At 70.0% G+C, this 53051-nt stretch carries 67 protein-coding genes and 1 pseudogene (2 of these 68 only partly in view); 13 read left to right on the forward strand and 55 right to left on the reverse strand.

Annotation, left to right across the window (positions count from 1 at the left end):
* Positions 1–230 carry the 5' end (the start) of a LysR family transcriptional regulator gene (locus ACWDZ4_RS06940; protein ID WP_451507398.1) on the reverse strand. 667 nt of this gene lie to the left of the window's left edge, so 230 of the gene's 897 nt are visible here — the first part of the coding sequence; it begins with the start codon at positions 228–230; its stop codon lies off the left edge, out of view.
* A 126-nt stretch (positions 231–356) separates the two neighbouring features.
* Between ACWDZ4_RS06940 and ACWDZ4_RS06945 the strand changes: the two genes are divergently transcribed.
* From ACWDZ4_RS06945 to ACWDZ4_RS06975, 7 genes are all read left to right on the forward strand, one after another.
* The gene (locus ACWDZ4_RS06945; protein WP_451507399.1) at positions 357–1130 is read left to right on the forward strand and encodes an SDR family NAD(P)-dependent oxidoreductase; all 774 of its coding nucleotides are present in this window, start codon (positions 357–359) and stop codon (positions 1128–1130) included.
* Between the two features lie 638 nt (positions 1131–1768).
* Positions 1769–2878 carry a substrate-binding domain-containing protein gene (locus ACWDZ4_RS06950; RefSeq protein ID WP_451507400.1) on the forward strand — a complete coding sequence of 370 codons (1110 nt, stop codon included), beginning with the start codon at positions 1769–1771 and terminating at the stop codon, positions 2876–2878.
* A gap of 100 nt (positions 2879–2978) precedes the next feature.
* Entirely contained in the window at positions 2979–4307 is a 1329-nt protein-coding gene (locus ACWDZ4_RS06955; RefSeq protein WP_451507401.1) for an ABC transporter substrate-binding protein, read from the forward strand.
* 7 nt (positions 4308–4314) lie between these two features.
* Positions 4315–5211, forward strand: a complete 897-nt coding sequence (locus ACWDZ4_RS06960) for a carbohydrate ABC transporter permease (protein WP_451507402.1) — start codon at positions 4315–4317, stop codon at positions 5209–5211.
* A complete protein-coding gene (locus ACWDZ4_RS06965) occupies positions 5208–6077 on the forward strand; it encodes a carbohydrate ABC transporter permease (protein WP_451507403.1) in 870 nt (289 codons plus the stop codon). The genes ACWDZ4_RS06960 and ACWDZ4_RS06965 overlap by 4 nt, the downstream gene beginning before the upstream one ends.
* A gap of 24 nt (positions 6078–6101) precedes the next feature.
* Complete coding sequence (locus tag ACWDZ4_RS06970; protein ID WP_451507404.1) at positions 6102–7130, forward strand: hydroxyacid dehydrogenase; 1029 nt, start codon at positions 6102–6104, stop codon at positions 7128–7130.
* A 67-nt stretch (positions 7131–7197) separates the two neighbouring features.
* Positions 7198–7893 carry an ester cyclase gene (locus ACWDZ4_RS06975; RefSeq protein ID WP_451507405.1) on the forward strand — a complete coding sequence of 232 codons (696 nt, stop codon included), beginning with the start codon at positions 7198–7200 and terminating at the stop codon, positions 7891–7893.
* Positions 7894–7977: 84 nt separating this feature from the next.
* Here the strand turns inward: ACWDZ4_RS06975 and groL are convergent, their stop codons facing one another.
* From groL to ACWDZ4_RS07005, 6 genes are all read right to left on the reverse strand, one after another.
* The gene (gene groL, locus ACWDZ4_RS06980) at positions 7978–9603 is read right to left on the reverse strand and encodes a chaperonin GroEL (protein WP_344494807.1); all 1626 of its coding nucleotides are present in this window, start codon (positions 9601–9603) and stop codon (positions 7978–7980) included.
* Between the two features lie 94 nt (positions 9604–9697).
* A complete protein-coding gene (gene groES / locus ACWDZ4_RS06985; protein WP_028812332.1) occupies positions 9698–10006 on the reverse strand; it encodes a co-chaperone GroES in 309 nt (102 codons plus the stop codon).
* Positions 10007–10253: 247 nt separating this feature from the next.
* Positions 10254–11150, reverse strand: a complete 897-nt coding sequence (locus tag ACWDZ4_RS06990; protein ID WP_451507406.1) for a polysaccharide deacetylase family protein — start codon at positions 11148–11150, stop codon at positions 10254–10256.
* The gene (locus tag ACWDZ4_RS06995; RefSeq protein ID WP_451507407.1) at positions 11147–12070 is read right to left on the reverse strand and encodes a polysaccharide deacetylase family protein; all 924 of its coding nucleotides are present in this window, start codon (positions 12068–12070) and stop codon (positions 11147–11149) included. Before ACWDZ4_RS06995 ends, ACWDZ4_RS06990 begins: the two co-directional genes overlap by 4 nt.
* Before the next feature lie 101 nt (positions 12071–12171).
* Entirely contained in the window at positions 12172–12720 is a 549-nt protein-coding gene (locus tag ACWDZ4_RS07000) for an NUDIX hydrolase (RefSeq protein ID WP_451507408.1), read from the reverse strand.
* Between the two features lie 21 nt (positions 12721–12741).
* Entirely contained in the window at positions 12742–14133 is a 1392-nt protein-coding gene (locus ACWDZ4_RS07005; RefSeq protein WP_451507409.1) for a hypothetical protein, read from the reverse strand.
* Positions 14134–14206: 73 nt separating this feature from the next.
* Here ACWDZ4_RS07005 and ACWDZ4_RS07010 point away from each other — a divergent pair, with 73 nt between their 5' ends.
* Positions 14207–15376, forward strand: coding sequence for a THUMP-like domain-containing protein (locus tag ACWDZ4_RS07010; protein ID WP_451507410.1), 1170 nt, complete (start codon positions 14207–14209; stop codon positions 15374–15376).
* A 322-nt stretch (positions 15377–15698) separates the two neighbouring features.
* Here the strand turns inward: ACWDZ4_RS07010 and ACWDZ4_RS07015 are convergent, their stop codons facing one another.
* From ACWDZ4_RS07015 to tsaB, 4 genes are read right to left on the reverse strand one after another with little or no spacing between them, the layout of a single operon-like run.
* Positions 15699–15962 carry a hypothetical protein gene (locus ACWDZ4_RS07015; RefSeq protein WP_451507411.1) on the reverse strand — a complete coding sequence of 88 codons (264 nt, stop codon included), beginning with the start codon at positions 15960–15962 and terminating at the stop codon, positions 15699–15701.
* A complete protein-coding gene (gene tsaD / locus ACWDZ4_RS07020) occupies positions 15959–17074 on the reverse strand; it encodes a tRNA (adenosine(37)-N6)-threonylcarbamoyltransferase complex transferase subunit TsaD (protein ID WP_451507412.1) in 1116 nt (371 codons plus the stop codon). Before tsaD ends, ACWDZ4_RS07015 begins: the two co-directional genes overlap by 4 nt.
* Positions 17067–17561 (reverse strand): ribosomal protein S18-alanine N-acetyltransferase, encoded by a 495-nt coding sequence (gene rimI / locus ACWDZ4_RS07025; protein ID WP_451507496.1) that lies wholly within the window; start codon positions 17559–17561, stop codon positions 17067–17069. The genes tsaD and rimI overlap by 8 nt, the downstream gene beginning before the upstream one ends.
* Before the next feature lie 17 nt (positions 17562–17578).
* Positions 17579–18238, reverse strand: a complete 660-nt coding sequence (gene tsaB, locus ACWDZ4_RS07030; protein ID WP_451507413.1) for a tRNA (adenosine(37)-N6)-threonylcarbamoyltransferase complex dimerization subunit type 1 TsaB — start codon at positions 18236–18238, stop codon at positions 17579–17581.
* Between the two features lie 136 nt (positions 18239–18374).
* On the opposite strand from tsaB, the gene ACWDZ4_RS07035 reads away from it, so the two are divergent.
* Positions 18375–18923, forward strand: a complete 549-nt coding sequence (locus ACWDZ4_RS07035; RefSeq protein WP_451507497.1) for a hypothetical protein — start codon at positions 18375–18377, stop codon at positions 18921–18923.
* 15 nt (positions 18924–18938) lie between these two features.
* Here ACWDZ4_RS07035 and ACWDZ4_RS07040 read toward each other — a convergent pair whose 3' ends face one another.
* The 7 genes from ACWDZ4_RS07040 to glmS form a co-directional block, all read right to left on the reverse strand.
* Complete coding sequence (locus ACWDZ4_RS07040) at positions 18939–19100, reverse strand: hypothetical protein (protein ID WP_451507414.1); 162 nt, start codon at positions 19098–19100, stop codon at positions 18939–18941.
* A gap of 127 nt (positions 19101–19227) precedes the next feature.
* On the reverse strand, positions 19228–19740 hold the full coding sequence (gene tsaE / locus ACWDZ4_RS07045; protein ID WP_451507415.1) for a tRNA (adenosine(37)-N6)-threonylcarbamoyltransferase complex ATPase subunit type 1 TsaE: 513 nt from the start codon (positions 19738–19740) through the stop codon (positions 19228–19230).
* Positions 19712–20938, reverse strand: a complete 1227-nt coding sequence (locus ACWDZ4_RS07050) for an alpha/beta fold hydrolase (protein WP_451507416.1) — start codon at positions 20936–20938, stop codon at positions 19712–19714. Before ACWDZ4_RS07050 ends, tsaE begins: the two co-directional genes overlap by 29 nt.
* Positions 20939–20950: 12 nt before the next feature.
* Positions 20951–22102, reverse strand: a complete 1152-nt coding sequence (gene alr, locus ACWDZ4_RS07055) for an alanine racemase (protein WP_451507417.1) — start codon at positions 22100–22102, stop codon at positions 20951–20953.
* A 305-nt stretch (positions 22103–22407) separates the two neighbouring features.
* Positions 22408–23946: an NAD(P)H-hydrate dehydratase gene (locus ACWDZ4_RS07060; protein WP_451507418.1), complete on the reverse strand. Its 1539-nt coding sequence runs from the start codon at positions 23944–23946 to the stop codon at positions 22408–22410.
* Positions 23947–23959: 13 nt separating this feature from the next.
* Positions 23960–24328 carry a holo-ACP synthase gene (locus ACWDZ4_RS07065; RefSeq protein ID WP_451507419.1) on the reverse strand — a complete coding sequence of 123 codons (369 nt, stop codon included), beginning with the start codon at positions 24326–24328 and terminating at the stop codon, positions 23960–23962.
* A gap of 4 nt (positions 24329–24332) precedes the next feature.
* The gene (glmS, locus tag ACWDZ4_RS07070; protein WP_451507420.1) at positions 24333–26207 is read right to left on the reverse strand and encodes a glutamine--fructose-6-phosphate transaminase (isomerizing); all 1875 of its coding nucleotides are present in this window, start codon (positions 26205–26207) and stop codon (positions 24333–24335) included.
* 78 nt (positions 26208–26285) lie between these two features.
* Here glmS and coaA point away from each other — a divergent pair, with 78 nt between their 5' ends.
* Positions 26286–27275 (forward strand): type I pantothenate kinase, encoded by a 990-nt coding sequence (coaA, locus tag ACWDZ4_RS07075; RefSeq protein ID WP_451507421.1) that lies wholly within the window; start codon positions 26286–26288, stop codon positions 27273–27275.
* 12 nt (positions 27276–27287) lie between these two features.
* Entirely contained in the window at positions 27288–28232 is a 945-nt protein-coding gene (locus tag ACWDZ4_RS07080; protein ID WP_451507422.1) for a DUF389 domain-containing protein, read from the forward strand.
* On the opposite strand, the gene glmM is transcribed toward ACWDZ4_RS07080, so the two are convergent.
* The 4 genes from glmM to ACWDZ4_RS07100 all read right to left on the reverse strand — a co-directional run bounded on the left by glmM (position 28229) and on the right by ACWDZ4_RS07100 (position 32662).
* The gene (glmM, locus tag ACWDZ4_RS07085) at positions 28229–29587 is read right to left on the reverse strand and encodes a phosphoglucosamine mutase (RefSeq protein WP_451507423.1); all 1359 of its coding nucleotides are present in this window, start codon (positions 29585–29587) and stop codon (positions 28229–28231) included. The genes ACWDZ4_RS07080 and glmM overlap by 4 nt on opposite strands.
* A gap of 141 nt (positions 29588–29728) precedes the next feature.
* Positions 29729–30256: a 30S ribosomal protein S9 gene (rpsI, locus tag ACWDZ4_RS07090; RefSeq protein ID WP_451507424.1), complete on the reverse strand. Its 528-nt coding sequence runs from the start codon at positions 30254–30256 to the stop codon at positions 29729–29731.
* Positions 30257–30301: 45 nt separating this feature from the next.
* Positions 30302–30745, reverse strand: a complete 444-nt coding sequence (gene rplM, locus ACWDZ4_RS07095; RefSeq protein WP_028812351.1) for a 50S ribosomal protein L13 — start codon at positions 30743–30745, stop codon at positions 30302–30304.
* 288 nt (positions 30746–31033) lie between these two features.
* Complete coding sequence (locus ACWDZ4_RS07100) at positions 31034–32662, reverse strand: ABC-F family ATP-binding cassette domain-containing protein (RefSeq protein WP_451507425.1); 1629 nt, start codon at positions 32660–32662, stop codon at positions 31034–31036.
* Between the two features lie 47 nt (positions 32663–32709).
* Here ACWDZ4_RS07100 and ACWDZ4_RS07105 point away from each other — a divergent pair, with 47 nt between their 5' ends.
* The gene (locus ACWDZ4_RS07105; protein WP_451507426.1) at positions 32710–33591 is read left to right on the forward strand and encodes a hypothetical protein; all 882 of its coding nucleotides are present in this window, start codon (positions 32710–32712) and stop codon (positions 33589–33591) included.
* Here the strand turns inward: ACWDZ4_RS07105 and truA are convergent.
* From truA to rpsJ, 31 genes are all read right to left on the reverse strand, one after another.
* Complete coding sequence (gene truA, locus ACWDZ4_RS07110; protein WP_451507427.1) at positions 33565–34425, reverse strand: tRNA pseudouridine(38-40) synthase TruA; 861 nt, start codon at positions 34423–34425, stop codon at positions 33565–33567. The genes ACWDZ4_RS07105 and truA overlap by 27 nt on opposite strands.
* Before the next feature lie 86 nt (positions 34426–34511).
* Positions 34512–35006, reverse strand: a complete 495-nt coding sequence (rplQ, locus tag ACWDZ4_RS07115; protein WP_451507428.1) for a 50S ribosomal protein L17 — start codon at positions 35004–35006, stop codon at positions 34512–34514.
* A gap of 79 nt (positions 35007–35085) precedes the next feature.
* Positions 35086–36108, reverse strand: coding sequence for a DNA-directed RNA polymerase subunit alpha (locus ACWDZ4_RS07120; RefSeq protein ID WP_003956430.1), 1023 nt, complete (start codon positions 36106–36108; stop codon positions 35086–35088).
* A 163-nt stretch (positions 36109–36271) separates the two neighbouring features.
* Entirely contained in the window at positions 36272–36676 is a 405-nt protein-coding gene (rpsK, locus tag ACWDZ4_RS07125) for a 30S ribosomal protein S11 (RefSeq protein ID WP_003956432.1), read from the reverse strand.
* Positions 36677–36741: 65 nt separating this feature from the next.
* Positions 36742–37122: a 30S ribosomal protein S13 gene (gene rpsM, locus ACWDZ4_RS07130; protein WP_451507429.1), complete on the reverse strand. Its 381-nt coding sequence runs from the start codon at positions 37120–37122 to the stop codon at positions 36742–36744.
* Positions 37123–37314: 192 nt separating this feature from the next.
* Positions 37315–37428 carry a 50S ribosomal protein L36 gene (gene rpmJ / locus ACWDZ4_RS07135; RefSeq protein ID WP_003956441.1) on the reverse strand — a complete coding sequence of 38 codons (114 nt, stop codon included), beginning with the start codon at positions 37426–37428 and terminating at the stop codon, positions 37315–37317.
* A 60-nt stretch (positions 37429–37488) separates the two neighbouring features.
* Positions 37489–37710: a translation initiation factor IF-1 gene (gene infA / locus ACWDZ4_RS07140; RefSeq protein ID WP_003956442.1), complete on the reverse strand. Its 222-nt coding sequence runs from the start codon at positions 37708–37710 to the stop codon at positions 37489–37491.
* A 174-nt stretch (positions 37711–37884) separates the two neighbouring features.
* A complete protein-coding gene (gene map / locus ACWDZ4_RS07145) occupies positions 37885–38727 on the reverse strand; it encodes a type I methionyl aminopeptidase (protein ID WP_451507430.1) in 843 nt (280 codons plus the stop codon).
* A gap of 104 nt (positions 38728–38831) precedes the next feature.
* Complete coding sequence (locus ACWDZ4_RS07150; protein WP_451507431.1) at positions 38832–39494, reverse strand: adenylate kinase; 663 nt, start codon at positions 39492–39494, stop codon at positions 38832–38834.
* Positions 39494–40807 (reverse strand): preprotein translocase subunit SecY, encoded by a 1314-nt coding sequence (gene secY / locus ACWDZ4_RS07155; RefSeq protein WP_451507432.1) that lies wholly within the window; start codon positions 40805–40807, stop codon positions 39494–39496. The genes ACWDZ4_RS07150 and secY overlap by 1 nt, the downstream gene beginning before the upstream one ends.
* 239 nt (positions 40808–41046) lie before the next feature.
* Positions 41047–41502 carry a 50S ribosomal protein L15 gene (gene rplO / locus ACWDZ4_RS07160; protein WP_344494750.1) on the reverse strand — a complete coding sequence of 152 codons (456 nt, stop codon included), beginning with the start codon at positions 41500–41502 and terminating at the stop codon, positions 41047–41049.
* Position 41503: 1 nt separating this feature from the next.
* Positions 41504–41686, reverse strand: coding sequence for a 50S ribosomal protein L30 (gene rpmD / locus ACWDZ4_RS07165; RefSeq protein WP_028812361.1), 183 nt, complete (start codon positions 41684–41686; stop codon positions 41504–41506).
* Positions 41686–42288, reverse strand: a complete 603-nt coding sequence (gene rpsE / locus ACWDZ4_RS07170; RefSeq protein ID WP_028812362.1) for a 30S ribosomal protein S5 — start codon at positions 42286–42288, stop codon at positions 41686–41688. The genes rpmD and rpsE overlap by 1 nt, the downstream gene beginning before the upstream one ends.
* A gap of 46 nt (positions 42289–42334) precedes the next feature.
* Positions 42335–42718, reverse strand: coding sequence for a 50S ribosomal protein L18 (gene rplR, locus ACWDZ4_RS07175; RefSeq protein WP_093799540.1), 384 nt, complete (start codon positions 42716–42718; stop codon positions 42335–42337).
* Positions 42719–42721: 3 nt separating this feature from the next.
* On the reverse strand, positions 42722–43261 hold the full coding sequence (rplF, locus tag ACWDZ4_RS07180; protein WP_451507433.1) for a 50S ribosomal protein L6: 540 nt from the start codon (positions 43259–43261) through the stop codon (positions 42722–42724).
* 21 nt (positions 43262–43282) lie between these two features.
* On the reverse strand, positions 43283–43681 hold the full coding sequence (gene rpsH / locus ACWDZ4_RS07185; RefSeq protein ID WP_028812365.1) for a 30S ribosomal protein S8: 399 nt from the start codon (positions 43679–43681) through the stop codon (positions 43283–43285).
* A 222-nt stretch (positions 43682–43903) separates the two neighbouring features.
* The gene (locus ACWDZ4_RS07190; protein ID WP_004571834.1) at positions 43904–44089 is read right to left on the reverse strand and encodes a type Z 30S ribosomal protein S14; all 186 of its coding nucleotides are present in this window, start codon (positions 44087–44089) and stop codon (positions 43904–43906) included.
* A gap of 2 nt (positions 44090–44091) precedes the next feature.
* Entirely contained in the window at positions 44092–44649 is a 558-nt protein-coding gene (gene rplE, locus ACWDZ4_RS07195; protein WP_028812366.1) for a 50S ribosomal protein L5, read from the reverse strand.
* Positions 44649–44972 (reverse strand): 50S ribosomal protein L24, encoded by a 324-nt coding sequence (rplX, locus tag ACWDZ4_RS07200; RefSeq protein WP_028812367.1) that lies wholly within the window; start codon positions 44970–44972, stop codon positions 44649–44651. The genes rplE and rplX overlap by 1 nt, the downstream gene beginning before the upstream one ends.
* Before the next feature lie 2 nt (positions 44973–44974).
* Complete coding sequence (gene rplN, locus ACWDZ4_RS07205) at positions 44975–45343, reverse strand: 50S ribosomal protein L14 (RefSeq protein WP_003966950.1); 369 nt, start codon at positions 45341–45343, stop codon at positions 44975–44977.
* A 126-nt stretch (positions 45344–45469) separates the two neighbouring features.
* Complete coding sequence (gene rpsQ / locus ACWDZ4_RS07210; RefSeq protein WP_028812368.1) at positions 45470–45754, reverse strand: 30S ribosomal protein S17; 285 nt, start codon at positions 45752–45754, stop codon at positions 45470–45472.
* A complete protein-coding gene (gene rpmC, locus ACWDZ4_RS07215; protein ID WP_138894199.1) occupies positions 45754–45978 on the reverse strand; it encodes a 50S ribosomal protein L29 in 225 nt (74 codons plus the stop codon). The genes rpsQ and rpmC overlap by 1 nt, the downstream gene beginning before the upstream one ends.
* Positions 45978–46397 (reverse strand): 50S ribosomal protein L16, encoded by a 420-nt coding sequence (gene rplP / locus ACWDZ4_RS07220; RefSeq protein WP_028812370.1) that lies wholly within the window; start codon positions 46395–46397, stop codon positions 45978–45980. Before rplP ends, rpmC begins: the two co-directional genes overlap by 1 nt.
* 5 nt (positions 46398–46402) lie before the next feature.
* On the reverse strand, positions 46403–47248 hold the full coding sequence (gene rpsC / locus ACWDZ4_RS07225; protein ID WP_028812371.1) for a 30S ribosomal protein S3: 846 nt from the start codon (positions 47246–47248) through the stop codon (positions 46403–46405).
* A complete protein-coding gene (gene rplV, locus ACWDZ4_RS07230; RefSeq protein ID WP_069927445.1) occupies positions 47248–47595 on the reverse strand; it encodes a 50S ribosomal protein L22 in 348 nt (115 codons plus the stop codon). The genes rpsC and rplV overlap by 1 nt, the downstream gene beginning before the upstream one ends.
* A 41-nt stretch (positions 47596–47636) precedes the next feature.
* On the reverse strand, positions 47637–47918 hold the full coding sequence (gene rpsS / locus ACWDZ4_RS07235) for a 30S ribosomal protein S19 (RefSeq protein ID WP_093799542.1): 282 nt from the start codon (positions 47916–47918) through the stop codon (positions 47637–47639).
* 12 nt (positions 47919–47930) lie between these two features.
* Positions 47931–48767: a 50S ribosomal protein L2 gene (gene rplB, locus ACWDZ4_RS07240; protein ID WP_069927446.1), complete on the reverse strand. Its 837-nt coding sequence runs from the start codon at positions 48765–48767 to the stop codon at positions 47931–47933.
* A 39-nt stretch (positions 48768–48806) separates the two neighbouring features.
* A complete protein-coding gene (gene rplW, locus ACWDZ4_RS07245; RefSeq protein ID WP_138894197.1) occupies positions 48807–49130 on the reverse strand; it encodes a 50S ribosomal protein L23 in 324 nt (107 codons plus the stop codon).
* A complete protein-coding gene (rplD, locus tag ACWDZ4_RS07250; protein WP_451507434.1) occupies positions 49130–49783 on the reverse strand; it encodes a 50S ribosomal protein L4 in 654 nt (217 codons plus the stop codon). Before rplD ends, rplW begins: the two co-directional genes overlap by 1 nt.
* 7 nt (positions 49784–49790) lie before the next feature.
* Positions 49791–50435, reverse strand: coding sequence for a 50S ribosomal protein L3 (gene rplC, locus ACWDZ4_RS07255; RefSeq protein WP_028812377.1), 645 nt, complete (start codon positions 50433–50435; stop codon positions 49791–49793).
* Between the two features lie 11 nt (positions 50436–50446).
* On the reverse strand, positions 50447–50755 hold the full coding sequence (gene rpsJ, locus ACWDZ4_RS07260; RefSeq protein ID WP_003948644.1) for a 30S ribosomal protein S10: 309 nt from the start codon (positions 50753–50755) through the stop codon (positions 50447–50449).
* Between the two features lie 546 nt (positions 50756–51301).
* Between rpsJ and ACWDZ4_RS07265 the strand changes: the two are divergent.
* Positions 51302–52165, forward strand: a pseudogene (locus ACWDZ4_RS07265) (hypothetical protein).
* Between the two features lie 67 nt (positions 52166–52232).
* Here ACWDZ4_RS07265 and ACWDZ4_RS07270 read toward each other — a convergent pair.
* Both ACWDZ4_RS07270 and ACWDZ4_RS07275 read right to left on the reverse strand, forming a co-directional pair.
* Entirely contained in the window at positions 52233–52439 is a 207-nt protein-coding gene (locus ACWDZ4_RS07270; protein WP_451507435.1) for a DUF397 domain-containing protein, read from the reverse strand.
* Positions 52436–53051, reverse strand: partial view of a helix-turn-helix domain-containing protein gene (locus ACWDZ4_RS07275; protein WP_451507498.1) — the 3' portion only. Its footprint extends 254 nt past the window's final position; 616 of the gene's 870 nt are visible here — the last part of the coding sequence; its start codon lies beyond the right edge, outside the window; its stop codon occupies positions 52436–52438. Before ACWDZ4_RS07275 ends, ACWDZ4_RS07270 begins: the two co-directional genes overlap by 4 nt.

Raw genomic sequence — 53051 nt, forward strand, 5'->3', positions numbered from 1 at the left:
GTCAGCCCGGCGAGGATGCCGGCGGCGTGCCGGACCAGGGCTTCACCCGCCTGGGTGAGTCGCATCTCGCGGCCGGTACGGATGAGGAGCGGGGTGCTCGCGGACTGTTCGAGGGCCTTCATCTGCTGGCTCACGGCAGGCTGTGTGCAGCCGAGTTCGCGCGCGGCGGCGGAGAACGAGCCGGTGGCGGCGACGGCACGCAGGACACGGAGATGACGGGCTTCGATCACCCTTGAAGCATAAGCGGCTCTTGGAGTGATCGCGGAATAATGGCAAGTGGCTTTGAGCCCTGCCGGGTTTCCGCAGCGGGAAGCCTGCCGGGCGGGCGGTACACGCGGGGCACTAACGTGCCGCGTATGACGACTGCACTGATTACAGGGGCTACAGCAGGCATCGGCGCCGCCTTCGCGCGGCGCCTCGCCACGGACGGGCACAACCTGGTGCTGGTGGCGCGCGACACCGAGCGGCTCCAGGAGCAGGCGACAGAGCTGCACGACCTGCACGGCATCGAGGCGGAGGTGCTGACCGCCGACCTGTCGACGGAGGCCGGGATCGCGGCGGTCGAAGCGCGGCTGGCGGACCGCAGGCAGGCGGTCGACCTGCTGGTCAACAACGCCGGGTTCGGCAACAAGGGGCGCTTCCTCGAAGTGTCCATGGCCGACGAGCTGACCATGCTGAAGGTGCACTGCGAGGCGGTTCTGCGGCTGACGGCGGCGGCCACGGCGGGGATGAGGGAGCGGGGGCGCGGCGGTGTCGTCAACGTCGCGTCGGTCGCGGCCTTCGTGCCGCGCGGGACGTACGGCGCCTCGAAGGCGTGGGTCGTGCAGTTCACGCAGGGCGTGGCGCGGGACCTGGCGGGCAGCGGGGTGCGGCTGATGGCGCTGTGCCCGGGGTTCGTGCGTACGGAGTTCCACGAGCGGGCCGGAATGGGGACGGACAACATCCCGGGCTGGATGTGGCTCGACGCGGACAAGCTGGTGGCGGCAGCGATGGGGGACCTGGCCCGCGGGAAGACGGTGTCGGTGCCGGATCCCCGGTACAAGGCGCTGATGGGTGCGGTGAAGCTGGCGCCGCGCGGGCTGCTCGGTGGGATCTCTTCCAAGACGGGCCGGAAGTACGGGCCTCGGTAGTACGGACCTCGGCTGGTACGGGCCCCGGCTGGTACGGGCCCCGGTGTTGCGGGCCCCGGTATTACGGGTCGCAGTAGTGCAGGGAGAACTGGAGAGGTGATCCGTTCTCCCAGGTCGCCCGGATGGCGCGGCCGGTGATCCGGACGTCGGCGGGGGTGACGACGGGCGCCGGGCCGGGATCGGCGGTGCAGTCGTGGACCGGGCGGAGCCGGGCGCAGACCCGGGCGTCCTGGACGCGGACTCGACGACGGCCTGGCGTACGGCGGTCGGCAGCGGCCGGGGCCCGGAGGCTTCGGCGGTCGGCCCCACTCTCGGCGAGAGGGTGTGCGGTGCCCGCGGTGAGACCTTCGGCGTGGCGGGCGAGGTGTCCGTGCGGGTCGCGGCCGCCCGCGCCCGCGACCCGGAAGGCGGCGAGCAGGAACGTACGGCCGGCAGGAGGCGGACCGCTGTCGCTTCCCGGTCGGCACGGCTCCGGTGGGCGGGCGAGCGGCCGGGTGGACGGGCGGGCGGGCGGGCTGCGGCGTTGCCGGAATTCCGAATCCTGATTGGTCGAACGTCAATGGATTGCGGTGGAATGATCGAAACTCTTATCGTTCGATCATTCTGGCCTGCGCCACAACTGCGAGGGGACTGCCGCCGTGCGCGAGAGTGCTGCTGAACGTCATGACCGACTGCTGGGCCTGGTGCGGGAACGGGGTTCGGCCCGCGTGTCGGATCTCGCGGACCGACTGGGGGTCTCCCCCGTCACCGTGCGCCGGGACGTGGAGGAGCTGGCCGGGCGCGGCCTGCTCGACCGGGCGCACGGGTCGGTTTCGTGGCCGCAGGAGCGGGGCGGCGCCGGCGGCGGGCTGGTGCTCGGCATGCTGGCGCCCTCGGCGACGTACTACTTCGCCGAGGTCATCCGGGGTGCGCACGAGGCCGCGGCGCGGGCCGGCGCCCGGCTGATCCTGCGGATCTCCGACTACCGCCCGGAGGAGGACCACGCGCGCACCGACGGCCTGCTGGCGGCGGGCGCCGAGGGCCTGCTGGTCGCGCCGGGGTGGCGGCGGCCGGGCGACCCGGCGGCGTACGGCGACTGGATCGCCTCGCTGCCCGTGCCCGCCGTGCTGCTGGAGCGGCAGCCGGCGGCGGGGTCGCCGCTGGACGGGACCGACCGGGTCTGCTCGGACCACCGGCACGGGGTGCTGCTGGCGGTGCGCCACCTGCGGGAGCTGGGGCACGGGGCGCCGCTGCTGATGGCCCGCGACGACTCGCCGACGGCTCTCGCGGTGCGTGCGGGGTACGCGGAGGCGCTGGGGGTGCTGGGGCTGCGCCCGCCGCGGGACGTGATCGATTCCGTACCGGCGGAGGTGTATCCGGACCGGTTCGAGGCGGCGGTACGGGCCCTGCGGGAGGCGGTGGCCTCGGGGGCGGCGACGGCCGCGCTGATCCACAACGACGTGGACGCGATCCAGGTGGTGCAGCGGCTGGCCGAGCTGGGCGTGCGGGTGCCGCAGGACCTGGCGCTGATCGCGTACGACGACGAGGTGGCGGCGCTGGCGGACACTCCGCTGACGGCGGTGGCGCCGCCCAAGCGCGAGGTGGGGCGGCAGGCGGCCGGGCTGCTGGTGGAGCGGCTGGGGCAGGGGCGGCCGGGACAGGGGTGGCCGGGGCAGGGGCGGGGCGCGGACGGGGAGGAGCCGCGGCGGCATCTGACGCTGCTTCCGCAGCTGCGCGTACGGGCGTCCTGCGGAGCCTCATCGACCTGATCTTTTTTCGATCAATCAATCTTTCGCTCTTGACTTCGGTCGGCGCTGGTCCAAGGATCACGGCCAACGCCCATCCCGCCGCCTGTTCAGGAGCCCTGCCGTGAGCCGCAGTTGGAACAGAACGTCCCATGCCATAGTCGGCGCCGCCACCGCCCTCGCCGTTCTCACGGCCTGCGGCGGCAGCGGCGAGGACGAGAAGGCCGCCGCTCCCGGCAGTGACGGCAAGCCCGTCTCGATCACCTTCTGGGGCTGGGCCAAGGGCTCGAAGGAGGTGGTCGACGCCTTCAACGCCTCGCACGAGAACATCCGGGTGAAGTACGAGGAGATCCCCTCCGGCAACGCCGGCGGCTACGCCAAGATCTCCAACGCCGTGAAGGCGGGCAACGCCCCCGACCTGGTCTCCGTCGAGTACCCGATGCTCCCGGAGTTCGTCAGCCAGGGCTCGGTCCAGGACATCAGCGGCCACCTCTCCGACGACGTGAAGAAGAAGTTCCTGCCGCAGGCGGTCCAACTGACCACCCTCGGCGGCAAGAACTGGGCCGTTCCCTTCGACGCCTCGCCGCAGGTCTTCTACTACCGCAAGGACCTGTTCGGGAAGTACGGCGTCGAAGTCCCCAAGACCTGGGGCGAGTTCCGCGAGGCCGCCGAGAAGGTCAAGAAGGCCGACCGGAAGGCGCGCATCGGCACCTTCTTCCCCGACGACCCGACCACCTTCCAGGCGATGGCCTGGCAGGCCGGCGCCCAGTGGTTCAAGGCCGAGGGCGACACCTGGAAGGTCGACACGACCGACGCCGCGACCAGGAGGCTCTCGGCGTACTGGCAGGGACTGCTCGACGACGACCTGGTCCGCAACAACGCCTCCTTCAGTCCGGAGTGGACCAACTCCCTCAAGAACGGCTCCACCATCGGCTACCTGGGCGCCTCCTGGGGAGCGGGCGTCCTGGCGGGCACCCTGCCCGAGCAGAGCGGCAAGTGGGCCGTCGCCCCGATGCCGTCCTGGGACGGCAGGCCGGCCAGCGGCATGCTGGGCGGCTCCACCTTCGCGGTGACCAAGGACAGCGAGAAGACAGAGGCCGCCGTCGAGTTCGCGCAGTGGATGACGACCACCGAGGACGGCATCGAGGCCCGGATCGCCTCCGGTACGTCGAGTGCCTTCCCCGCCGCCGTCGGGCTGCGCCCGGCCGCCAAGGCCGCCTTCGACGCGAAGTTCTACGGCGGCCAGGACATCTACCAGGTCTTCGAGGACGCCGGCGGCTCCATCACCCCCGACTGGGCGTGGGGTCCCAGCGCCGGCACGACCAACACCGTCATCAAGGACGGGTTCGGCAAGGTCGCCGGCGGCGGCGCGACGATCGCCGACGCGGTCGAGGCCGGGCACGACGCCACCGTCTCCGAGCTGAAGAAGCGCGGCCTGAAGGTGAAGGGCTGAGACGACCGTGAAGGCCCGCACCCGAACCAACGCCGCCGCCGGCGTACTGCTGACCCCCTTCTTCGTTCTCTTCATCCTGGTGACGGTGGTGCCGATCGGGTACGCGGTCTGGCTGAGCCTGTTCACCGAGAAGCAGTCGGGGCTGGGCTTCGGCGGCACCGAGACCGTCTTCGGCGGCCTCGGCAACTACACCGCGGCGCTGGGTGATCCGGCCTTCCGCGAGGGCTTCGCCGTACTCCTCGGGTACTGCGTCCTCTACATCCCGCTGATGATCGGCGGAGCCCTCGCACTCGCCCTGCTCCTCGACTCGACGCTCGCCCGCGCCCGCCGCTTCTTCCAGCTCGTGCTCTTCCTGCCGCACGCCGTCCCCGGCATCATCGCCGCGCTGATCTGGGTCTACCTCTATACGCCCCAGCTCAGCCCGGTCGTCGACGCGATGGAGGCCGGTGGCATCGGCTTCGACTTCTTCGCACCCGAAGGCGCCCTCCCCTCCGTCATCAACATCGCGCTGTGGGAATGGCTCGGCTACAACATGGTGATCTTCTACGCCGCCCTCCAGGCCGTCGACCGCTCCGTACTGGAAGCGGCCACGGTGGACGGGGCCGGCTCCTGGCGCATCGCGTTCAGCATCAAGGTCCCGCTGATCCGCGCCTCGGTCGTCATGGTCGCGCTGTTCACGGTCATCGGCTCGCTGCAGCTGTTCACCGAGCCGTTGATCGTCAACAAGGGCACCGGATCATCCGTCACCTCCACCTGGACGCCGAACATGTACGCGTACACCGCGGCCTTCGACCGGGGTGACTACGGACTCGCGGCCGCCGCCTCCGTGCTCCTCGCGCTCACCGCCGCGCTGCTCTCCTTCACCGTCACCCGCTTCACCGGCCGGAAGGGGAAGAAGGCATGAACCCCCCGCACAGCACCGCGAACACCACCGCCAGCCGCTGGCTGTCGAAGTCCGCCGTCAACGGCGCGCTCGTCCTCGCCACGGTCTACATGCTTCTCCCCCTCGCCTGGCTGGTCACCGCCGCCACCAAGGACACCGGCGGCCTGCTCGCCGGAGACGCCTTCTCCTTCGAGGACTTCAACCTCGGCGCGAACCTCTCCGCCCTGGCCACGTACGGCGACGGCGTCTACTTCCGCTGGTACCTCAACAGCCTGCTGTACGCGGGCGGCGGCGCCGTGGTCAGCTCGCTGATCAGCGTCGCCGCGGGCTACGCCTTCGACAAGTACCGGTTCAGGGGCAAGGAGAAGCTGTTCGGCGTCGTCCTGCTGGGCGTGCTGGTCCCGACCACCGCGCTCGCCCTGCCCATGTACCTGCTCGCCAGCGAGGTGGGCATCGTCAACACCTACTGGGCCGTGCTCGTCCCCGTACTGGTCCACCCCTTCGGCGTCTACCTCGCCCGGGTCTTCAGCGCCGGCTACATCCCCGACGAGGCCCTCGAAGCCGCGCGTATCGACGGAGCGGGTGAGCTGCGCACCTTCTGGTCCATCGGTCTGCGGATGATCATGCCGGGCTTCGTGACCGTCTTCCTCTTCCAGTTCACCGCCATCTGGAACAATTTCTTCCTCCCCCTGGTGATGCTCTCGGACCAGAAACTCTTCCCGCTGAGCCTCGGCCTGTACGCGTGGAACAGCAACGCCCACGGCGAGCCGGAGTTCTACCCCCTCGTCGTCACCGGCTCCCTCCTCGCCGTCATCCCCCTGGTCGTCGCCTTCGTCTCCCTCCAGCGGCACTGGAAGGCCGGGCTCACCGCCGGAAGCGTCAAGTGACTCAAGAGGAGACCGAGTTCCACCATGCACCACGCCACTGACAGTCAGCCGTCCCTGCTTCTCGCCATGGGTCCCGGCATCGCGGAACGCCTGTTCACCGACCGCCACCGCATCCGTCTGGCCGCTCTGGCGCGCACCGACCCGCGCCTGGTCGCGCACGACCTCGCCGCCCCCGCGCCGCACGTCGCGGCGGCCCTCGCCGAGGCCGAGGTCCTGTTCACCTGCTGGGGCGCCACGCCGCTCACCGCCGAAGTCCTCGACGCCGCCCCGAACCTGCGCGCCGTCATCCACGCGGCGGGCTCCGTCAAGCACCACATCACCCAGGCCTGCTGGGACCGCTCCGTCGCCGTGACCTCCGCGGCGGCGGCCAACGCCCTGCCCGTGGCCGAGTACACGCTCGCCGCGATCCTCTTCGCCGGCAAACGCGTCCTGCACTCCGCCGCCCGCTACCGCGCCCTGCGCGCCGACCACGACTGGGGCGCGGACCTCCACGGCGCCGGGAACCACCGCCGCACCGTGGGCGTCATCGGTGCCTCGCGCATCGGCCGCCGCGTCATCGAACTGCTGCGCCCCTTCGATCTGGACGTCCTGCTGTACGACCCGTACGTCACCCCGCGGGAAGCCGCCGCGCTCGGTGTCGAGCCGGTCTCCCTGGACGGCCTGTGCGCACGGAGTTCCGTCATCTCGGTGCACGCCCCGCAGCTTCCGGCGACCCACCACATGATCGGCACCCGCCAGCTGGCCGCGATGCCCGTCGGCGCGACCCTGATCAACACCGCCCGGGGCTCCCTCGTCGACGAGAGCGCGCTGCTCCCGGAGCTCGTCTCCGGCCGTCTGAACGCCGTACTCGACGTGACGGACCCGGAACTTCCACCGCCGGACTCACCGCTGTACGACCTCCCGAACGTCCTGCTGACCCCCCACATCGCGGGCTCGCTGGGCGGCGAACTCCACCGCATGGCCGACCAGTCCCTCGACGAGCTGGAGCGTTACGCGCAGGGCCTGCCCTTCGCCGACCCGGTTCGGCCGGAGGCCCTGCACCACTCGGCCTGAAGCCGAAAGAGGGGAAACCGCTTATTTAACTAGAATGTACGTATCCCATCCCAGTCCGGGAGGCGTCATGAAATTCGTACAGATAATCGATTACAAGACCGAGCGGTCCGACGACATGAACCAGCTCATGGACAGGTGGGTCGAGCAGACCAAGGGCAAGCGGACCGCCACGCACAACATCATCGGCAAGGACCGCTCGCAGGCGAACCACTACGTCGAGATCGTCGAGTTCCCGTCGCACGAAGAGGCGATGAAGAACTCCCACCTGCCGGAGACCGACCGGATCTTCCAGGAGATGGCGGCGCTCTGCGACGGGATGCCCTCGTTCACGGACCTCGACGTCGTCCGTGACGAGCAGCTGAACGCGGCGACCGCCCGCCGTTTCTTCCACGAGGTGGCCGCCGGGGGCAACTTCGACATCGTTGACGAACTGTTCGCGGCCGACTACCGGGACCACGACGTCCTCAAGGAGGAGGACACGGCGGTCGGGACCGACGTCATCCGCAGTGACGTGACCGGCTGGCGCAATGCCTTCGACTTCGGCTTCGACCTCGACAAGCAGGTGTCGGAGGGCGACGACGTGGCCACGCTGTGGACGTGGACCGGCATGCACAAGGGCGACTTCATGGGCATCGCGCCCACCGGCAAGCAGTGCACCATGACCGGCACCACGATCTTCCGCTTCCAGGACGGGATGATCCAGGAAGGCTGGTGGCACATGGACGCGCTGGGCCTGATGCGGCAGCTGGGCGCACTCGGCTGAACCGGGGCGGCTGCACCGGACGTACGAGGCCCCCGTTCCCACCGCCGGGCGGTGGGAACGGGGGCCTTCACACGTCGTACGACGTCAGTGGCTGTGGCCGTGGCCGCCGTGTCCGGCGTCCGCCTCTTCCTCGGCCGGCTTCTCGACGACCAGGGTCTCGGTCGTGAGCAGCAGCGACGCGATGGACGCGGCGTTCTCCAGCGCGGAGCGGGTGACCTTGACCGGGTCGATGACGCCGGCCTTGACCAGGTCGCCGTACTCGCCGGTCGCGGCGTTGAAGCCGTGGCCCTTGTCGAGCTCGCTCACCTTGGCGGTGATGACGTAGCCCTCGAGGCCGGCGTTCTCGGCGATCCAGCGCAGCGGCTCGACGACGGCGCGGCGGACGACCGCGACACCGGTGGCCTCGTCGCCGGTCTTGCCCAGGCCGCCCTCGAGCACCTTGGCGGCGTGGACCAGAGCGGAGCCACCACCGGAGACGATGCCCTCCTCGACCGCGGCGCGGGTCGCGGAGATGGCGTCCTCCAGACGGTGCTTCTTCTCCTTCAGCTCCACCTCGGTGGCGGCGCCGACCTTGATCACGCACACGCCGCCGGCCAGCTTCGCGAGGCGCTCCTGGAGCTTCTCGCGGTCCCAGTCGGAGTCCGTGGACTCGATCTCGGCCTTGATCTGGTTGACGCGGCCGGTCACCTCGTCGGCGTTGCCGCCGCCGTCGACGATCGTCGTGTCGTCCTTGGTGACGGTCACGCGGCGGGCGGAGCCCAGCACGTCGAGACCGGCCTGGTCGAGCTTGAGGCCGACCTCTTCGGCGATGACGGTCGCACCGGTGAGGGTGGCGATGTCGCCGAGCATGGCCTTGCGGCGGTCACCGAAGCCGGGAGCCTTCACCGCGACGGCGTTGAAGGTGCCACGGATCTTGTTGACGACCAGGGTCGACAGGGCCTCGCCCTCGACGTCCTCGGCGATGATCAGCAGCGGCTTGGAGGCGCCGGCCTGGATGACCTTCTCCAGCAGCGGCAGCAGGTCCTGGATCGAGCCGATCTTGCCCTGGTGGATCAGGATGTACGGGTCGTCGAGGACGGCCTCCATACGCTCCTGGTCGGTCACCATGTACGGCGAGAGGTAGCCCTTGTCGAAGGCCATGCCCTCGGTGAAGTCGAGCTCCAGGCCGAAGGTGTTGGACTCCTCGACGGTGATGACACCGTCCTTGCCGACCTTGTCCATCGCCTCGGCGATGAGCTCGCCGACCTGCGAGTCCTGGGCGGAGAGCCCGGCCACGGCGGCGATGTCGGACTTGTCGTCGATCGGACGGGCGTTCGCGAGGAGGTCCTCGGAGATCGCCTTGACCGCGGCGTCGATGCCCTTCTTCAGGGCGGCCGGGGAAGCACCGGCGGCGACGTTGCGCAGGCCCTCGCGGACCAGCGCCTGGGCCAGCACGGTGGCGGTGGTGGTGCCGTCACCCGCGATGTCGTTGGTCTTGGTCGCCACCTCCTTCACGAGCTGGGCGCCCAGGTTCTCGTACGGGTCGTCGAGCTCGACCTCGCGCGCGATCGTGACACCGTCGTTGGTGATGGTGGGGGCGCCGAACTTCTTGTCGATGACGACGTTGCGGCCCTTGGGGCCGATCGTCACCTTGACCGTGTCGGCAAGCTTGTTGACGCCGCGCTCGAGGGCGCGACGGGCGTCCTCGTCGAACTTCAGAATCTTCGCCATGGAGCTTCTCTGTCCTCTCAAACGAAATGCGCCCCGGGCCGCCCGGCAATCGCAGGGGGCCAGGGGCGCAGATCAAAAGCAATCTTGGGGCGAGTTACTTCTCGATGATCGCGAGCACGTCGCGAGCCGAGAGGACGAGGTACTCCTCGCCGCTGTACTTCACCTCGGTGCCGCCGTACTTGCTGTACAGCACGACATCGCCGACGGATACGTCGAGCGGCAGGCGCTCGCCGTTCTCGAAGCGGCCCGGGCCCACGGCCAGGACGACGCCCTCCTGGGGCTTCTCCTTGGCGGTGTCCGGAATGACCAGGCCAGAGGCGGTGGTCTGCTCGGCGTCGAGCGGCTGGACCACAATGCGGTCCTCGAGCGGCTTGATGGCAACCTTGGAGCTGGTGGTCGTCACGGTCCGGTCTCCCCCTTCGGAGATCTCACGGGGTTAACTGATGTGGGGTGGCGACCAGGTGGATCCGTCGTCGCGGGTGCCGGACCTGCCCGTCGCTACTATTGGCACTCACCGGTGGAGAGTGCCAACGCCGAGACTATGACGTGGTTAGCACTCGGTCAAGCCGAGTGCCAATTCAGCGCCGCCGCGCGCGTCCCGGCCCCGGTGTCCCGGGCCCGGCGTCCGGCCGCGTCGGAGGCGGTCCTCCTCAGAGGTAGTCCTCCAGCCTCGCCACCGTGAACCCCTGTTCCTGGACGCGGCGCAGCACCCGCACCGTCGTCTCCGTGAGCCCCCCGGGCTTGCGGGAGTGCGCGTGCACGATGTCGCCCGGCCGCAGCCGGTCGCCCCGCGCGTACCGCAGGGCGCCCTCGTGTGCCGAAGCCCGCCACAGCACCACCGCGTCGGCCCCGCAGTCGCCCGCCGCCCGCAGCGTCTGGTTGTTGTACGCCCCGTACGGCGGCCTGAAGAGCCGCGGCCTGGTGCCGAAGCGGGCCTCCAGGCGGTCCCGCTGGCCGCAGATCTGGGCGCGCTGCCCGGTGTACGGCAGACCGGGCAGGTAGACGTGGCCGACCCCGTGGTTCTGCACCGTGCCGGGGCCGCCGCCCGCCCGCCTCGGCCGGTCGAAGCGGCTGTGCCCGGGCGAGGCCGTGCCGTCCGTCAGGAACACGCTGACCGGCAGGTTCAGTTCGCCGACCAGCCGCACGAACGCGGAGTCCTGTGCGGCGCCGTCGCCGAAGGTGAGGAAGACGACCTTGTCGCGGGTCGGTACGCGGTCCACGACGAAGGGCCGGTCCGGTGTGCGGGCCGGGGGCGCCGGCGCCGGACGGAGCGGCTCCCGCAGCCCCCACCGCGCGTACGACGCCCCGGACCGCGGCGCCGGACCGCCGTGCGGCTGCCCGCCGTGCGCCTGCCCGCCGTGTGGCTGCCCGTCGGGCGTCCGGAGGGCCTCGGTCCCCGCGGCCCCCGCCTCCCGCCCCTCCGGCGCGACACCGCGCACCGCCTTCCCGCCGAGCCGCTCGGCCGGTTCCACGGACTGCGCGCATCCGGCGAGTGCGAGCGCACCGGCCGCCAGCAGCCCGGTCAGCGGCCGGTGCGCACGCCTCACAGGTAGTCCTCCAGCCTGGCCACGGCGTACCCCTTGGCGGTGACCGTCTTCATGACCCGCCGGATCATGTCCGGCATGGTTCCCTTCCACTGCTCCCTGCCGCGGAAGTGCGTGAGGATGATGTCGCCGGGATGCAGGTCCCGGTCCCACTCCCGCCACTCCATCCGGTCGGGGAACGCCTCGGCGGCCCACAGCGGCACGGCCTTCACGCCGCAGGCGCGGGCGGCGCGCAGGGTGTCGGCGTTGTAGTTGCCGTACGGCGGCCTGAAGAGCCGGGGCCGCTTGCCGAACCGCTTCTCGATGACGGCCTGCATGCCGCAGATCTCGCGCTTCTGCTGGGCGTAGGTGAGGCCGGGCATGTAGCGGTGGTTGAGGGTGTGGTTGTGCAGGGCGACGCCGCGCGCCTGCATGCGCTCGAAGTATCCGTAGTTCTCGCGCACCAGGTAGTCGCTGAGGAAAGCGCTGTAGGGGATGCCCAGCTCGGTCATCATCCGCAACAGCTTCGGGTCCTTCTCCGCGCCGTCGTCCATCGTCAGGAAGACGACCCGCTCGTCGACCGGGACGGTGGTGAACACGGGCGGCAGCCCGCGCCCGGCCTCGAACCCCTTGCGCGTGGTGATCCTCGGCTTCACGGCGGGCGGCGGGGGCGCGACGAGCGGGGTCTGCGCCAGCCCCCACTTCCTGGCGGCGGCGACACGCGCGATCTGGGCACGCCGCAGCCGCTCGGCGTACACGGCGAGGGAGCCGGCGGGGCCCGCGCGGTGCACCTGCTGCTGGCCGGGGGCCGGCGCGGCGGGCTCGGGGGGCTCGGCGGAGGGCGTGGCGCAGCCGGCGGCGACGAGAGAGGCGGCCAGCAGTACACCGAGCCCCGCCGCGTACCCCCTTCCAGCTCTTTTTGCCTTTTGTCGTACTAGTCGCATGGCGCCGCATACTGCCAGCGCGCGCCCCCCGTTCCCGGCCGACACCCGCGCGAAGAGCCCGCCGTCCCCCGGGCGGCCGAAGCCCCGCGCACCGGGGGCGTTCAGCCGTGCGCCGCGGCCACCCCCAGCGCGGCGAGCGTGAACCCGTCGCGCACCTCCCCGCGCCGGATCCCGTCGGCCAGCTCCTCCCGTGACCACCAGCGGGCGGCCGCGACCTCGCCGTCACCACTGCCACCGCCGCCCAGTACGGCATCGGCGGGGACAGTCACCTCCACCACCGCCACTTCGCTCTCGAGCAGGCCGGAGTCGACGTCCACCCAGGCCAGCACCTCGGCCGCGCCGCCCCGCAGACCGGTCTCCTCGGCGAGCTCGCGCAGCGCGTCGGCGGCCGGCTCGCTCTCCCCGAAGCCCCGGGGCAGCTCCCACATCCACCGTCCGACAGCGGGCCGCCACTGGCGGACCATCAGCGTGAAGCCGTCGCGCCGGGCCAGCACCACCACCCCGGTACGGCCCGCGCCGACCCGTACCCGGTGCAGCTCCAGCGTCCGTCCGGCGGGCAGCCGGTACGTGTCGAGGAAGACCTCGCACCACCTGCCGTCCGGATCGCCGTACACCTTGCGCGAGCCGGCGCGCTCCAGCTCACTGTCCACCGTCACCGTCCATGGCCGCTCTCACTGTCCGTCCGGATCCGCCGGCACCGTCGGCACCGCCGTCGGCAACTCCACCACATCGCACCGCCCCCGGTACGCGCCGAGCGAGCGCCTCCCCACCGCTCTTCCCCCGGCCAGCACCACCGCCACCACCACGGGGACCATGGTCCCCGCCATGCCCGACACGGCGTCGCCCAGCAGTCCCTCGCCCGCCACCAGGTTCGCCGCCACGCCCAGGCCGCCCGCCGCGGTCAGCTCCCCGGTCCGGCCTCCCACCGTCCGTACGGCCCGCTGGATGCGCGTCATCGGAGCACCGCCCGCGGCCGGGCCACCGCTTCCCGGGTCTTTCGTACGGCCGCCGAGCAGCTCCCCTATCTCCTGCAGAGCGGCCGGATCACGCGCCTCCCACCAGCGGCCGAGCGCGTCGGCCGCGTCGTCGGCGAACCGCTGCCAGTCCTCCCCGGGCATCAGGCCCAGCCGCCGCTCGAAGCCCGTCGGAAACGTCACCAGCGGCGCCTCCCCGGTGAGCGCCTCCGCCTCCCGCCTGCGCACCCCGCGCCGGGGCGCGGCCAGCGCCAGCATGCAGCGCTCACCCGCCGCGATGGCCCGGTAGTAGGTCTCGTCGAAGGACTCCCGCAGCAGCTCGGCGTCGTCGCGTTCGGCCCGGTCCGCGGCCCTGGCCAGCGGTTCGAGCCGGTCGTACAGCAGGCTGCGGTTGGGCATCCCGCCCACGTCGAGCGCCCTGCCGGTCCATGCCTCCAGCACTCCCCGGCCCGCGTCGCTGCGCAGTTCCCCGGGCGCGGGCGGCGGCTGCACGGCGTACGCGGTGGGATAGTCCGCCGGGGCCAGGTCACGCACCTCCAGCAGTCCGCGCCCGGCGGCTTCCAGCCAGTCGCGCCAGCGGGCGACGAGACGCAGCCGCAGCACGGGGTCCAGCTCGCCGGTCGCGCGCAGCAGCCGGTCCACGGCGTCCACCGGCCCGTCGGCGCCGGAAGCCGCGACGCCGCCGCCCGCCTCCGCCAGCCGGTGCTGGAGCCGGCGGCACCGCTCGCCGCTCAGCGGCAGCGAGGAGAGCAGGAAGCCGCGCGAGAGCATCGCCAGCAGCTGCGCTCCCAGGTCCGCGTCGCGCGCGTTCACCCGCACCGGGAGCATCGCGCCGCCGCCGACCGCCCGTATCGCCAGCTCGTCCAGCAGCTCGGCCGGGCGCAGCACGGCGAACGCGGCGCCGTCCAGCAGCTGGGTGTACGTCAGGAAGACCACGCCGCCCTGGATCACCTCCCAGCGCAGCCGCCCCAGCAGCTCCACCCGGCTCTCCGCCGTGGCCCGCTCCTGCGGCACCCCGTCCGTACCGTACGCACCGAGCAGCGCGCGCTGGCGCACGCTGTCCCACCCCGAGCTGAGTACCGCGTCCACGGATCCCCCGATCTCCGCCTGCCCCACGACACCTCGACAGTACGTCCCGCCACTGACAGGGAGAATGGTGTCCGTGGATCTCGACTCCTTCTCCGCCCTGCTCACCGACGAGGGCCAGTTCCTGCTCACCGCGCTCCGCGACCACGACCCCGCCCAGGAGCTGGCCACCGCCACCCGGCTGCGCCGCGACCACCCCGCCGCGCTGGTCTCGGCGGCGCTGGGGCAGGCCCGGCTGCGGCAGCGGGCGGTGGCGAAGTTCGGCGCCGAGGACGCGTACCGGATGTTCTTCACCCCGAACGGTGTCGAGCAGGCCACCCGCGCGGCGGTGGCGACGTACCGCGCCGGCCGCTTCGCCGCGCTCGGCGTACGGAGCGTGGCCGACCTGTGCTGCGGCATCGGCGGCGACGCGATCGCGCTGGCCCGCGCCGGAATCCGGGTCCTGGCCGTCGACCGCGATCCGCTGACGGCCGAGGTGGCCCGCGCGAACGCCGGCGCGCTCGGTCTCTCCGGCCTGATCGAGGTCCGCTGCGCCGACGTCACCGACATCGACACGTCCCCCCACGACGCGGTCTTCGTCGACCCGGCCCGGCGCGGCGGCCGCGGCCGCATCTTCGACCCGGAGGCGTACTCGCCGCCCCTGTCCTGGGCGATCGGGGCGGCCCGTACGTCCGCGCACGCCGCACTCAAGATCGCTCCGGGCGTCCCGCACGAGGCGGTCCCGGACGACGCCGAGGCGGAGTGGATCTCGGACGGCGGCGACGTGAAGGAGGCGGTGCTCTGGTTCGGCACCGACCCCAAGGCCGTCCGCGCCACCCTGCTCCCCGGCCCGCGCACCCTGGTCGGCACCGGGCTGCCGGACCCGGAGCCCGGCGAGGTCGGCCGCTACCTCTACGAGCCGGACGGCGCCGTCGTCCGCTCGCACCTGGTGGCGGAGGTCGCGGAGCAGGTCGGCGGGCGTCTGATCGACGAGACGATCGCGTACATCACGGCGGACGAGCTCCACCCCACGCCGTACGCCACCGCCTACGAGATCACCGACCGGCTCCCCTTCGGCCTGAAGAAGCTGAAGGCACTGCTGCGGGAGCGGGAGGTCGGCGTACTGACGGTAAAGAAGCGCGGCTCGGCGGTCGAGCCGGAGGAGCTGCGCCGCAGGATGAAGCTGTCGGGGCCGAACTCCGCCACGGTCTTCCTCACCCGCGTCGCGGGCGCCCCGACCGTACTGATCGGCCACCCGGCGCCGTAGCCGGGCGCCGGGCCCCTCACCCCCCGGCCACTCCGCGCCGCAGCGGCCGTTCAGCCCTCCACGCCACCCGTCGCGCCCGGCGGGCCCACCCGCACCGCCCACCGGCGGTGCCCACGGCCTTCGCCGCGCCGATCGGCCCGGCCACCCACAGGACGACCCCGAGTCCGATGAGGAAGAGCGCGTCCGTGGACGTCTAGGCGCCCGGCCGGCGCGCATCGCCCCGGGTCCGGGCCAGGTCCGCAGGTACTCGGGCGGCGGGGGCGGCGGAAGCGGCGTACGGCGGGCCACCCGCACGACACCGCCCGGTGGCCGGCGGGCCGGATCAGGCCCCTTCGACCGACTCGAAGCGCCAGCGGTGAACCGCCCGCGTGATCAGCTCGCCCTCGGGCTCCGGCAGTTCGGGCAGCTCCGCGTCGTACGCCGCCTCCCACCACGTCATGACGAGCACGCGGTCCCGCGGCGCCCGCAGGACCTCCCTGCGCACCGGCTCGCCCGCCAGGGCCCGGACCTGCGCCCGGGCCCACTCCAGCAGCTCCCCGCCCCGGCCCTCGACGGCGCGGGCCTCCCACATCAGCGCGACGGTCATGAGTAGAGGTTGTCCTTGCTGATCTCGTGCACGTGATCGTGGTCGTGGTCGTGCCCGTGGTCATGGGCGGCGCCCGGTACGTGCGGCTCGGTCACCGGCAGCGAGGAGTCCGCCGACAGGTCCCAGTCCGACGCCGCCCGGCCCCGCGCCACCATCTCCGCGCCGAGCGCCGCGACCATCGCCCCGTTGTCCGTGCACAGCCCCGGCCGCGGCACGCGCAGCCGGATGCCGGCCCGCTCGCACCGCTCGGCGGCCAGCGCCCGCAGCCGCGAGTTGGCGGCCACGCCGCCGCCGATCATCAGGTGGTCGACGCCCTCGTCCTTGCAGGCCCGGACCGCCTTGCGGGTCAGTACGTCGACGACCGCCTCCTGGAAGGAGGCCGCCACGTCCCGCACCGGCACGTCCTCGCCCGCGCTGCGTTTGGCCTCGATCCAGCGGGCGACCGACGTCTTCAGCCCCGAGAAGGAGAAGTCGTACGCCGCGTCGCGCGGCCCGGTCAGCCCGCGCGGGAAGGCGATCGCCTTCGGGTCGCCCTCCTTCGCGAGCCGGTCGATGACGGGACCGCCGGGAAAGCCCAGGTCCAGCACGCGCGCGATCTTGTCGAAGGCCTCGCCCGCCGCGTCGTCGATGGTCGCGCCCATCGGCCGTACGTCGCTCGTGATGTCGGGGGCCAGCAGCAGCGACGAGTGGCCGCCGCTCACCAGCAGCGCCATCGTGGGCTCGGGCAGCGGCCCGTGCTCCAGCTGGTCGACGCAGATGTGCGAGGCCAGGTGGTTCACGCCGTACAGCGGCTTCCCCAGCGCGTACGCGTACGCCTTCGCCGCGGACACCCCCACCAGCAGCGCGCCCGCCAGTCCCGGTCCGGCCGTCACCGCGATGCCGTCCAGGTCGGAGGCGGCGACCCCGGCCTCCTTCAGCGCGCGCCCGATCGTCGGGACCATCGCCTCCAGGTGCGCGCGCGAGGCGACCTCCGGCACCACACCGCCGAAGCGGGCGTGCTCGTCGACGCTCGACGCGATGGCGTCGGCGAGCAGGGTGGTGCCGCGCACGATCCCGACGCCGGTCTCGTCGCAGGAGGTCTCGATGCCGAGGACGAGCGGTTCGTCAGCCATGGTGAATCTCGGTTCCTTGTACGGAGGCGGCGGGGTCCGCCGGGTCGGTCGTCGTCGTCAGCCGCATCACGAGCGCGTCGATGTTGCCCGGCTGGTAGTAGCCGCGCCGGAAGCCGATCGGCTCGAAGCCGAAGCGCTCGTACAGCTTCTGCGCGCGCGTGTTGTCGACGCGCACTTCGAGGAGCACCTCGGCGCACTCGAAGGCGCTCGCGTGCCCCAGCAGGTCGGTGAGCAGCCGGGACCCGAGCCCGGTCCCCCACTGGTCCTTCGAGACGGCGATGGTCTGTACGTCGCCGAGCCCCCCGGCGGCGGCGAGCCCGGCGTACCCGACGATCCGGCCCGCCTCCTCGGCCACCACGTAGCGGCGGGTGGCCTGCGGCCCGCGCGCGTGGGCGAGCTCGGACCAGAACATCCCCGGCGACCAGGCGTCCTCGGGGAACAGCTCGCGCTCCAGACCGAGCACCGGCTCGATGTCCCACCAGCGCATTTCCCTCAGGCCCGCGCTCACTTCGGCGTGACCACCTTGTAGTTCTTCGGGACCTGCGCGTCGGGCCGGCGCAGGTAGAGCGGCAGCGGCGCCAGGAACGCCTCCGGCTCCCCCGCCGCGAGCTTCTCGGCGGCCAGCGACGCCAGCGCGCCCGCCGACTGGTGCTCGGGGCCGCGCGCGTCCGGGAAGGCCCCGGGGTAGAGCAGCGCGCCCGAGCCGACCACCGGCAGGCCCGCGAGTTCCTCCGCGATGTCGGCGGGGCGGTCGACGGCGGGCCCGGAGATCCGTGTACGGGCATCGGCGTACCGCGCCCAGTAGACCTCCTTGCGGCGCGCGTCGGTGGCCACCGCGAAGGGGCCGGTGAGCCCCGAGGCGTACGCGAGACCGTCCAGGGTGCACAGCCCGTGGACCGGCACTCCGAGGACGAGGCCGAAGGTCTCGGCCGTCGCGAGACCGACCCGCAGCCCGGTGTAGGGGCCGGGGCCGACGCCCACGACCACCGCGGTCACGGCGCCGAGTTTCAGACCGGCTTCGGCGAGCACCCGGTCGACGGTGGGCAGCAGCAGTTCCCCGTGCCGGCGTGCGTCGACCTGTCCGGCCTCGGCAATGACGGAAGCGCCGTCGTGGAGGGCGACGGTGACGGCTGGGGTGGCGGTATCAACGGCGAGCAAGAGCACGCAAACAGCCTACGGCCCGCGCACCGGGGGCACGGCGTCCCCCGTCCCTCCCGGCCCCTGCTGCTACCGTCACCACACATACGCACGCGGCAAGAACATGAGGTGGAGCAAGGTGGCAAGGAGCAGCTCGGGATTCGTGGCCGGGCTCACCGCGGCAGCCGTGGCCGGGGTCGCCTTCCTCGCCTACCAGGCGGCGGCGAGTGCCCCGTCCCCCGCGCGGCTCGCCGAGCCCGGCTCCGGCAAGTCCCCGGCCGCGCACGCCACGCTCCCGCCCAGGAAGAAGCCCGAGAAGAAGGACGTGTTCGCGGTGCCCGCCGACTCGGGCGTCGGCATGCGCGTCGTCTACGCGCTGGGCGACCGGCGGGTGTGGCTGGTGAACGAGCAGGGCAAGGCGACGCGGACCTTCGAGGTCATGCCGAGCACGGTCAGCCCGCCGCCCGGCACGTACGCGGTGACCTCGCGCTCGGGGAGCATCACCGGCTCGGACGGGGTGCAGATCGAGCACGTGGTCCGGTTCACGAGCGTCGAGAACGTGGTGATCGGTTTCAGCGCCGCGGTCGACGGCTCCATGCCGAGCCCGGACCCGGCCGCGGGCAAGACCGGCGGCGTCCGCATGGAGCGCGCCGACGGCGACGCGATGTGGCGCTTCGCGACGGTCCGCGTGAAGGTCGTAGTCGTTCCGTAAATACGCTCGTAAGAGCTACGCGGCCTCGCGCCGTTCCGTGTGCTCGTGCCCCTCGGGGGGCGTCTCGCCCTCCTGCGGCTCGCGCGGCGGTGTGGAGACCGCCGTGGCCGCCGCGCACGAGGCCAGCAGATCGCGCATGGACAGAGGCTGGGTCGCTTCGTGTTCTGAAGCCGGCATGGACGCCTCCTGTGGCTCCGGGGGCAGGCGTGGTTAGGTAGACCTAACCATGTCTCGGTATCCATGTGACCACGCCCGGCGCCGCCGGCGCAACATCTTGCCGACGTCTTGTCGGAACGTACGGACGTCAGGCCCCCAGCGCGGCCAGGTCCTCCCGGGCCCACCGCTCGCCGACACCGCGCACCGTCACCTCGCGCACGTCGTCGACGGCGTCCCCCACCGCCCGGTGGATGACCACGTGGAGCCGGTCGTCCGACAGCTCCTCGACCTTCCCGTCGCCCCACTCCACCACCACCACGGAGTCGGGCAGCGAGACGTCGAGGTCGAGGTCCTCCATCTCGTCGAGCCCGCCGCCCAGCCGGTACGCGTCCACGTGCACCAGGGCGGGACCGCCGGTCAGCGAGGGGTGGACGCGGGCGATGACGAACGTCGGCGACGTCACGGCGCCGCGCACCCCGAGCCCTTCGCCGAGCCCGCGCGTCAGCGTCGTCTTGCCCGCGCCGAGTTCACCGGTGAGCATCACCAGATCACCGGGGCGGAGCATTTTCGCGAGCCGGCGCCCCAGCTCCTGCATGAGGCCGGGCGAGTGGACGGTGAGGACGGCGGTGACGTCAGCCGCCGGGGTGTGCGGTGCTTCCATACGTCCCAACGTTAGCGGCTGCCGGTACGGCGCCCACGCGGGCCAGCAGGTCCGCGAGCCGGTCGGTGACCATCTCGGGGTGCTCCAGCATGACCAGGTGCCCGGCGTCCGGGACCATCACCAGCTCGGCGTCCGGCAGCAGGCGGGCGATGCCCTCGCTGTGCTCGCTGGGCGTCACCAGGTCCTTGTCGCCCGCCAGGACGAGCACCGGCACCTCGGCGAAGACCTCCAGCGCCTCCGCCTTGTCGTGGTCCGTGAACGCCGGGTAGAACGCGGCGACCACGTCGATCGGCGTCGCCTCGATCAACCGCTCCGCGAACCGCGCGACCGCCGGGTCGACGTCCTTCGAGCCGAACGAGTACCGCTTGACGAGCCCGGCGAAGAGGTCGGCCGTGGCGCGCCGGCCCCGCTCGACGATCTCCGCCTGCGAGCCGAGGGCGCGCAGCACGCGCGGCAGGACCCGGCGTACGGCGTTCACACCGGCCACCGGCAGCCCGAAATTGACCTCGCCGAGCTTCCCCGACGACGTACCGACGAAAACGGCGCCCACCACGCGCTCGCGGATCAGCTCGGGGAACTGGTCGGCCAGCGCCATCATCGTCATGCCGCCCATCGAGTGCCCCACCAGCACCAGCGGCCCCTCGGGCGCGGCAGCGTCGACGACGGCCTTCAGGTCGCGTCCCAGCTGCTCGATGTCGATCGCGACACCCCGCTCCTGGGCCGCGCCGCGCGCCGAACGCCCGTGACTGCGCTGGTCCCAGTGGACCGTACGCACCACACCGCGCAGCGCCGCCCGCTGGAAGTGCCACGAGTCCTGGCTCAGACAGAAGCCGTGGCTGAAGACGACGGTGACGGGGGCCGGGGACCTGCGCCCGAAGAGCCGGCGCCGCCGCGGGCCGGCGCCGTCCGCCTCCACCTCGTCCACCTCGAAGTAGATCCCGGTGCCGTCGTCCGCCACGGCCTGTCCCGGCATCCCGCGCAGAGCGCCGTACGGTCCGGCGGCGTCCAGCGCGAGCTGCGCCTTCTTGCGCATGCCGCGGCCGACGGTCATCCGCTCCAGGGCGACACCCGCGGCGGCGCCCGCCGCGACCACGCCCAGCGCGGTGCCGGCCAGGCCCGCCCGGCGCCAGTTGCCGGCGGCGGCGGTCGCGGCCTCCGCGGCCACCTCCACCACACCCGGCGCGCTGCTCTCGCTCACGGTGGCGATCTCCTAGCTTCCGGGGTCCTCGTTCACATAGACACGGGGTACCCGCGATCCGATGCGCGTGACAATTTCGTACCCGATGGTGCCCGCGGCCTGCGCCCAGTCCTCGGCCGTCGGCTCCCCCCGGTCGCCCGGACCGAACAGCACGGCCTCGGCGCCCGGCTCCACCACGTCGTCCCCCAGATCGACCACGAACTGGTCCATGGCGACCCGCCCGGCGACCCGGCGCCACTTGCCGCCGACCAGCACCGGCCCGCTGCCCGAGGCGTGCCGCGGGATGCCGTCGGCGTACCCGACGGGAATCAGTCCCAGCGTCGTCTCCTCACCGGTGACGTAGTGGTGCCCGTAACTGACGCCGTGTCCCTCCGGAACCCGCTTGACCAGCGCCACGGACGCCGCGAGGGTCATCACGGGGCGCAGCCCGAAGTCGGCGGGCGTGCCGAGCTCGGGGCTCGGCGAGACGCCGTACATGGCGATGCCGGTCCGTACGAGGTCGAAGTGCGCGTGGGGCAGGGTCAGCGTCGCCGGCGAGTTGGCGATGTGGCGCACCTCGGGCTCGGCCCCGGCCTTCTCGGCGTAGTCGACCAGATCCTGGAAAACGGCCAGCTGCGCGTCGATCGACGGATGCCCGGGTTCGTCCGCACAGGCGAAGTGCGACCAGAGCCCGGTGACCCTGACGGCGTCCCGCGCCTCCAGGGCGCGGCGCACCAGCTCGGGCCAGTCGGCGGGCTGGCAGCCGTTGCGCCCGAGCCCGGTGTCGGCCTTGAGCTGTACGCGCGCCACGCGCCCCGCCGCACGCGCCGCCTCGACGACTTCCCCGAGCGCCCACATCCCGCTCACGGAGACGTCGATGCCCGCCTCGACCGCCTCGCGCCAGGGCCCGCCCGGGGTCCACAGCCAGCACATCAGCGGTCCGTCGAACCCGGCGGCGCGCAGCGCCAGGGCCTCTTCGGGGGTCGCGGTCCCCAGCCAGGTCGCCCCCGCGCCGAGGGCGGCGCGCGCGCAGCGGACAGCGCCGTGCCCGTAGGCGTCCGACTTCACCACGGCCATCAGCTGGGCCCCCGTCGCACGCGCACGCAGAGCCCGCACGTTGGCTCGCAGGGCCGCCAGATCGATCTCGGCGCGGGCTCGCATGGGGGTATGAGTCATCGCGGTCATCGCGCCCAGTGTCTCAGAGCCCCGCGACAGCCTCCGGCCACCTCTTGCGTGCCCTCTCCCACCGGCCGGCCGGTGGCGGGACGGCGCGAGGGGGCGGGTCGCGCCGGAGGTGGCGTTCGGGACGTGCCGTGCCCACCCGGGAGCAACCCCCGGACCCCCGGCCGACACCCCCGGGCTCGCGGCGCCCGCGTTGCACCACCCACCGGCGCGAGGGGGCGGGACGCGCAGGGGGGTGTTCGGGACGTGAAGCGTGATCTGTGCGCAGGGAGCGGGCCTCGTACAAAGAACGCCGCCCCGCAGCTGAATCATGCAGTCCCGAACGCCGCCCCCGGAGCGGCCCGCCCCCGCCCCACGACCCTCCGCCAAGCCCCCGGCACCGCGTCCGCCACATCCGACGCCCCCACCGGCGCCCCGCCGGAAACACCACCGGAAGCACCGCCCGGAACACCACCCGCCGCCAGCCGCCCCGCCAGCCCGTGCACGTACGCCGCGACCGACCCCGCGTCCACCGCCCCGAGCCCGGCCGCCAGCAGCGCCCCCGCGAGCCCCGACAGCACGTCCCCGCTCCCGGCCGTGGCCAGCCAGGACGTCCCGGTGGGGTTCACCCGCACCGGCCGCCCCGAGAACCCCGTGCCCGTGCCCCCCGGCGCCGCCACCAGCGTCGTGGACCCCTTCAGCAGCACCGTCGCCCCGTACAGCGCGGCCAGCTCCCGCACCGCGACCAGCCGCCCCGCCTCCACTTCCTCCCGCGAAACCCCCAGCAGCGCCGCCGCCTCCCCCGCGTGCGGCGTCAGCAGCGTCGGTGCGTCCCGCCGCCGCACCGTCTCCGGCTCCAGCGGCCGCAGCCCGTCCGCATCGACCAGCACCGGAACGTCCGAAGCCAGTACGTCCTCCAGCGCCCCGGCGGCGTCCTCACCCAGCCCCGGCCCCACCACCCACGCCTGCACCCGTCCCGCCTCCGACGGCGGCCCCGCGTGCACCAGCGCCTCCGGGAAGCGCACGATCACCGCCCCCGCCCCGGGTCCGACGTACCGCACCGCCCCGGCCCCGCCCCGCAGCGCCCCGGCGACCGCGAGCACCGCCGCCCCCGGATACCGCTCCGACCCCGCCACGACGCCGACCACCCCACGCCGGTACTTGTCGCTCTCCGCGCCCGGAACCGGCAGCAGCGCGGCCACGTCCGCGTGCTGCAGCACCTCGACGTCCGCCTCCACCGCTTCGAGATCGAGTCCCAGCTCGACCAGCCGCACGGCTCCGGCGTACTCCCGCGCGGGGTCGATCAGCAGCCCCGGCTTGTACGTACCGAAGGTGACCGTCACATCGGCGCGCACGCACTCCCCCCGCACCTCCCCGCTGTCCGCCTCGACCCCGCTGGGCAGATCCACGGCGACGACCACCGCCCCGGAGTCCCGCGCCGCCCGCGCCAACGGCACGGCGGCGTCCCGCAGCCCGCCCCGCCCCCCGATCCCGGTGATCCCGTCGACCACCAGATCGGCACGCGCGAGAGCCCCGGCCGCGTCACCGGCCGCCCCCGTCACCACCGACCCCCCGGCGCGCCGCAACGCCGCCAGCCCGCCCCCGTGCGCCCGCTGCGCGTCCAGCAGCACAGCGGTGATCCCCGCCCCCCGCCGCGCCAGCCGCGCGCCCGCGTACAGCGCGTCGCCCCCGTTGTCGCCGCTGCCGACCAGCAGCACGACCCGCGCCCCGTACACCCGCCCCAGCAGCCCCGCGCACACCGCGGCGAGCCCGGCCGCGGCCCGCTGCATGAGCGCGCCCTCGGGGAGCCGGGCCATCAGCTCCCGCTCGGCGGTCCGTACGGTCTCCACGCCATAGGCAGCGCGCATCAGCGAAAACACCTCATCCTTCGGCAATGACGACGGCGGAAGCGATTCCCGCGTCGTGACTGAGCGAGACGTGCCAGGACCGGACCCCGAGCGCCTCCGCCCGCGCCAGTACCGTCCCGCTCACCCGCAGCCGCGGCTGCCCGCTCTCCTCGACGTACACCTCGGCGTCCGTCCAGTGCAGCCCGGCCGGCGCCCCCAGCGCCTTCGCGAGGGCCTCCTTCGCCGCGAACCGGGCGGCGAGCGAGGCGAAGCCGCGCCGGTCCCCGCCCGGGAGGTACAGCTCGCTCTCCAGGAACAGCCGCCGCGCCATCTGCGGCGTGCGCTCCAGCGACGCCCGGAACCGCTCGATCTCTGCGACGTCGATACCCACACCGATGATCACGCGCTCACTCCACCGTCACGGACTTGGCCAGGTTCCGGGGCTGATCGACCTCGTTGCCCCGCGCCGTGGCCAGCTCGCAGGCGAAGACCTGCAACGGCACGGTCGAGACCAGAGGCTGCAGGAGCGTCGGCGTGGCCGGGATCCGGATCAGGTGATCGGCGTACGGAACGACCGCCTCGTCGCCCTCCTCCGCGATCACGATCGTCCGCGCCCCCCGCGCCCGGATCTCCTGGATGTTCGACACGATCTTGTCGTGCAGCACCGACCGCCCCCGGGGCGAGGGCACGACCACCACCACCGGCAGGTCGTCCTCGATCAGCGCGATGGGCCCGTGCTTGAGCTCGCCCGCCGCGAACCCCTCCGCATGCATGTACGCGAGCTCCTTCAGCTTGAGCGCACCCTCCAGGGCGACCGGGTACCCCACGTGCCGCCCCAGGAACAGCACCGTCCTCTTCCCCGCCAGCGACCGCGCCAGCTCCCGTACCGGCTCCATCGTCTCCAGGACCCGCTCCACCTCGCCCGAGATCTCCGACAGCTCGCGCACCACGCCCCGGACCTCGTCCCCCCACTTGGCCCCGCGCACCTGCGCCAGGTAGAGCGCGACCAGGTAGCAGGCGACCAGCTGCGTCAGGAACGCCTTGGTGGAGGCGACGGCGACCTCGGGACCGGCATGCGTGTAGAGCACCGCGTCCGACTCCCGCGCAATGGTCGACCCGTTCGTGTTGCACACGGCGAGCACCTTCGCGCCCTGCTCCCGCGCGTGCCGCAGCGCCATCAGCGTGTCCATGGTCTCGCCGGACTGCGAGATCGCGATCACCAGCGTCCGCGCGTCGAGGATCGGGTCCCGGTACCGGAACTCGCTCGCCAGCTCGGTCTCGCAGGGAATCCGCGTCCAGTGCTCGACGGCCAGCTTCGCGATCATCCCCGCGTGGAAAGCGGTCCCGCAGGCCACCACCACGACCTTGTCGATCTCCCGCAGCACGGAATCGGGGATCCGCAGCTCGTCCAGGGTCAGCGCCCCGCCCGCGTCGATGCGCCCCAGCAGCGTGTCGGCGACGGCCTTCGGCTGCTCGGCGATCTCCTTGAGCATGAAGTGGTCGTAGCCGCCCTTCTCGGCGGCGGAGGCGTCCCAGTCGATGCGGTACGACCGCACCTCGCCGGGCGCGCCGTAGAAGTCCGTGACCGTGACCGAGACGCCGGCCGCGCCGCCGCCCCCGCCGTCCCGCCGTACCTCGACGACCTGGTCCTGCCCCAGCTCGATCGCCGACCGCGTGTGCGCGATGAAGGCGGCCACATCGGACGCGAGGAAGGCTTCCCCCTCCCCCACGCCCACCACCAGCGGCGAGTTCCGCCGCGCCCCCACCACCACGTCGGGGTCGTCCGCGTGCACGGCGACCAGCGTGAACGCCCCGTCGAGCCGCCGGCACACCAGCCGCATCGCCTCCGCGAGGTCCCCGCACGAGGAGAAGGACTCGGCGAGCAGGTGCGCCACGACCTCGGTGTCGGTCTCGGACGCCAGCTCGTGCCCGCGCCCGGCGAGCTCGGCCCGCAGAACGGCGAAGTTCTCGATGATCCCGTTGTGTACGACGGCGACGCGCCCCGCGTTGTCCAGATGCGGGTGCGCGTTGGCGTCCGTGGGCCCCCCGTGCGTGGCCCACCGGGTGTGTCCGATGCCCGTGGCCCCGGCCGGCAGCGGCCGCCCCACGAGCTCCTTCTCCAGGTTGACGAGCTTGCCGGCCTTCTTCGCCGCGGCCAGCCCACCGTCCGCGAGCACGGCAACACCTGACGAGTCGTAACCCCGGTACTCGAGCCGTTTCAGTCCCGCGATGACAACATCAAGCGCCGACTGCCCGCCGACGTACCCCACGATTCCGCACATGTCCGCACCCTACGGCCGACGCCCCCACGTGACCGAGCACACCACCCACGACAGCTCCGCACCCCCGACAATGTTCATGTGATCACTTCGCCGCAACGGTCCACCCACCGCCGGGCAGACGCTTCGCCGTACCTGGACCTCACCCGGGCCGAGTGGAGCGCGCTGCGCGAGAAGACCCCGCTGCCCCTCACGGCGGAGGAACTCGAACGGCTCCGCGGCCTGGGCGACGTGATCGACCTCGACGAGGTGCGGGACGTCTACCTCCCCCTCTCCCGCCTGCTCAACCTCTACGTCCAGGCGACCTCGGGCCTGCGCGGCGCCCTCAACACCTTCCTCGGCGACGCGGGCAACGGCCACGGCGCCCAGCGCGGCACGCCCTTCGTCATAGGGGTCGCGGGCAGCGTCGCCGTGGGCAAGTCGACCGTCGCCCGCCTCCTCCAGGCGCTGCTGGCCCGCTGGCCGGAGCACCCGCGCGTGGAGCTGCTGACCACCGACGGCTTCCTCCACCCCATGGAGGAGCTCGAGCGGCGCGGCCTCATGGCGCGCAAGGGCTTCCCCGAGTCGTACGACCGGCGCGCCCTGACCCGCTTCGTCGCCGACATCAAGGCCGGCAAGGACGAGGTCACCGCGCCCGTCTACTCCCACCTGATCTACGACATCGTGCCCGGCGAGCGCCTCACGGTCCGCCGCCCGGACATCCTGATCGTCGAGGGTCTGAACGTCCTCCAGCCGGCGCTGCCCGGCAAGGACGGCCGCACCCGGGTGGCGCTCGCCGACTACTTCGACTTCAGCGTGTACGTCGACGCGCGCGCCGAGGACATCGAGACCTGGTACCTGAACCGCTTCCGCAAGCTGCGCGCGACCGCGTTCCAGGACCCCTCCTCCTACTTCAGGAAGTACACCCAGGTCCCGGAGGAAGAGGCCCTCGACTACGCCCGTACGATGTGGCGGACCGTCAACAAGCCCAACCTGCTGGAGAACGTGGCGCCGACGCGCGGCCGTGCCACGCTGGTGGTGCGCAAGGGCCCCGACCACAAGGTCAAGCGCCTCTCGCTCCGCAAACTCTGAGGAGTACGTGCCGTGCTGCACCTTCGCCTGATCGTCCCCGCCGACCGCACCGACGAGGTCGTCAGGACGGTGGAGACGACGGTGGGCACGACACACCTCGCCGTCGTCCCCGGGGCGGCCCGCGACCCGGCGGGCGACCTCGTCATGTGCGACGTGGCGCGCGAGGCGGGCGACGACCTCATCAACACGCTCCGCGGCCTCGGCATCGACGAATGCGGTTCGATCGCCGTCGAGAACATCGACCTGTCGCTGTCCGCGCGAGCCCACCGGGCGGAGGAGGAGGCGCCGGGCGAGGCCGCGGACGCGGTGCTGTGGGAGCAGTTGTCGGACGCGACCCACGAGGAGTCGACGCTCTCCGTCACCTACATCGCGTTCCTGTCGCTGGCGACGATGATCGCGGCCTGCGGTGTGGTGCTCGACAACGCGATCCTGATCGTGGGCGCGATGGCCGTGGGCCCGGAGTTCGGCCCGCTGGCCGGGTTCTGCACGGCGCTGGTGCAGCGCGCGCCCCGCCTCGCCTGGCGGTCGTTCATCGCGCTGATCGTGGGGTTCGCGGTGGCGATGGCGGTGACGGCCGGGTTCAGCCTCTTCATGGACGCGACGGGCCTGTTCACCAAGGACATGCTGGACGCGGACCGCCCCAACACGGGCTTCATCTACGCCCCGGACTGGCTGTCCTTCGTCGTGGCCGTACTGGCGGGCGCGGCCGGCATGCTGTCGCTCACGTCCGCCAAGTCGGGCGCCCTGGTCGGCGTGGCCATCTCGGTGACGACGGTCCCCGCGGCGGCCAACGCCGCTGTGGCACTCGTCTACGGGGACGCCGCCCAGACCCGGCTCTCCACCGAGCAGCTCCTGCTGAACCTGCTCGGCATCGTCCTCGCCGGTACGCTCACGCTGTTCGCCCAGAAGTACCTGTGGACGAGGCAGCGCGAGCGTACCGGCGGCAAGAACGCCTAACCGAGCGCGGACTTCACCACATCGGCGAGCCGCCCCGCGACCGCCTTCGCCTGCTCGATGTCGGCCGCCTCGACCATGACCCGCACGAGCGGCTCGGTGCCCGAGGGCCGCAGCAGCACCCGCCCCGTGGCGCCCAGCTCCCGCTCGGCGTCGGTGACGGCGGCCGCCAGCTCGGCGGAGGTGGTGACGCGCGACTTGTCGACGTCGGGCACGTTGACGAGGATCTGCGGCAGCCGGCTCATGACCCCGGCGAGGTCCGCGAGCGTACGCCCGGTGGCGGCCACCCGCGCGGCCAGCATCAGCCCGGTCAGGGTGCCGTCACCGGTGGTCGCGTGGTCCAGCACGATGACGTGCCCGGACTGCTCGCCGCCGAGCGCGTACCCCTCGGCCTTCATCGACTCCAGTACGTACCGGTCGCCGACGGCGGTCTGTACGAGCTCGATGCCCTCGCGCTCCATGGCCAGCTTGAAACCGAGGTTCGACATGACGGTGCCGACGACGGTGTTCTTGCGCAGCTGTCCGGCCTCGCGCATGGCGAGCGCCAGTACGGCGAGGATCTGGTCCCCGTCGACCTCGTTGCCCAGCGCGTCCACGGCCAGGCACCGGTCGGCGTCGCCGTCGTGCGCGATACCGAGGTCGGCGCCGTGCTCGACGACGGCGGCCCGGAGCATCTCCAGGTGCGTGGACCCGCACCCGTCGTTGATGTTCAGCCCGTCCGGGTCGGCGCCGATGGTGACGATCTCGGCGCCGGCCCGGGCGAATGCCTCGGGAGAGACGCGGGAGGCGGCCCCGTGCGCCTCGTCGAGGACGACCTTCACGCCGTCGAGGCGGTTGGGCAGCACCGCGATCAGGTGGGCGATGTACTGGTCGACGCCCTTGTCGTAGTCGGACACCCGGCCGACGCCCGCCCCGGTCGGCCGGGCCCAGGGCTCACCGGTGCGGTGCTGCTCGTACAGGTCCTCGATGCGGATCTCCAGCTCGTCGGCGAGCTTGTGCCCGCCGCGCGCGAAGAACTTGACACCGTTGTCCGGCATGGCGTTGTGGCTGGCCGAGAGCATGACGCCGAGATCGGCGCCCAGCGCGCCGGTGAGGTACGCCACCGCGGGGGTGGGCAGCACCCCCACCCGGAGCACGTCCACACCCGCGCTCGCCAGGCCCGCCACGACGGCGGCCTCCAGGAACTCTCCCGACGCACGCGGATCACGCCCGACCACGGCGGTCGGCCGATGCCCCTCGAAGGTGCCCGCCTCGGCGAGTACGTGCGCCGCCGCGACCGACAGACCGAGCGCGAGCTCGGCCGTCAGATCGGCGTTGGCGACACCGCGCACGCCGTCAGTGCCGAAGAGTCGTCCCACTGGTGTCCTCCGAAATACTCCGAAAATGCAAGCTCTGGTGCGCTTCAACGCCGTGGTACGCCCGGCATACCGATAAACGAACGCCCCGACAGCACACAATGTGCCGCCGGGGCGAACGTCTGGAGCAGCCGAGCAGGCGGATTAGCGCTTGCTGTACTGCGGCGCCTTGCGGGCCTTCTTGAGACCGGCCTTCTTGCGCTCGACCGCACGGTCGTCGCGGGAGAGGAAGCCGGCCTTCTTCAGCGTGGCGCGGTTGTTGTCCACGTCGGCCTCGTTCAGGGCACGGGCGACACCGAGACGGAGCGCACCGGCCTGACCGGAGACGCCGCCACCCGCGATGCGGGCGATGACGTCGTAGCGGCCGTCGAGCTCGAGCACCTTGAAGGGCTCGTTGACTTCCTGCTGGTGAACCTTGTTCGGGAAGTAGTCCTCGAGCGTACGCCCGTTGATCTTCCACTTGCCGGTGCCCGGAACGATCCGGACGCGGGCGATGGCGTTCTTGCGACGGCCCAGGCCGGCCGCGGGCTGCGGGTCACCGAAGCGGCCCGCGAGGGACTCGCTGGTGTACTCGCCCTCGACGGGAACCTCGGACTCGAAGGTGGTCACCTCGGCGAAGGTCTCTTCGGCCTCGGAACCCTCGACGGGCGTCTCTGCAGTGGTCTCGGCCACGATTCTCCTCAGATTTCTTTCGTTCTTAGGGGGGTGTGGCCGGAACTACTGCGCGACCTGGGTGATCTCGAACGGCACCGGCTGCTGAGCCGCGTGCGGGTGCTCGGGACCTGCGTAGACCTTCAGCTTCGAGAGCATCTGACGACCCAGAGTGTTCTTGGGGATCATGCCCTTGATGGCCTTCTCGACGGCCTTCTCGGGGCTCTTCGCCAGCAGCTCGTCGTAACGGACGGAACGCAGACCACCCGGGAAGCCGGAGTGGCGGTACGCCATCTTCTGGGTCTTCTTGTTGCCGGAGAGGTGAACCTTCTCGGCGTTGACGATGATGACGAAGTCGCCCATGTCCATGTGGGGGGCGTAGATCGCCTTGTGCTTGCCCCGCAGGAGGTTGGCGGCAGTCGTCGCCAGACGGCCCAGGACGATGTCCTGCGCGTCGATGATGTGCCACTGGCGCGTGACATCGCCGGGCTTGGGGCTGTACGTACGCACGGTCGTAGCCTTCGCTTCTTCGGAGTGGGGTCTCCCCCAGCTCGTCAAGAGCTGGAGGAAGGGTCCTGACAAGGCCACTGGGACGATCACGACAGCCGTGGCGGCATCCGGGGACGCAACCCGTCTGCCTGCCGCTGGTGATCGGCCCGGTGGACCGGCGTAAGGGCCCCTCGCGTGAGAACGACCAAGCCAATACGCATAACGAACTGGAAGCCTACCCGCCCGCCCCCGTACGGGTCAAAACGGCCCGGCGGGTGCGCGCACCGGCCTCCCGCGCCGCGCGATGCCCTACCGTGTCCGCTCCACCCGCCGCTCGTCCCACACCGGCTCCGCCGTCTCCCGTACGACGCCGTCCGACCCGAAGACCAGGTACCGGTCGAAGGACTTCGCGAACCACCGGTCGTGTGTCACGGCGAGCACCGTCCCGTCGTACACCTCCAGCCCCTCCTGCAGCGCCTCGGCGGACTCCAGGTCGAGGTTGTCCGTCGGCTCGTCGAGGAGCAGCGCGGTCGTGCCCTCCAGCTCCATCAGCAGGATCTGGAACCGCGCCTGCTGCCCGCCCGACAGCCGGTCGAACGCCTGGTCGCCCTGGCGCTCCAGCTCGTACCGCCGCAGCGCGCCCATCGCCCCGCCCCGGTCCTTGGAGTGCTCGGACCACAGGATGTCGACGAGCGACCGGCCGACCAGCTCGGGGTGCGCGTGCGTCTGCGCGAAGTGTCCGGCCACCACCCGCGCGCCCAGCTTCCACTCCCCCGTGTGCTTGACGTCCTCCCCGGCGAGCAGCCGCAGGAAGTGGGACTTGCCGGATCCGTTCGACCCGAGCACGGCGACCCGTTCCCCGTAGTAGACCTCCAGGTCGAACGGCTTCATCAGCCCGGTGAGCCCGAGTCCCTTGCACACGACGGCCCGCACCCCCGTGCGCCCGCCCCGCAGCCGCATCCGGATGTCCTGCTTGCGCGGCGGCTCGGGCGGAGGGCCCGCCTCCTCGAACTTCTCGAACCGTGTCCGCATGGCCCGGTACCGCGAGGCCATGTCGGGGCTGCTCGCCGCCTGCCCCCGCAGCCTCAGGACCAGCGCCTTGAGCCGCGCGTGCTCCTCCTCCCACCGGCGCATGAGCTCCTCGAACCGGGCGAACCGCTCCGCCCGCGCCTCGTGGAAGGTGTCGAAGCCGGCGCCGTGCACCCACGCGTCGGCCCCCGTGGCCCCCGGCTCCAGGCTCACGATCTTGTCGGCGGCCCGCGACAGCAGCTCGCGGTCGTGGGACACGAAGAAGACCGTCTTGCGGGTCTCCTTCAGCCGCTCCTCCAGCCACCGCTTGCCGGGCACGTCCAGATAGTTGTCCGGCTCGTCGAGCAGCAGCACCTCGTCGGGCCCCCGCAGCAGGGCCTCCAGCACGAGCCGCTTCTGCTCACCGCCGCTGAGCGTCCGTACCTCGCGGAACTGCGCCTTGTCGTAGGGGATCCCCAGCGCCGCCATGGAGCACATGTCCCAGACGGTCTCGGCGTCGTACCCGCCGGCCTCCGCCCAGTCGGACAACGCCTGCGCGTACGCCATCTGCGCCTTCTCGTCGTCCACGGTCAGGATTCCGTGCTCGGCCTTGTCGACGGCGGCGGCCGCCTCCCGGATCCGCTCCGGGGACACCGAGACCAGCAGGTCCCGCACCGTCCGCTCGTCCTGCACGGACCCCACGAACTGCCCCATCACCCCGAGCCCGCCGCTCACCGTCACCGAGCCGCCATGCGGCTGCAGCTCCCGGGAGATCAGCCGGAGCAGGGTCGTCTTGCCCGCTCCGTTCGGGCCGACCAGGGCCACGACGGCGCCCTCCCCGACCCGGAAGGAAACGTCGCCGAGCAACGGCCGCCCGTCCGGCAGGTAGTACTCGACGTGTGCGGCCTCAAGATGTCCCATGCTCCGCATTCTGACCGCACTCCGCGGGATCACCCAACCGGATTAGGATGCGCGGCATGAGCTTTGGGCAAGGGGGGCCCTCCTGGGGTGGCCCCGAGGGACAGCAGAACCCTCAGGATCCGTACGGAACGCAGTCGTCGGGGGACACACCGGACTGGGCGGCGCTCGCCGACGCCTCCGCCGCGCGCGCCCGCCGCAGGCGGTGGCTGTACATCGGCGGCGGTGTGCTGGCGACCGCCGTGGTCGGCGCGATCGTGGCCACGGCGGTCGTCACGACGAACAAGAACACCACCACCGGCTCCCCGACCGGGCTGCCGACCGCCGAGTCCCTGCCGACCGAGTCCGCCCAGCCCGGCCCCTCCTTCTCCTCCCAGGCTCCCCCGCCCCCGCCGAACCCCAGGGACTTCATCTCCAGCGCCACGAAGGACACGGCGCCGCTCAGCGCCGACACCCTGTACCCCGGCAAGCGGCTGACGATGGGCGACCGCGCCTACGCCAAGGGCGCGACGAACCGCACCACCAGCTGCTCCGCCGCGACCCAGGGCGCACTGGGCTCCGTACTCGCGAACAACGGCTGCGACCAGGTCATCCGCGCGACGTACTCCAAGGGCGGCGTGGCCGTCACCGTGGGCGTCGCGGTCTTCGGCACCGCCGCCCAGGCCGAGAAGGCCAAGGAGCAGGCGAGCGGCGGTCTCGCGTCCCTCCCCGGCGCCGGCGTCCCCACCTTCTGCCGGGGCGGCTCGATCTGCCGCAAGACCACCAACGCCTACGGCCGCTACGCCTACTTCACCGTCGCCGGCTTCACCAGCGGCAAGAACGTCACCACGTCCGACAAGGACGTCTACACGACCGGCGACGACATCGCCGAGTTCACGTTCCGCCAGATCCACCAGCGCGGAAGGGCCCAGGCGTCAGCAGCAGCCACCGCCGGGCAGTGACCGCATGTTCCGGGCCTGACGGGCACGCGCCGCCAGCAGCTCGTCGGCCGGGTAGCCGACTTCCTCCAGGGTGAGGCCGTGCGGGCGTACGACATGGACCGAGGAGTCCCGTACGCCCGCCGCCAGGACCTTCCCCGGCCAGTCCGCGTCCCGGTGCCCGTCCCCGACGAACAGCATCGCGCCGACCAGCGAGCGCACCATGTTGTGGCAGAAGGCATCGGCGCGCACGGTCGCGGTGATGACCCCGTCCGCCCCGCGTTCCCAGCCGAGCTGCTGCAAGGTGCGAATGGTGGTCGCGCCCTCCCGCCGCTTGCAGTACGCCGCGAAATCGTGCTCCCCGACCAGCTTCTCGGCCGCCCGGTTCATGGCGTCCACGTCCAGCGGCCAGTCGTGCCACAGCACATGGCCGCGCAGCAGCGGGTCGACGCCACCGGGGTCGTCCGTCACGCGGTACGCGTAGCGCCGCCAGACGGCCGCGAACCTGGCGTTGAACCCCGCGGGAGCCTCCGCCACCTTCCACACCCGCACGTCGTGCGGCAGCCGGCCGGCGAGCCGCCGCAGCAGCTTGTCCCGGTGCTCGGCCCACACGTCCTCGGGCAGGTCGACGTGCGCGACCTGACCGCGCGCGTGCACGCCCGAGTCCGTACGCCCGGCGACCGTCAGGCCGTACGTCTCCGAGGACCTCGTCACGGTCCGCAGCGCGTTCTCGATCTCACCCTGGACCGTGCGCCGCCCGGCCTGCTTCGCCCACCCGGAAAAGTCCTTCCCGTCGTACGAAAGATCCAGCCGCACCCGCACGAACCCCGGCGCCGCGCCCTCAATGTCCTCGCTCACCAGCGCATCCTCTCGATACAACACAACAGAACGGGCCCGCACCGCCCCGAAGGGTGATGCGGGCCCGCCCGGTGGAGTCAGAACGCTCAGGCGTCCTTGGACTCGCCCTCGGCCTCGGCGGCCGGAGCGTCGTCCTGGGCAGCCTCGTCCTTCTTGGCTTCGTCTTCCTTGACCGCGCGCTTCGTCGCGGCCTCGGCCTCACCGGTGGCCTGCTGGGCCACGGTCAGGGCCTCGACGAGCTCGATGACCGCCATCGGGGCGTTGTCGCCACGACGGTTGCCGATCTTCGTGATGCGGGTGTAACCACCGGGGCGGTTCTCGTACCGCGGGGCGATCTCGGTGAAGAGCGTGTGGACGATGCTCTTGTCCGTGATCGTCTGCAGCACCAGGCGACGGTTGTGGATGTCGCCCTTCTTCGCCTTGGTGACCAGACGCTCGGCGACGGGGCGCAGGCGGCGGGCCTTGGCCTCGGTCGTCGTGATGCGGCCGTGCTCGAACAGCGACTTCGCCAGGTTGGCGAGGAGCAGACGCTCGTGCGCGGCGCTGCCGCCCAGACGGGCACCCTTTGCGGGACGCGGCATGGTGTTTCTCCTAGTGTCTGCACCGGCCGTATCAGGTACCGGTGTCAGTTACCGACGAGCTAGTGCCCGCCGGAAGTGTTTAGTACTGCTCGGTCTCGACGAAACCGGCGTCCGCGTCGTCGTCGGCGCCGAAGGCGTCGGCGGCGGCGGTCGGGTCGAATCCGGGCGGGCTGTCCTTGAGGGCCAGGCCCATGCCGGCCAGCTTCGCCTTGACCTCGTCGATCGACTTCGCACCGAAGTTGCGGATGTCGAGCAGGTCGGCCTCGGAGCGCGCCACGAGCTCACCCACGGAGTGGATGCCCTCGCGCTTGAGGCAGTTGTACGAACGGACGGTGAGCTCGAGTTCCTCGATCGGCAGCGCCAGATCGGCGGCGAGCGCGGCGTCCGTCGGGGACGGGCCCATGTCGATGCCCTCGGCGTCGATGTTGAGCTCGCGCGCCAGACCGAACAGCTCGACCAGGGTCTTGCCGGCGGACGCCATGGCGTCGCGCGGGCGCATGGCCTGCTTGGTCTCGACGTCGACGATCAGCTTGTCGAAGTCGGTGCGCTGCTCGACACGGGTCGCCTCGACCTTGTACGTGACCTTGAGCACCGGCGAGTAGATGGAGTCGACCGGGATACGGCCGATCTCCTGGCCCACCTGCTTGTTCTGGACGGCGGAGACGTAGCCGCGACCGCGCTCGACGGTCAGCTCCATCTCCAGCTTGCCCTTGCCGTTGAGCGTGGCGAGCACCAGGTCGGGGTTGTGCACCTCGACACCGGCCGGCGGGGCGATGTCAGCAGCGGTGACCAGGCCCGGTCCCTGCTTGCGCAGGTACATCACGACGGGCTCGTCGTGCTCGCTGGAGACGACCAGCTGCTTGATGTTGAGGATGAGGTCGGTGACGTCCTCCTTGACACCCGGCACGGTGGTGAACTCGTGCAGGACGCCGTCGATCCGGATGCTGGTGACAGCGGCACCGGGGATCGAGGAGAGGAGCGTACGGCGGAGCGAGTTGCCGAGGGTGTAACCGAAGCCCGGCTCGAGGGGCTCGATCACGAACCGCGAGCGGTACTCGTCGACGACCTCTTCGGTCAGCGACGGACGCTGAGCGATAAGCATGAGAAATGCCTCCAGTCTTGGCACCCACTATTTGATGCCAACTACTACAAGGGTACGGGCGGCACGGCCCCGAAGGGCCGTACCGCCCGAGTACAGCGCGCACGGAGGGAAGGTCGGTCTTCCCTCCGTGCGCACCGCAACAACCGGAGTCGGACGCGGAGCGTCAGACGCGGCGGCGCTTGGGGGGGCGGCAGCCGTTGTGCGGGGTGGGGGTGACGTCCTGGATCGAGCCGACCTCGAGGCCGGTGGCCTGGAGGGAGCGGATCGCGGTCTCACGGCCGGAGCCGGGACCCTTGACGAAGACGTCGACCTTGCGCATGCCGTGCTCCTGCGCGCGACGGGCGGCCGACTCGGCGGCCATCTGCGCGGCGAAGGGGGTGGACTTGCGCGAGCCCTTGAAGCCGACGTGGCCGGCGGAGGCCCAGGAGATCACGTTGCCCGAGGGGTCGGTGATCGAGACGATCGTGTTGTTGAACGTGCTCTTGATGTGGGCGTGCCCGTGAGCGACGTTCTTCTTTTCCTTGCGGCGCACCTTCTTGGCGGCGCCCTGACGACCCTTGGGGGGCATCTATATCTCCTACGGGAGGTGGTCGGTCCTACAGCGAAGACCGCTGATGAGCGTCCGGCTGAGGACTACTTCTTGCCCGGCTTCTTCTTGCCGGCGATCGCGCGACGCGGACCCTTGCGGGTACGGGCGTTCGTGCTGGTGCGCTGGCCGTGGACCGGCAGGCCGCGGCGGTGACGCAGACCCTGGTAGGAACCGATCTCGACCTTGCGGCGGATGTCGGCCTGCACCTCGCGACGGAGGTCACCCTCGGTCTTGAAGTTCACGTCAACGTACTCGCGGATCTTGACCAGGTCCTCTTCGGCCAGGTCACGAACGCGCGTGTCGGGGTTCACGCCGGTAGCGGCGAGAGTCTCCTGGGCACGGGTGCGGCCGATGCCGAAGACGTAGGTGAGGGCGACCTCGATACGCTTTTCGCGCGGGAGGTCAACGCCTTCAAGGCGTGCCATTCATGGCTCCTGTTTGCTTGGAGGTCTTCCGCAGAACCGTTCCGTGGCCACCGACCACTCCCTCGAGGGGAGCGGTACGGACCAGGTCCCCGGCCTCCGCCGGAGGTGTCAGCGCCCGTGGGCACTGGGTTCTGCGTATGTACGTATTTACGTGCGTCGCGCGAAGTTCTGCGAGATGCAGGGGGTCGTGCGTCAGCCCTGGCGCTGCTTGTGGCGCAGGTTGTCGCAGATGACCATGACCCGGCCGTGACGGCGGATCACCTTGCACTTGTCGCAGATCTTCTTGACGCTCGGCTTGACCTTCATGAAAGTGAGGTTCTCCGGGTCAGTGCCACCACCCCGTCAGACACGGGGCGCGGGCAGGATCTACTTGTACCGGTAGACGATCCGGCCACGCGTCAGGTCGTACGGAGACAGCTCCACCACGACCCGGTCATCCGGGAGGATGCGGATGTAGTGCATACGCATCTTGCCGCTGATGTGCGCTAGGACCTTGTGACCGTTCTGCAGTTCCACCTTGAACATTGCGTTCGGGAGGGACTCGATCACGGTGCCCTCGATTTCGATGGCACCTTGCTTCTTGGCCACGCTTCGCCCTTCGAATCGGCTACCTTGATCGACTCCCGCTTCCGCATGCAGGCATACGGGTACACGAGAGCCGACGAGTCAGTCTACGTCAGGCTCCCGGAAAAGACGAATCCGGGAAGTTTGCCCAACAGTGGAGATCATTAAGCGGTTCAGCCATGGGGTATCCCCTGGTCCTCAAGACCTCGAGGAAGGGTCGGGCGCGGCCGTGACGCCGTACTCCGCCAGTTTCGCCTTGCCGCCGTCGACGGCGGTCAGGACCAGCGGCCCCTCCTCCGTCAGCGCCACGGAGTGCTCCCAGTGCGAGGACCAGGTGCCGTCGGTGGTCACGACGGTCCAGTTGTCCTCCAGGACGTCCGTCTGCGCCGTGCCGAGGCTCACCATCGGCTCGATCGCCAGGCAGAAGCCGGGAACCAGCTTCGGGCCCTTGCCGCGCTTGCGCGTGACGTAGTTCAGCAGGTGCGGGTCCATGTGCATCTCGGAGCCGATGCCGTGGCCGCCGTAGTCCTCGATGATCCCGTACTTGCCCGTCGCCGGACGCGGCTGACGGCGGATGTACGACTCGATCGCCTTGGAGATGTCGACGAGCCGGTTGCCCAGCTTCATCGCGGCGAGGCCGGCCCACATCGACTCCTCGGTCACCCGGGAGAGCTCGATCAGCTCGGGCGCGTGCCCCGTGCCCACGAAGGCGGTGTACGCCGCGTCGCCGTGCCAGCCGTCGACGATCGCGCCGGCGTCGACCGAGATGATGTCGCCGTCCTTGAGGACCGTCTTCTCGTCCGGGATGCCGTGGACGACGACCTCGTTGACCGACGTGCAGATGGTGGCGGGGAACCCGCCGTACCCGAGGAAGTTCGACTTCGCACCGTGCTCGGCGAGCACCTTGCGCGACACCTCGTCCAGGTCCTTGGTGGTGGCGCCCGGCACGGCCGCCTCGCGTGTGGCCGCGTGGACGGCGGCGACGACCAGCCCCGCCTCGCGCATCTTCGCGATCTGCTCGGGGGTTTTGATCTCCACCATGAGTGTGCCTTCCGCATTCGCTGTCACTACGTACTACCCGCCCAACAGTACGGCCGCGGCGCCTCTCGGACACCGCGGCCGCAACCGTTGTACTGCTTGCTCGGTCAGCCCTCGCCGGAGGACTTCTTCAGGGCTTCCATCGCACGCCGGGTCACTTCGTCGACCTTGCCCAGCGCGGAGATGGTGACCACCAGGCCCTGAGCCTTGTAGTGGTCGATGATCGGCTCGGTCTCGCTGTGGTAGACCTCCAGCCGGCGCCGCACCGTTTCCTCGGTGTCGTCGCCACGCTGGTAGAGCTCACCGCCGCAGACGTCGCAGACGCCGTCTTCCTTGGGCGGGCTGTACGTCACGTGGAAGACATGGCTCGAGTCGTTGCGGCAGGTACGGCGACCCGCGATCCGCTTCACGACCTCGTCCTCGGGGACTTCCAGGTCCAGTACGCCGTCCAGCTGCACGCCCTCGGCCTTCAGCGCCTTGTCGAGCGCCACGGCCTGCGAGACGTTCCGCGGGAAGCCGTCCAGCAGGAAGCCGTCCTCGGCGTCGGGCTGGTCCATGCGGTCCTTGGCCATCCCGATGGTGACCTCGTCCGGAACCAGGTTGCCGGCGTCCATGAAGGCCTTCGCCTGCTTGCCGAGGGCCGTGCCCTGGCTGATGTTGGCGCGGAAGAGGTCGCCCGTGGAGATGTGCGGGATCGACAGGTTCTTGGCAAGGAACGCGGCCTGCGTTCCCTTGCCGGCACCGGGCGGCCCGACGAGGACGATTCGCATCAGCGGAGGAACCCTTCGTAATTGCGCTGCTGGAGCTGGCTCTCGATCTGCTTCACGGTCTCCAGGCCCACACCCACGATGATGAGGATGCTTGTTCCACCGAAGGGGAAGTCCTGGTTCGCGCCGAAGCCCGCCAACGCCATCGTCGGCACAAGAGCGATCAGACCCAGATACAGCGAGCCCGGCCAAGTGATCCGGTTGAGCACGTAGCTCAGGTACTCGGCGGTAGGCCGACCTGCCCGGATACCCGGGATGAAGCCACCATACTTCTTCATGTTGTCGGCGACTTCCTCGGGGTTGAACGAGATCGCCACGTAGAAGAAGGCGAAGAACACGATCAACAGGAAGTACGTGGCGATGTAGATGGGCTTGCCGTCGACGAAGTTCCCCTGGATCCAGGTGCCCCAGCCGGAGTTTCCACCGCCACCGCTGAACTGCACGATCAGCATCGGGATGTAGAGCAGCGACGACGCGAAGATGACCGGGATCACACCGGCCTGGTTGACCTTCAGCGGGATGTACGTAGACGTACCGCCGTAGGACTTCCGGCCGATCATGCGCTTCGCGTACTGCACGGGAATCCTGCGCTGCGCCTGCTCCACGAAGACCACGAGGCCGACCATCGCGAAGCCGACCAGGATCACGATGCCGAACTCGATCCAGCCGTTGGCCAGCTCGCCCGACTCCTTGATGGCCCACAGGGCGCCCGGGAAGCCGGCGGCGATCGAGATGAACATCAGGATCGACATGCCGTTGCCGATGCCGCGGTCGGTGACGAGCTCACCGAGCCACATGACGGCCGCGGTGCCCGCGGTCATCGTGACGACCATCGTGATGGTCACGAAGATGGACTTGTCCGGAACGATCTGGCCCGCGACGGGGCAGCCCTGGAAGATCGCGCCGTTGCGGGCGGTGGCCACCAGGCCGGTGCCCTGCAGCACGGCCAGGGCGACCGTCAGATAACGCGTGTACTGCGTGATCTTGGCGGTACCGGACTGTCCCTCCTTCTTGAGGGCCTCCAGTCGCGGAATCACCACGGTCAGAAGCTGGAGGATGATGCTCGCCGTGATGTACGGCATGATGCCGAGCGCGAAGATCGTGATCTGCAGCAGAGCGCCGCCGCTGAACAGATTGACGAGTCCGAAGAGCCCGCCCGTCTGCGCCTGGTCGACACAGATCTGCACGTTCTTGTAGTTGACGCCGGGAACCGGAACGTGGGCCCCGAGCCTGTACAACACGATGATGCCCAGTGTGAAGAGCAGCTTCTTGCGCAGGTCGGGCGTCTTGAACGCCCGGGCGAACGCGGTGAGCACGGTGCCTCCTGCGACCCCCGCGCTACTGCGTCAGAGGTGACGGTATTGAGGATCGACGAATCCGACGGAACAACGAGTGCAACGAATACAAAGCAGTCAAAAGCCGTGCGGACACACCGCACGGAAGTTAACGGTGCACGCCACCATACCGGCGACCATGCCCCCCTAGGAACGACCAACCGGGGATGCCCCTTATGTGAGGCATCCCCGGTCGATGTTCAAGCCATCGGGCTCGTCTCTCAGACGAGCTCGGTGACGGTGCCGCCAGCGGCAGCGATCTTCTCCTTGGCGGAGGCGGAAACGGCGTCAACCGTCACCGTCAGCGCCACGGAGATCTCGCCGGCGCCGAGCACCTTGACGAGCTGGTTCTTACGCACCGCACCCTTGGCGACCAGGTCGGCCACCGTGACCTCTCCACCCTGCGGGTAGAGGTCGGCGAGCTTGTCCAGGTTCACGACCTGGTACTCGGTGCGGAACGGGTTCTTGAAGCCCTTGAGCTTCGGCAGACGCATGTGGAGGGGCATCTGCCCGCCCTCGAAGCGCTGCGGAACCTGGTAACGGGCCTTGGTGCCCTTGGTACCACGACCTGCGGTCTTACCCTTGGACGCCTCACCACGACCCACACGGGTCTTGGCGGTCTTGGCGCCCGGGGCGGGCCGGAGGTTGTGGACCTTCAGCGGGTTGTTCTCCGCCATGTCAGTCGACCTCCTCAACCGTCACGAGGTGGCGGACGGTGTGAACCATTCCGCGGAACTCGGGGCGGTCCTCCTTGACAACCACGTCGTTCAGGCGCTTGAGCCCGAGCGAACGCAGGGTGTCGCGGTGGTTCTGCTTGCTGCCGATGTACGACTTCGTCTGCGTGATCTGGAGACGGGCCATTACGCACCCGCTCCCGCACGCGCACGGAGCAGGGCCGCGGGGGCCACGTCCTCGAGGGGCAGACCACGGCGAGCCGCGATCTCCTCGGGACGCTGCAGACCCTTGAGGGCCGTCACAGTCGCGTGGACGATGTTGATGGGGTTCGACGAGCCGAGCGACTTCGACAGGATGTCGTGAACGCCGGCGCACTCGAGGACGGCTCGCACCGGGCCACCGGCGATAACGCCGGTACCGGGGGAAGCCGGCTTGAGCAGGACGACGCCCGCAGCCTTCTCGCCCTGAATCGGGTGAGGGATGGTGCCCTGGATGCGCGGAACCTTGAAGAAGGACTTCTTCGCCTCTTCAACGCCCTTGGCAATGGCCGCGGGAACTTCCTTGGCCTTGCCGTATCCGACGCCTACAGTGCCGTCACCGTCGCCCACCACGACCAGCGCGGTGAAGCTGAAGCGGCGACCACCCTTGACAACCTTGGCGACACGGTTGATCGCGACAACGCGCTCAACGTAAGCGGTCTTCTCGGCGGCAGCGCCACCGTCGCGACCCTTCCGGTCCCGCCGCTCGCCGCCACCGGCACCGCTTCCGCGGCGCTGGGGTCCAGCCATTGGATTTACCTCTCTCTGTTACGTCCGTTAGTCCCGGAACCGGGGCTTAGAACTTCAGCCCGGCTTCGCGGGCGGCGTCAGCCAGAGCGGCAATGCGCCCGGCGTACCTGTTGCCACCACGGTCGAACACGACGGCCTCGACGCCGGCAGCCTTCGCGCGCTCGGCGACGAGCGCACCCACCTGCTGGGCCTGGGCGCTCTTGTCGCCCTCGCCACCACGGATCGAGGTGTCCAGGGTCGACGCCGACGCGAGCGTGTGGCCCGCGATGTCGTCGATGACCTGCGCAACGATGTTGCGGTTGGAACGCGTCACGACCAGGCGCGGACGCTCCGGCGTACCGGAGACGTGCTTGCGGACCCGGATGTGGCGGCGCTTGATGGCAGCGCGCTTGTACGCGTCACCCTTGGCGATCTTCACACCGTATGCCATGGCTTACTTACCCGCCTTTCCAACCTTGCGGCGGATAACCTCGCCGGCGTACTTGACGCCCTTGGCCTTGTACGGGTCGGGCTTCCGCAGCTTGCGGATGTTAGCGGCGACCTCGCCGACCTTCTGCTTGTCGATGCCCTCGACGCTGAGCTTCGTGGGCGACTCGACCTTGAAGGTGATGCCCTCGGGGGCCTCAACGACAATCGGGTGGCTGTAGCCCAGGGCGAACTCCAGGTTGGAGCCCTTCGCCTGGACGCGGTAACCGACACCGCTGATCTCGAGCGCCTTGCTGTAACCCGCGGTCACGCCGGTGATCATGTTCGCCACCAGCGTGCGGGACAGGCCGTGGAGGGCCTTGTTCTGACGCTCGTCGTTGGGGCGGGTGACGTTGAGCACGCCGTCCTCACCCTTGGTGACCTCGATCGGCGCTGCGACGGTGTGCGAGAGGGAACCCTTGGGGCCCTTCACCGCGACCGTGCGGCCATCGATGGTGACGTCCACACCGGCGGGAACCTGGATGGGGAGCTTGCCGATTCGCGACATTAGCTTTTCCTCCGTTCCCGACTACCAGACGTAGGCGAGGACTTCCCCACCTACGCCCTTCTTGCCTGCCTGCTGGCCGGTCAGGAGACCGTGGGACGTGGAGATGATCGCCACGCCCAGGCCGCCGAGGACCTTCGGCAGGTTGGTGGACTTCGCGTAGACGCGCAGACCCGGCTTCGAGATCCGCTTGATGCCCGCAATGGAGCGCTCACGGTTCGGGCCGAACTTCAGCTCGAGAACGAGGGACTTGCCGACTTCGGCGTCCTCGACCTTCCAGCCGGTGATGAAGCCCTCCTGCTGGAGGATCTCCGCGATGTGCGACTTGATCTTGCTGTGCGGCATAGCCACGGTGTCGTGGTACGCCGAGTTCGCGTTACGCAGACGAGTCAGCATGTCCGCGATCGGATCAGTCATGGTCATGAATTGGCCTTCGGCCTCTCTCGCCGGGGTTTCCTGTATGCGCCATCCCTCTCCCCACTCAGTGGCAGGACGGGTGCGGTGCGGGGACCTACGGCGTAGTAAGTCGGTCAGGGCGGCAGGCGCCCAACCCTTCAAGCCTACGGCATGTCGGGATGGGCTCCTGCCGACCAGATACTTACCGAGAGCTTCTGGAAATCCGTACGCCCGAAGGGCAGTACAGGACTACCAGGAGCTCTTGGTCACGCCCGGCAGCTCGCCACGGTGAGCCATCTCACGAAGGCACACGCGGCACAGGCCGAACTTGCGGTAGACGGAGTGCGGACGGCCGCAGCGCTGGCAACGCGTGTACGCGCGCACAGCGAACTTCGGCTTGCGGGCCGCCTTAGCGATCAGGGCCTTCTTCGCCACGGTCAGTTCTCCTTGAACGGGAAGCCGAGGTGACGAAGGAGGGCACGACCCTCGTCGTCGTTGGTCGCCGTGGTGACCACGGTGATGTCCATGCCCCGGACCCGGTCGATCTTGTCCTGGTCGATCTCGTGGAACATGACCTGCTCCGTGAGACCGAAGGTGTAGTTGCCACGGCCGTCGAACTGCTTCGGCGACAGACCACGGAAGTCACGGATACGCGGCAGCGCGAGCGACAGCGTACGGTCCAGGAACTCCCACATGCGGTCACCGCGGAGGGTGACGTGGCAGCCGATCGGCTGACCCTCGCGCAGCTTGAACTGCGCGATGGACTTCCGGGCCTTGGTGACGGCCGGCTTCTGGCCCGTGATCGTGGTGAGGTCGCGAATCGCGCCGTCGATCAGCTTGGAGTCGCGGGCGGCGTCGCCCACACCCATGTTGACCACGATCTTGACGAGACCGGGGATCTGCATGACGTTCTCGTACGAGAACTCTTCACGCAGCTTGCCCGCGATCTCCTCGCGGTAGCGCAGCTTGAGGCGCGGTGCGGTGGTGGTAGTCATCAGATGTCCTCACCGGTCCGCTTGGCCACGCGGATCTTGTTGCCCTCGTCGTCAAAGCGGTAGCCGACGCGGGTAACGACCTTCTTGCCGTCCTTCTCAACAACCAGCTGCACGTTGCTGACGTGGACCGGAGCCTCGGTCGTCACAATGCCACCGGTCTGCGAACCGCGAGCGGTCTGACCGGCCTTGGTGTGCTTCTTGACCCGGTTGACACCCTCGACGAGGACGCGGTTCTCGCGGGGGAAGGCGACGATGACCTTGCCCTGCTTGCCCTTGTCCTTACCGGTGATGACCTGAACCAGGTCGCCCTTCTTGATCTTCATGCTTACAGCACCTCCGGCGCGAGCGAGATGATCTTCATGAACTTCTTCTCGCGCAGCTCACGGCCCACCGGGCCGAAGATACGGGTGCCACGAGGGTCGCCGTCGTTCTTGAGAATGACAGCGGCGTTCTCGTCGAAGCGGATGTACGAGCCGTCCTGGCGGCGGCGCTCCTTGACGGTGCGAACGATGACGGCCTTGACGACGTCACCCTTCTTCACGTTGCCGCCGGGGATCGCGTCCTTGACGGTGGCGACGATGACGTCGCCGATGCCCGCGTAGCGGCGACCCGAGCCACCGAGAACACGGATGGTGAGAATTTCCTTCGCACCCGTGTTGTCGGCGACGCGCAGTCGCGACTCCTGCTGGATCACGTCTATCTCCTGATCGTCTGCCGGTTCCCGGCAGGGGCACCTGGGTGCCCCTGCCGAGCCTGGCGGAACTACTTAGAAGGAAACCCCTCTAAGGCGTCTCTATTGGAATTCCCTTGCGGGAATTGCCTACTTGGCCTTCTCGAGGATCTCGACGATGCGCCAGCGCTTGCTCGCCGACAGCGGACGCGTCTCCATGATGAGGACGCGGTCGCCGACGCCTGCGGCGTTGGACTCGTCGTGAGCCTTGAGCTTGTTCGTACGGCGGATGACCTTGCCGTACAGGGCGTGCTTGACGCGATCCTCGACAGCGACGACGACGGTCTTGTCCATCTTGTCGCTGACGACGAGACCCTCACGGGTCTTGCGGAATCCGCGCTGCTCAGTCGTCTCAGTCACATTCTTCTCGCTCATCAGGCGCTCTCCACCGTCTCGATGCCCAGCTCGCGCTCGCGCATCAGGGTGTAGATCCGGGCGATGTCCTTACGGACGGACTTGAGCCGGCCGTGGTTCTCGAGCTGTCCGGTCGCCGCCTGGAAGCGGAGGTTGAACAGTTCTTCCTTGGCCTCACGGAGCTTCGCGACGAGGTCCTCGTCATTCAGCTCGCGCAGCTCAGTCGCCTTCGTACCGGCCACCATCACGACTCACCTGCCTCGCGCCGAACAATCCGGCACTTCATCGGAAGCTTGTGAGCAGCGCGGGTGAGCGCCTCACGAGCAATCTTCTCGTTCGGGTAGGACAGCTCGAACATGACCCGGCCCGGGTGCACGTTCGCGATCCACCACTCGGGAGAACCCTTACCGGAACCCATGCGGGTCTCGGCGGGCTTCTTCGTCAGCGGGCGGTCCGGGTAGATGTTGATCCAGACCTTGCCGCCACGCTTGATGTGGCGGGTCATCGCGATACGAGCAGCCTCGATCTGGCGGTTCGTCACGTAGGCCGGGGTCAGCGCCTGGATGCCGTACTCGCCGAATGCGACCTCAGTGCCACCCTTCGCCATACCGCGGCGCTTGGGGTGGTGCTGCTTGCGGTGCTTGACCCTACGAGGGATCAGCATTTCGGTCAGGCCTCCGTTCCGGTGCTCTCAGCCGGAGCAGCGGCGGCGGGAGCGTCGGCCTTGGGGGCCTCTGCTGCCGGTGCGCCCTGCTGCGGCTTGCGGCCGCGGCCGCCACGCTCGCCACCACGACCACCACGGCCACCGGCCGGACGGTCGGCCGCGCCGCCACCACGGGCCGGGCGGTTACCCGCACGGGCCGCGGCGTTCTCGGCACGGACCTCGGCGATGTTCTTGACGTCGCCCTTGTAGATCCAGACCTTCACGCCGATACGGCCGAAGGTGGTCTTGGCCTCGAAGAAGCCGTAGTCCACGTTCGCGCGCAGCGTGTGCAGCGGCACACGGCCCTCGCGGTAGAACTCGGACCGGGACATCTCGGCGCCGCCGAGACGGCCACCACACTGGATCTTGATGCCCTTGGCGCCGGCCTTCATCGTGCCCTGCATGCTCTTACGCATGGCGCGACGGAAGGAGACGCGGGAGGAGAGCTGCTCGGCAACGGCCTGAGCAACCAGCTGAGCGTCCATCTCGGGGTTCTTGACCTCGAGGATGTTCAGCTGGACCTGCTTGCCCGTGAGCTTCTCGAGGTCGCCGCGGATGCGGTCGGCCTCGGCGCCACGGCGGCCGATGACGATGCCCGGACGAGCGGTGTGGATGTCCACACGCACGCGGTCACGGGTGCGCTCGATCTCCACCTTCGAGATGCCGGCGCGCTCCATGCCGGACGTCATCATCCTGCGGATGGCGACGTCTTCCTTGACGTAGTCCTTGTACAGCTTGTCGGCGTACCAACGGGACTTGAAGTCCGTGGTGATGCCGAGCCGGAACCCGTGCGGGTTTACCTTCTGGCCCATTACCGGGAACCTTCCTTGCTGCTGACGACCACGGTGATGTGGCTGGTCCGCTTGCGGATCCGGTAGGCACGGCCCTGAGCGCGCGGACGGAACCGCTTCAGGGTCGGGCCCTCGTCGACGTACGCCTCGCTGATGACCAGCGAGGAGGCGTCCGTGTGGTCGTAGTTGTGCGCAGCGTTGGCAATGGCGCTGTCAAGCACCTTGCCGACCGGCACGCTCGCGGCCTGCGCGGCGAAACGCAGGACCGCCTGAGCCTCCGTGGCATCCATGCCACGGATAAGGTCCACCACGCGGCGGGCCTTCATGGGCGTGACGCGGATGTACCGCGCCTGGGCCCTGGCTTCCATGGTTGTCCCTTCGGTGTCGTTCATAGTCATCGCACCCCGCCTTAGCGGCGCTTCGACTTGCGGTCGTCCTTGACGTGGCCGCGGAAGGTGCGGGTCGGCGCAAACTCGCCGAGCTTGTGGCCGACCATCGACTCGGTGACGAACACCGGGACGTGAATCTTGCCGTTGTGCACCGCGATGGTGTGACCCAGCATGGCCGGGGTGATCATCGAGCGCCGGGACCAGGTCTTGATGACGTTCTTGGTGCCTGCCTCGTTCTGTACGTCCACCTTCTTGATGAGGTGTCCGTCGACGAAGGGCCCCTTCTTGAGACTACGCGGCATCTAAACCCGCTCCTAGCGCTTCTTGTTCGACTTGCGGCGGCGGACGATGTACTTGCTCGATGCCTTCTTCGGCGAGCGAGTACGACCTTCCTTCTGACCCCACGGGCTGACCGGGTGGCGACCACCGGAGGTCTTGCCCTCACCACCACCGTGCGGGTGGTCGACGGGGTTCATCGCGACACCACGAACGGTCGGGCGGACGCCCTTCCAGCGCATGCGGCCGGCCTTGCCCCAGTTGATGTTCGACTGCTCGGCGTTGCCGACCTCGCCAATCGTGGCGCGGCAGCGGGCGTCGACCAGGCGGATCTCACCGGAGGGCATACGAAGGTGGGCCATCGTGCCCTCCTTCGCCAGCAGCTGCACGGAGGCACCCGCGGAACGGGCGAACTTCGCACCGCCGCCGGGCCGCAGCTCGATGGCGTGGATGGTCGTACCGACCGGGATGTTGCGCAGCGCCAGGTTGTTGCCGGGCTTGATGTCGGCGCCAGGGCCGTTCTCAATCCGGTCACCCTGCGTGAGGCCACGCGGCGCGATGATGTAGCGCTTCTCGCCGTCTGCGTAGTGCAGGAGCGCGATGCGCGCGGTGCGGTTCGGGTCGTACTCGATGTGCGCGACCTTCGCCGGCACGCCGTCCTTGTCGTGACGACGGAAGTCGATCACGCGGTAGGCGCGCTTGTGTCCGCCACCCTGGTGGCGAACGGTGATCCGACCGGCGTTGTTACGGCCGCCCTTGCTGTGCAGGGGGCGGACCAGCGACTTCTCCGGCGTGGACCGCGTGATCTCGACAAAGTCGGCGACGGAGGAGCCACGGCGGCCCGGCGTCGTCGGCTTGTACTTGCGGATTCCCATTTCTCAGTCCTCGTCCGATTCCGGACGACTCGACCTCCGTCAGGAGGTCGGGCCGCCGAAGATGTCGATACGGTCGCCCTCGGCGAGGGTCACGATGGCGCGCTTGGTGTCCGAGCGCTTGCCGAAGCCGGTCTTGGTGCGCTTGCGCTTACCCTGCCGGTTGATCGTGTTGACCCCGGTGACCTTGACCCCGAAGACCGCCTGGACGGCCTGCTTGATCTGGGTCTTGTTGGAGCCGGGCGCGACGATGAACGTGTACTTGTTCTCGTCGAGCAGCGCGTAGCTCTTCTCGGATACAACCGGCTTGACGAGGACGTCACGCGGGTCCGTGAAGGTCTTGCTGGTTACGGTCGCCTCAGCCATCAGACGTCGCTCCCTTCGGTCTCATCGGCCTTGGTGGGGCCAGACACGAAAGACTCGAAAGCGGCCTTGGTGAAGACCACGTCGTCAGAGACGAGCACGTCGTACGTGTTCAGCTGGCCCGGCTCCAGGAGGTGCACCTGGGGCAGGTTGCGGGCGGACAGCCACGCGGCCTCGTCCGAACGCTCGGCGACCAGGAGCACGTGCTTGCGCTCGCTGACCTTGCCCAGCAGGTTCTTCGCGGCCTTCGTGGAAACCGCACCCTCGACCACGCCGGAGACGACGTGGATGCGAGCGTTGCGGGCCCGGTCGGTGAGGGCGCCACGCAGAGCGGCGGCCTTCATCTTCTTGGGCGTGCGCTGCGAGTAGTCACGCGGCTGCGGGCCGTGGACGACGCCACCGCCGGCGAACTGCGGGGCGCGGGTCGAACCCTGACGGGCGCGGCCGGTGCCCTTCTGGCGGTACGGCTTCCTGCCGCCACCACGGACTTCGCCGCGACGCTTGGTCTTGTGCGTGCCCTGGCGGGCAGCGGCCAGCTGAGCGACGACGACCTGGTGGATCAGCGGAATGCTGACCTTGGCGTCGAAGATCTCCGCGGGGAGCTCGACCGTCCCGGTCTTGTCGCCTGCCGGCGAAAGGATGTCAATGGTGCTCATCGGTTCCTCAAACCCCCTTGGCCGCGGTGCGGACCAGGACGAGGCCACCGTTGGGGCCGGGGACGGCGCCCTTGATGAGCAGCAGGCCCTTCTCGGCGTCAACGGCGTGGACGGTCAGGTTCTGGGTGGTGACCCGCTCGTTGCCCATACGACCCGCCATGCGCATGCCCTTGAAGACACGGCCGGGAGTGGCACAGCCACCGATGGAACCGGGCTTGCGGTGCACGCGGTGGGCACCGTGCGAAGCCTTGCCACCGGCGAAGTTGTGACGCTTCATGACACCGGCGAAGCCCTTGCCCTTGCTCTTGCCCGTGACGTCGACCTTGACGCCGGACTCGAACACCTCGGCAGTGATCTCCTGGCCGAGCGTGTACTCGCTGGCGTCGGAGGTACGGAGCTCCACCAGGTGGCGGCGCGGGGTCACGTCGGCCTTGGCGAAGTGGCCCTTGAGGGGCTTGTTCACCTTGCGAGGGTCGATCTCGCCGAAGGCGATCTGGACCGACTCGTAGCCGTCGGAGTCATTCGTGCGGACCTGGGTCACGACATTCGGCCCGGCCTTGACGACGGTCACCGGGACGACCCGGTTGTTCTCGTCCCAGACCTGGGTCATGCCGAGCTTCTCGCCCAGGATTCCCTTAATCTGCTTAGCCATCTCCGCGCCCCTCAGAGCTTGATCTCGATGTCAACGCCGGCCGGAAGGTCCAGGCGCATCAGCGAGTCAACGGTCTTGGGGGTGGGGTCGAGGATGTCGATGAGGCGCTTGTGCGTGCGCATCTCGAAGTGCTCGCGAGAATCCTTGTACTTGTGCGGCGACTTGATGACGCAGTACACGTTCTTCTCTGTGGGCAGCGGCACCGGGCCCGCGACCGACGCACCAGTGCGAGTCACCGTCTCGACGATCTTCTTTGCCGAAGAGTCGATGACCTCGTGGTCGTAGGCCTTGAGCCGGATGCGGATCTTCTGTCCCGCCATGGCTACCTAGTAGTCCTGTTCTCTCGTCACGCTCTGGGACCCGTGGATTGTCTGGGAAAGCACCGCTCTGCTCCGACCCACGCGGTCGGGCGTGTCGCATCCTCGCCACGTAGAAATCCCGAAGGTTTTCCCTGCAGTAGGGGATGCGGTCCGCGACCGCGAGCCGGGGGCAGAACACCCACCGGGCGCCTGGTATCAGCCCCGCTGACGCTTCCCGAAAGATTCCCGTACGTCCGCCCCAGCGCTGCCCTGAGGGGCAGTTGGAGCGACGAGTACTGTGGGACTCGCTTCCGGTCCTCCCGACGGGAGGCGCGCAGCATCGGCACTCAACCGAGCAACCCCGACAGTCTGCCATACGGGGCACAGCCCGCGCCAATCGGGCGCAAGAGATTACCCCGTACGTGACGGAGGTCAAACCCAGGGCTACGCCCGGGCGTGCCGTGCTCCAGATTGTCACCCGTGCGGGTGGAGACCTTCCGTACGGCCGAGCGCGGGCCCACCCCACCCCTACCGTCATATGCCAGGGTCAGTTCTTCGCACGAGGCGATGCACCGGATCTTCCAGGAGGATCCGGGAGTCTTCTCCCGCACCTTCCGGGCGCTCGGGCTCCCCTTCGACGACCCGGTAGCGGTCACTCTCCTCCCCACGGACCTCACCGAGACCAGACCGCTGGAACGCCGCGTGGACACCCTGCTGCACTTCGACACGGCCGACCCGGACACCGGCTTCCTGCTGGCCGTCGAGGCCCAGGGCAAGAAAGACCCGGGCAAGCTCGCGAGCTGGACGTAGTACCTGGCGCACCTCTACGCGAAGTACGGCATCCCGCCGCTGCTGCTCGTCGTCTGCCAGGACAAGAACACCGCCACCTGGGCGACGGAACCGGTGTTCATCGGCCCACCGCAGTGGCCGGCCCTGACCATGCGCCCCCTGGTCCTGGGCCCCCACAACGTGCCGGCGATCACGGACCCCGCCAGGGCCGCCCAGGACATCCCTCTGGCGGCGTTCTCCGCGATTACACACGGGAGAGACCCGGGCGCCGATGCCATACTGAAAGCGCTGGCCGCCGCTTTGAAGACCGTGGGCGAAGACACCGCGAGCATCTTTATCGAACTCACCGAACAAGGGCTGGGCACTGCCCCGTCAGCTGACATCTGGAGGGACCTCATGGCCGTCGACCTCTCCTTCTTCCGCTCGCAAACCGCCGAGCGCCTACGCGGCGAAGGCCGTGTCGAAGGCTTGGCCGAGGGGCGGGCCGAAGACATTCTGAGGCTGCTCAGCAAGCGTGGCATCGCGGTACCCGACGACGTCCGCGACCGCATCACCGCCTGCACCGACCCCGACACCCTCAGCACTTGGTTCGACCGCGCCATCACCGCCACTACGGCCGGGGAACTTTTCACGGCAGCCTGACCGCCCTCCGAGCACACGCGCGAGCCCCTGCCCCGTATCGAACGGGGCAGGGGCTCGGCTGCGAGGGTCAGCTGGTGGACGCGTACGTCACGAAGTCGGCCCACGCGTCCGGCGTGAACCCGAGCTGCGGGCCCTGCACGTTCTTGGAGTCGCGGACGTGCACCGCACCGAGGGCCGACGCCACCTCAACGCAGTCGTTGTTGTTGCTGCCGCTGTAGCTGCTCTTGAACCACTCCAGCTCGGAATCGTTCCCGGCAGAGGGCTTGCGGGTCATGTCTCTCCCAGCACTTTTTCGATGAAGGCCAGCGACTCCCGTGGGCTGAGAGCCTGGGCCCGGATGATCCCATACCGCAGCTCCAGGACCTGCACCTCTTTCGGATCGGAGACAACACGGCTGGTGAGCTGCGCCTCAGCGTGCCCCACCGCCGACCCGTCCTTGAGCTTCAGCAGTTGGACCTCACCGCCCATCCCCGCGTGGTCCTCGCGATCCGTCGGCATTACCTGAATCTCGACGTGCCTCAACTGCCCGACTTCCAAAAGGCGTTCGAGCTGCGCGCGCAGGACCATTCTGCCCCCGATCGGGCGCCGGAGTGTGACCTCTTCCTGGACAAAGGTGAGTGTGGTCAGCGGCGTCCGGTCGAAGATCGACTGCCGCGCCATCCGAGCCGACACGTACCGGTCGAGGTCGTCCGAGGAGAGGGCGGGCCTCCGTACGCCGAACAGCGCCCGCGCGTACTCCTCCGTCTGCAACAGCCCATGCATGTTGTGGTTGCCGTACGCCCCGAGTTCGACCGCCTCCCCCTCCAGCTTCGCCAGATCCCGCACCTTCTTCGGATACCTGGCCTCCTCCACGTCCTTCTTCATCGCCGAGATCCGGCCGCCCGCC

It is taken from the genome of Streptomyces sp. NPDC003016, assembly GCF_053591455.1.

What these genes read in the sequence shown, in the direction of transcription:
- ACWDZ4_RS07100 (WP_451507425.1), bottom strand. Translation starts at nt 32,662, where the DNA reads ATGCGGAGCATGGGACATCTTGAGGCCGCACACGTCGAGTACTACCTG.
- ACWDZ4_RS07060 (WP_451507418.1), bottom strand. Translation starts at nt 23,946, where the DNA reads ATGCGCGCTGCCTATGGCGTGGAGACCGTACGGACCGCCGAGCGGGAG.
- tsaD (WP_451507412.1), bottom strand. Translation starts at nt 17,074, where the DNA reads ATGGCTGACGAACCGCTCGTCCTCGGCATCGAGACCTCCTGCGACGAG.
- rplO (WP_344494750.1), bottom strand. Translation starts at nt 41,502, where the DNA reads ATGGCGGAGAACAACCCGCTGAAGGTCCACAACCTCCGGCCCGCCCCG.
- ACWDZ4_RS06945 (WP_451507399.1), top strand. Translation starts at nt 357, where the DNA reads ATGACGACTGCACTGATTACAGGGGCTACAGCAGGCATCGGCGCCGCC.
- rpmJ (WP_003956441.1), bottom strand. Translation starts at nt 37,428, where the DNA reads ATGAAGGTCAAGCCGAGCGTCAAGAAGATCTGCGACAAGTGCAAGGTG.
- ACWDZ4_RS07015 (WP_451507411.1), bottom strand. Translation starts at nt 15,962, where the DNA reads ATGACCGTCGCGCTGATGTGGGAGGCCCGCGCCGTCGAGGGCCGGGGC.
- rpsK (WP_003956432.1), bottom strand. Translation starts at nt 36,676, where the DNA reads ATGCCCCCCAAGGGTCGTCAGGGCGCCGCCAAGAAGGTGCGCCGCAAG.
- rplW (WP_138894197.1), bottom strand. Translation starts at nt 49,130, where the DNA reads ATGGCTGAGGCGACCGTAACCAGCAAGACCTTCACGGACCCGCGTGAC.
- ACWDZ4_RS07120 (WP_003956430.1), bottom strand. Translation starts at nt 36,108, where the DNA reads ATGCTTATCGCTCAGCGTCCGTCGCTGACCGAAGAGGTCGTCGACGAG.
- rimI (WP_451507496.1), bottom strand. Translation starts at nt 17,561, where the DNA reads ATGCGCTGGTGGGACATCGAGCCGGTGCTCGGTCTGGAGCGCGAGCTG.
- ACWDZ4_RS07150 (WP_451507431.1), bottom strand. Translation starts at nt 39,494, where the DNA reads ATGCGAATCGTCCTCGTCGGGCCGCCCGGTGCCGGCAAGGGAACGCAG.
- ACWDZ4_RS07040 (WP_451507414.1), bottom strand. Translation starts at nt 19,100, where the DNA reads ATGCCGGCTTCAGAACACGAAGCGACCCAGCCTCTGTCCATGCGCGAT.
- rplP (WP_028812370.1), bottom strand. Translation starts at nt 46,397, where the DNA reads ATGCTGATCCCTCGTAGGGTCAAGCACCGCAAGCAGCACCACCCCAAG.
- alr (WP_451507417.1), bottom strand. Translation starts at nt 22,102, where the DNA reads ATGACCGCGATGACTCATACCCCCATGCGAGCCCGCGCCGAGATCGAT.
- rplB (WP_069927446.1), bottom strand. Translation starts at nt 48,767, where the DNA reads ATGGGAATCCGCAAGTACAAGCCGACGACGCCGGGCCGCCGTGGCTCC.
- rplE (WP_028812366.1), bottom strand. Translation starts at nt 44,649, where the DNA reads ATGACTACCACCACCGCACCGCGCCTCAAGCTGCGCTACCGCGAGGAG.
- rpsJ (WP_003948644.1), bottom strand. Translation starts at nt 50,755, where the DNA reads ATGGCGGGACAGAAGATCCGCATCCGGCTCAAGGCCTACGACCACGAG.
- ACWDZ4_RS06965 (WP_451507403.1), top strand. Translation starts at nt 5,208, where the DNA reads ATGAACCCCCCGCACAGCACCGCGAACACCACCGCCAGCCGCTGGCTG.
- rplD (WP_451507434.1), bottom strand. Translation starts at nt 49,783, where the DNA reads ATGAGCACCATTGACATCCTTTCGCCGGCAGGCGACAAGACCGGGACG.
- ACWDZ4_RS06975 (WP_451507405.1), top strand. Translation starts at nt 7,198, where the DNA reads ATGAAATTCGTACAGATAATCGATTACAAGACCGAGCGGTCCGACGAC.
- rplC (WP_028812377.1), bottom strand. Translation starts at nt 50,435, where the DNA reads ATGGCTAAGCAGATTAAGGGAATCCTGGGCGAGAAGCTCGGCATGACC.
- rpsM (WP_451507429.1), bottom strand. Translation starts at nt 37,122, where the DNA reads ATGGCACGCCTTGAAGGCGTTGACCTCCCGCGCGAAAAGCGTATCGAG.
- ACWDZ4_RS06995 (WP_451507407.1), bottom strand. Translation starts at nt 12,070, where the DNA reads ATGCGACTAGTACGACAAAAGGCAAAAAGAGCTGGAAGGGGGTACGCG.
- rpmD (WP_028812361.1), bottom strand. Translation starts at nt 41,686, where the DNA reads ATGGCCCGTCTCCAGATCACGCAGACGAAGTCGTACATCGGCAGCAAG.
- rpmC (WP_138894199.1), bottom strand. Translation starts at nt 45,978, where the DNA reads ATGGTGGCCGGTACGAAGGCGACTGAGCTGCGCGAGCTGAATGACGAG.
- rpsC (WP_028812371.1), bottom strand. Translation starts at nt 47,248, where the DNA reads ATGGGCCAGAAGGTAAACCCGCACGGGTTCCGGCTCGGCATCACCACG.
- rplV (WP_069927445.1), bottom strand. Translation starts at nt 47,595, where the DNA reads ATGGAAGCCAGGGCCCAGGCGCGGTACATCCGCGTCACGCCCATGAAG.
- ACWDZ4_RS06970 (WP_451507404.1), top strand. Translation starts at nt 6,102, where the DNA reads ATGCACCACGCCACTGACAGTCAGCCGTCCCTGCTTCTCGCCATGGGT.
- ACWDZ4_RS07105 (WP_451507426.1), top strand. Translation starts at nt 32,710, where the DNA reads ATGAGCTTTGGGCAAGGGGGGCCCTCCTGGGGTGGCCCCGAGGGACAG.
- rpsH (WP_028812365.1), bottom strand. Translation starts at nt 43,681, where the DNA reads ATGACCATGACTGATCCGATCGCGGACATGCTGACTCGTCTGCGTAAC.
- rpsE (WP_028812362.1), bottom strand. Translation starts at nt 42,288, where the DNA reads ATGGCTGGACCCCAGCGCCGCGGAAGCGGTGCCGGTGGCGGCGAGCGG.
- map (WP_451507430.1), bottom strand. Translation starts at nt 38,727, where the DNA reads ATGGTGGAGATCAAAACCCCCGAGCAGATCGCGAAGATGCGCGAGGCG.
- groL (WP_344494807.1), bottom strand. Translation starts at nt 9,603, where the DNA reads ATGGCGAAGATTCTGAAGTTCGACGAGGACGCCCGTCGCGCCCTCGAG.
- rplX (WP_028812367.1), bottom strand. Translation starts at nt 44,972, where the DNA reads ATGAAGATCAAGAAGGGCGACCTGGTTCAGGTCATCACCGGTAAGGAC.
- ACWDZ4_RS07270 (WP_451507435.1), bottom strand. Translation starts at nt 52,439, where the DNA reads ATGACCCGCAAGCCCTCTGCCGGGAACGATTCCGAGCTGGAGTGGTTC.
- rpsQ (WP_028812368.1), bottom strand. Translation starts at nt 45,754, where the DNA reads ATGAGCGAGAAGAATGTGACTGAGACGACTGAGCAGCGCGGATTCCGC.
- rplQ (WP_451507428.1), bottom strand. Translation starts at nt 35,006, where the DNA reads ATGCCGCGTCCCGCAAAGGGTGCCCGTCTGGGCGGCAGCGCCGCGCAC.
- rplR (WP_093799540.1), bottom strand. Translation starts at nt 42,718, where the DNA reads ATGGCATACGGTGTGAAGATCGCCAAGGGTGACGCGTACAAGCGCGCT.
- glmS (WP_451507420.1), bottom strand. Translation starts at nt 26,207, where the DNA reads ATGTGCGGAATCGTGGGGTACGTCGGCGGGCAGTCGGCGCTTGATGTT.
- tsaE (WP_451507415.1), bottom strand. Translation starts at nt 19,740, where the DNA reads ATGGAAGCACCGCACACCCCGGCGGCTGACGTCACCGCCGTCCTCACC.
- rpsS (WP_093799542.1), bottom strand. Translation starts at nt 47,918, where the DNA reads ATGCCGCGTAGTCTCAAGAAGGGGCCCTTCGTCGACGGACACCTCATC.
- rplF (WP_451507433.1), bottom strand. Translation starts at nt 43,261, where the DNA reads ATGTCGCGAATCGGCAAGCTCCCCATCCAGGTTCCCGCCGGTGTGGAC.